At 51.9% G+C, this 57,671-nt stretch carries 50 protein-coding genes; 34 read left to right on the forward strand and 16 right to left on the reverse strand.

The genetic code is table 11. The annotated features are described in order from the left end of the window. Positions 1-266: 266 nt before the first annotated feature. A complete protein-coding gene (locus JOD20_RS22605; RefSeq protein WP_204757450.1) occupies positions 267-1,181 on the reverse strand; it encodes a PIG-L family deacetylase in 915 nt (304 codons plus the stop codon). Positions 1,182-1,375: 194 nt separating this feature from the next. On the opposite strand from JOD20_RS22605, the gene JOD20_RS22610 reads away from it, so the two are divergent. Then, positions 1,376-3,754, forward strand: coding sequence for a PAS domain S-box protein (locus tag JOD20_RS22610; RefSeq protein ID WP_204757451.1), 2,379 nt, complete (start codon positions 1,376-1,378; stop codon positions 3,752-3,754). A gap of 43 nt (positions 3,755-3,797) precedes the next feature. Here the strand turns inward: JOD20_RS22610 and JOD20_RS22615 are convergent, their stop codons facing one another. From JOD20_RS22615 to JOD20_RS22625, 3 genes are read right to left on the reverse strand one after another with little or no spacing between them, the layout of a single operon-like run. Continuing rightward, entirely contained in the window at positions 3,798-5,360 is a 1,563-nt protein-coding gene (locus JOD20_RS22615; RefSeq protein WP_204757452.1) for an SHOCT-like domain-containing protein, read from the reverse strand. Between the two features lie 12 nt (positions 5,361-5,372). Further along, entirely contained in the window at positions 5,373-5,735 is a 363-nt protein-coding gene (locus tag JOD20_RS22620) for an SHOCT-like domain-containing protein (RefSeq protein ID WP_204757453.1), read from the reverse strand. Positions 5,736-5,746: 11 nt separating this feature from the next. Then, positions 5,747-6,103, reverse strand: coding sequence for a DUF2089 domain-containing protein (locus tag JOD20_RS22625; RefSeq protein ID WP_054532367.1), 357 nt, complete (start codon positions 6,101-6,103; stop codon positions 5,747-5,749). Positions 6,104-6,463: 360 nt separating this feature from the next. Here JOD20_RS22625 and JOD20_RS22630 point away from each other — a divergent pair, with 360 nt between their 5' ends. Continuing rightward, positions 6,464-9,247, forward strand: coding sequence for a helicase C-terminal domain-containing protein (locus JOD20_RS22630; RefSeq protein WP_204757454.1), 2,784 nt, complete (start codon positions 6,464-6,466; stop codon positions 9,245-9,247). 65 nt (positions 9,248-9,312) lie between these two features. Here JOD20_RS22630 and JOD20_RS22635 read toward each other — a convergent pair whose 3' ends face one another. Continuing rightward, positions 9,313-12,171, reverse strand: a complete 2,859-nt coding sequence (locus tag JOD20_RS22635; protein ID WP_204757455.1) for a penicillin-binding protein — start codon at positions 12,169-12,171, stop codon at positions 9,313-9,315. 110 nt (positions 12,172-12,281) lie between these two features. On the opposite strand from JOD20_RS22635, the gene JOD20_RS22640 reads away from it, so the two are divergent. Next, positions 12,282-13,496 (forward strand): S1C family serine protease, encoded by a 1,215-nt coding sequence (locus JOD20_RS22640; protein WP_204757456.1) that lies wholly within the window; start codon positions 12,282-12,284, stop codon positions 13,494-13,496. A gap of 165 nt (positions 13,497-13,661) precedes the next feature. Here the strand turns inward: JOD20_RS22640 and JOD20_RS22645 are convergent, their stop codons facing one another. Further along, positions 13,662-14,474 (reverse strand): hypothetical protein, encoded by an 813-nt coding sequence (locus JOD20_RS22645; protein ID WP_204757457.1) that lies wholly within the window; start codon positions 14,472-14,474, stop codon positions 13,662-13,664. Positions 14,475-14,633: 159 nt separating this feature from the next. Between JOD20_RS22645 and JOD20_RS22650 the strand changes: the two genes are divergently transcribed. Together JOD20_RS22650 and JOD20_RS22655 are read left to right on the forward strand one after the other, a co-directional pair. Beyond that, positions 14,634-15,821 carry an ATP-binding protein gene (locus tag JOD20_RS22650; RefSeq protein ID WP_204757458.1) on the forward strand — a complete coding sequence of 396 codons (1,188 nt, stop codon included), beginning with the start codon at positions 14,634-14,636 and terminating at the stop codon, positions 15,819-15,821. Next, positions 15,773-16,834, forward strand: a complete 1,062-nt coding sequence (locus tag JOD20_RS22655) for a tetratricopeptide repeat protein (RefSeq protein ID WP_204757459.1) — start codon at positions 15,773-15,775, stop codon at positions 16,832-16,834. The genes JOD20_RS22650 and JOD20_RS22655 overlap by 49 nt, the downstream gene beginning before the upstream one ends. A 6-nt stretch (positions 16,835-16,840) precedes the next feature. Here the strand turns inward: JOD20_RS22655 and JOD20_RS22660 are convergent, their stop codons facing one another. From JOD20_RS22660 to JOD20_RS22680, 5 genes are all read right to left on the reverse strand, one after another. After that, positions 16,841-17,404, reverse strand: a complete 564-nt coding sequence (locus tag JOD20_RS22660) for an SMI1/KNR4 family protein (RefSeq protein WP_204757460.1) — start codon at positions 17,402-17,404, stop codon at positions 16,841-16,843. A 1-nt stretch (position 17,405) separates the two neighbouring features. Further along, a complete protein-coding gene (locus JOD20_RS22665; protein ID WP_204757461.1) occupies positions 17,406-18,284 on the reverse strand; it encodes a PhzF family phenazine biosynthesis protein in 879 nt (292 codons plus the stop codon). A gap of 125 nt (positions 18,285-18,409) precedes the next feature. After that, complete coding sequence (locus JOD20_RS22670; RefSeq protein ID WP_204757462.1) at positions 18,410-20,494, reverse strand: response regulator; 2,085 nt, start codon at positions 20,492-20,494, stop codon at positions 18,410-18,412. A gap of 83 nt (positions 20,495-20,577) precedes the next feature. Further along, the gene (locus JOD20_RS22675) at positions 20,578-21,786 is read right to left on the reverse strand and encodes a glycosyltransferase (protein WP_204757463.1); all 1,209 of its coding nucleotides are present in this window, start codon (positions 21,784-21,786) and stop codon (positions 20,578-20,580) included. A 3-nt stretch (positions 21,787-21,789) separates the two neighbouring features. Further along, complete coding sequence (locus tag JOD20_RS22680; RefSeq protein WP_204757464.1) at positions 21,790-22,203, reverse strand: hypothetical protein; 414 nt, start codon at positions 22,201-22,203, stop codon at positions 21,790-21,792. A gap of 19 nt (positions 22,204-22,222) precedes the next feature. On the opposite strand from JOD20_RS22680, the gene JOD20_RS22685 reads away from it, so the two are divergent. The 15 genes from JOD20_RS22685 (at position 22,223) to JOD20_RS22755 (ending at position 38,105) form a co-directional block, all read left to right on the forward strand. Further along, positions 22,223-22,987 carry an inositol monophosphatase family protein gene (locus tag JOD20_RS22685; protein ID WP_204757465.1) on the forward strand — a complete coding sequence of 255 codons (765 nt, stop codon included), beginning with the start codon at positions 22,223-22,225 and terminating at the stop codon, positions 22,985-22,987. 536 nt (positions 22,988-23,523) lie between these two features. Further along, positions 23,524-24,096, forward strand: a complete 573-nt coding sequence (locus JOD20_RS22690) for a GNAT family N-acetyltransferase (protein ID WP_204757466.1) — start codon at positions 23,524-23,526, stop codon at positions 24,094-24,096. Between the two features lie 84 nt (positions 24,097-24,180). Further along, the gene (locus JOD20_RS22695; protein WP_204757467.1) at positions 24,181-25,185 is read left to right on the forward strand and encodes a CAP domain-containing protein; all 1,005 of its coding nucleotides are present in this window, start codon (positions 24,181-24,183) and stop codon (positions 25,183-25,185) included. 73 nt (positions 25,186-25,258) lie between these two features. Continuing rightward, positions 25,259-26,287 (forward strand): CAP domain-containing protein, encoded by a 1,029-nt coding sequence (locus tag JOD20_RS22700; protein ID WP_204757468.1) that lies wholly within the window; start codon positions 25,259-25,261, stop codon positions 26,285-26,287. 83 nt (positions 26,288-26,370) lie between these two features. Further along, positions 26,371-27,492, forward strand: a complete 1,122-nt coding sequence (locus JOD20_RS26925; protein WP_204757469.1) for a glycosyltransferase — start codon at positions 26,371-26,373, stop codon at positions 27,490-27,492. Between the two features lie 624 nt (positions 27,493-28,116). Beyond that, entirely contained in the window at positions 28,117-29,250 is a 1,134-nt protein-coding gene (locus tag JOD20_RS22710) for a homocitrate synthase (RefSeq protein WP_204757470.1), read from the forward strand. Positions 29,251-29,346: 96 nt separating this feature from the next. Next, on the forward strand, positions 29,347-30,612 hold the full coding sequence (locus JOD20_RS22715; protein ID WP_204757471.1) for a 3-isopropylmalate dehydratase large subunit: 1,266 nt from the start codon (positions 29,347-29,349) through the stop codon (positions 30,610-30,612). Between the two features lie 28 nt (positions 30,613-30,640). Next, positions 30,641-31,138: a LeuD/DmdB family oxidoreductase small subunit gene (locus JOD20_RS22720; protein ID WP_204757472.1), complete on the forward strand. Its 498-nt coding sequence runs from the start codon at positions 30,641-30,643 to the stop codon at positions 31,136-31,138. 2 nt (positions 31,139-31,140) lie between these two features. After that, the gene (locus tag JOD20_RS22725; RefSeq protein WP_204757473.1) at positions 31,141-32,136 is read left to right on the forward strand and encodes an isocitrate/isopropylmalate dehydrogenase family protein; all 996 of its coding nucleotides are present in this window, start codon (positions 31,141-31,143) and stop codon (positions 32,134-32,136) included. Between the two features lie 334 nt (positions 32,137-32,470). After that, positions 32,471-32,638 (forward strand): lysine biosynthesis protein LysW, encoded by a 168-nt coding sequence (gene lysW / locus JOD20_RS22730; protein WP_110513045.1) that lies wholly within the window; start codon positions 32,471-32,473, stop codon positions 32,636-32,638. Positions 32,639-32,651: 13 nt separating this feature from the next. Beyond that, a complete protein-coding gene (gene lysX / locus JOD20_RS22735; RefSeq protein ID WP_204757474.1) occupies positions 32,652-33,515 on the forward strand; it encodes a lysine biosynthesis protein LysX in 864 nt (287 codons plus the stop codon). 30 nt (positions 33,516-33,545) lie between these two features. Continuing rightward, positions 33,546-34,580, forward strand: coding sequence for an N-acetyl-gamma-glutamyl-phosphate reductase (gene argC / locus JOD20_RS22740; protein ID WP_204757475.1), 1,035 nt, complete (start codon positions 33,546-33,548; stop codon positions 34,578-34,580). A 468-nt stretch (positions 34,581-35,048) separates the two neighbouring features. Beyond that, positions 35,049-35,852 (forward strand): [LysW]-aminoadipate kinase, encoded by an 804-nt coding sequence (locus JOD20_RS22745; protein WP_204757476.1) that lies wholly within the window; start codon positions 35,049-35,051, stop codon positions 35,850-35,852. A gap of 19 nt (positions 35,853-35,871) precedes the next feature. Further along, positions 35,872-37,053 (forward strand): aspartate aminotransferase family protein, encoded by a 1,182-nt coding sequence (locus JOD20_RS22750; RefSeq protein ID WP_204757477.1) that lies wholly within the window; start codon positions 35,872-35,874, stop codon positions 37,051-37,053. Beyond that, on the forward strand, positions 37,050-38,105 hold the full coding sequence (locus JOD20_RS22755; protein ID WP_204757478.1) for a [LysW]-lysine hydrolase: 1,056 nt from the start codon (positions 37,050-37,052) through the stop codon (positions 38,103-38,105). The genes JOD20_RS22750 and JOD20_RS22755 overlap by 4 nt, the downstream gene beginning before the upstream one ends. Here the strand turns inward: JOD20_RS22755 and JOD20_RS22760 are convergent, their stop codons facing one another. After that, positions 38,106-38,465 (reverse strand): VOC family protein, encoded by a 360-nt coding sequence (locus JOD20_RS22760; RefSeq protein WP_204757479.1) that lies wholly within the window; start codon positions 38,463-38,465, stop codon positions 38,106-38,108. 209 nt (positions 38,466-38,674) lie between these two features. Here JOD20_RS22760 and mscL point away from each other — a divergent pair, with 209 nt between their 5' ends. Then, a complete protein-coding gene (gene mscL, locus JOD20_RS22765) occupies positions 38,675-39,046 on the forward strand; it encodes a large conductance mechanosensitive channel protein MscL (protein WP_204757480.1) in 372 nt (123 codons plus the stop codon). Positions 39,047-39,185: 139 nt separating this feature from the next. Here the strand turns inward: mscL and JOD20_RS22770 are convergent, their stop codons facing one another. Then, the gene (locus tag JOD20_RS22770) at positions 39,186-40,283 is read right to left on the reverse strand and encodes a hypothetical protein (RefSeq protein ID WP_204757481.1); all 1,098 of its coding nucleotides are present in this window, start codon (positions 40,281-40,283) and stop codon (positions 39,186-39,188) included. A gap of 51 nt (positions 40,284-40,334) precedes the next feature. Between JOD20_RS22770 and JOD20_RS22775 the strand changes: the two genes are divergently transcribed. The 4 genes from JOD20_RS22775 to JOD20_RS22790 all read left to right on the forward strand — a co-directional run bounded on the left by JOD20_RS22775 (position 40,335) and on the right by JOD20_RS22790 (position 42,953). Continuing rightward, complete coding sequence (locus JOD20_RS22775; RefSeq protein ID WP_204757482.1) at positions 40,335-40,952, forward strand: GNAT family N-acetyltransferase; 618 nt, start codon at positions 40,335-40,337, stop codon at positions 40,950-40,952. Positions 40,953-40,965: 13 nt separating this feature from the next. Beyond that, positions 40,966-41,511, forward strand: coding sequence for a nucleotidyltransferase (locus JOD20_RS22780; protein ID WP_204757483.1), 546 nt, complete (start codon positions 40,966-40,968; stop codon positions 41,509-41,511). A gap of 72 nt (positions 41,512-41,583) precedes the next feature. Beyond that, the gene (locus tag JOD20_RS22785) at positions 41,584-42,339 is read left to right on the forward strand and encodes a sortase (protein ID WP_204757484.1); all 756 of its coding nucleotides are present in this window, start codon (positions 41,584-41,586) and stop codon (positions 42,337-42,339) included. A gap of 83 nt (positions 42,340-42,422) precedes the next feature. Continuing rightward, on the forward strand, positions 42,423-42,953 hold the full coding sequence (locus tag JOD20_RS22790; protein ID WP_204757485.1) for a hypothetical protein: 531 nt from the start codon (positions 42,423-42,425) through the stop codon (positions 42,951-42,953). 89 nt (positions 42,954-43,042) lie between these two features. Here the strand turns inward: JOD20_RS22790 and JOD20_RS22795 are convergent, their stop codons facing one another. Beyond that, positions 43,043-44,473: a hypothetical protein gene (locus tag JOD20_RS22795; protein ID WP_204757486.1), complete on the reverse strand. Its 1,431-nt coding sequence runs from the start codon at positions 44,471-44,473 to the stop codon at positions 43,043-43,045. Positions 44,474-45,097: 624 nt separating this feature from the next. Beyond that, positions 45,098-46,063 carry an SH3 domain-containing protein gene (locus JOD20_RS22800; RefSeq protein WP_204757487.1) on the reverse strand — a complete coding sequence of 322 codons (966 nt, stop codon included), beginning with the start codon at positions 46,061-46,063 and terminating at the stop codon, positions 45,098-45,100. A 259-nt stretch (positions 46,064-46,322) separates the two neighbouring features. On the opposite strand from JOD20_RS22800, the gene recN reads away from it, so the two are divergent. From recN to JOD20_RS22815, 3 genes are all read left to right on the forward strand, one after another. Continuing rightward, a complete protein-coding gene (gene recN / locus JOD20_RS22805) occupies positions 46,323-48,086 on the forward strand; it encodes a DNA repair protein RecN (RefSeq protein WP_204757488.1) in 1,764 nt (587 codons plus the stop codon). 34 nt (positions 48,087-48,120) lie between these two features. Continuing rightward, the gene (locus tag JOD20_RS22810; protein WP_204757489.1) at positions 48,121-51,513 is read left to right on the forward strand and encodes an O-antigen ligase family protein; all 3,393 of its coding nucleotides are present in this window, start codon (positions 48,121-48,123) and stop codon (positions 51,511-51,513) included. A 102-nt stretch (positions 51,514-51,615) separates the two neighbouring features. Continuing rightward, entirely contained in the window at positions 51,616-52,638 is a 1,023-nt protein-coding gene (locus tag JOD20_RS22815) for an MraY family glycosyltransferase (protein ID WP_204757490.1), read from the forward strand. A gap of 59 nt (positions 52,639-52,697) precedes the next feature. Here JOD20_RS22815 and JOD20_RS22820 read toward each other — a convergent pair whose 3' ends face one another. Further along, positions 52,698-52,901, reverse strand: a complete 204-nt coding sequence (locus JOD20_RS22820) for a hypothetical protein (protein ID WP_110518608.1) — start codon at positions 52,899-52,901, stop codon at positions 52,698-52,700. Between the two features lie 203 nt (positions 52,902-53,104). Between JOD20_RS22820 and JOD20_RS22825 the strand changes: the two genes are divergently transcribed. The 6 genes from JOD20_RS22825 to JOD20_RS22850 all read left to right on the forward strand — a co-directional run bounded on the left by JOD20_RS22825 (position 53,105) and on the right by JOD20_RS22850 (position 57,524). Further along, a complete protein-coding gene (locus JOD20_RS22825) occupies positions 53,105-53,902 on the forward strand; it encodes an NUDIX domain-containing protein (RefSeq protein ID WP_204757491.1) in 798 nt (265 codons plus the stop codon). Between the two features lie 129 nt (positions 53,903-54,031). Next, positions 54,032-54,214, forward strand: coding sequence for a hypothetical protein (locus tag JOD20_RS22830; protein WP_110518604.1), 183 nt, complete (start codon positions 54,032-54,034; stop codon positions 54,212-54,214). A 207-nt stretch (positions 54,215-54,421) separates the two neighbouring features. After that, positions 54,422-55,093 carry a hypothetical protein gene (locus tag JOD20_RS22835; RefSeq protein ID WP_204757492.1) on the forward strand — a complete coding sequence of 224 codons (672 nt, stop codon included), beginning with the start codon at positions 54,422-54,424 and terminating at the stop codon, positions 55,091-55,093. A 156-nt stretch (positions 55,094-55,249) separates the two neighbouring features. Next, on the forward strand, positions 55,250-55,798 hold the full coding sequence (locus tag JOD20_RS22840; protein WP_204757493.1) for a DUF3267 domain-containing protein: 549 nt from the start codon (positions 55,250-55,252) through the stop codon (positions 55,796-55,798). Further along, positions 55,791-57,026, forward strand: coding sequence for an ABC transporter permease (locus tag JOD20_RS22845; RefSeq protein WP_204757494.1), 1,236 nt, complete (start codon positions 55,791-55,793; stop codon positions 57,024-57,026). Before JOD20_RS22840 ends, JOD20_RS22845 begins: the two co-directional genes overlap by 8 nt. Positions 57,027-57,041: 15 nt before the next feature. Then, complete coding sequence (locus tag JOD20_RS22850; RefSeq protein WP_204757495.1) at positions 57,042-57,524, forward strand: NUDIX hydrolase; 483 nt, start codon at positions 57,042-57,044, stop codon at positions 57,522-57,524. Positions 57,525-57,671: the final 147 nt, after the last annotated feature.

Here is a 57,671-nt window from a genome sequence, read left to right on the forward strand (position 1 = left end):
GCTGGGCAACGACGGTGATGCGGGGCAGACGACTGGGCTTGGAAATGGCCTAACATCTATTGATAGCTATTCCTCAACCTGTCCGCCCTTAAACGCCCACGGGCGAGTGGGAACCACGCGGCCCTTACTCCCCCTCGCCCGCGTTCAGTGGGCGAGGGGCTGGGGGTGAGGGCATGCTACTTATTCCCAATCTAATGAACCATTACACATATAGCCGATAGCCTCATCCCTGACCCCCGATCCCCGATCCCCAACCCCCATTCGCCTTACAACCCTGCAAACAAATCGTACTCGTGGCCGTTGGGCGCTGGCACAACGCGGCTAAATTGCTCGCGGCCAAGAAAGCGCTGGCGCAGCAAACGTGGCAATTTAAAGCTCAGCGCCATTTGGCCAAGTTGGCTGCGATGAGCCTGCCAGGCAGCAACTTTTTGGTCAATCACACTTGAGCAATCGACACTGGCGGTTGGCGGATTAACCGCATCCAAAATCTTTACAAAATCAACATCGCCGTTATTGCCACCCTTACGTGGGTCGCGGCCCGAAAGTCGCCATGCTCGCACCATCAATTTAATCATCAAGGGATTAAAGGTCGAGTAATAGAGTTTGCGCGGAGTCCACGTCGGCAAGCCAGCATCAAGTTGTTCGGGCAACCACGAGCCAGCGCCAGCGCGCTCAAAGGCTAAATGGGTCGCATGATGAATGGCAATATGATCGGGATGGCCATAGCCGCCATATTCATTAAAGGTAATGACAACCTGCGGCTGAATTGCCCGAATTGCAGCGGTTATCTTGGCGGCAACTGCTTCGACCGGGGCTTGCACCAAAGCTTCGGGGTGCTCGTTGGCGGGCGTGTTCGCCATGCCCGAATCACGATAATTTAAAAAGTGATAGGCGGCCAAACCCATCGCATTGGCTGCATCGCCCAACTCGGTTGCCCGCAGCGTCGCAATATCGCCGTAGCCATGCAACAAACTTTGGTCAACATCGCCAGCTTCGCCACGGGTGGCACAAATATAATGCACACTAACTCCGTGATGGGCATAATAGGCAATCGTGCCAGCATTGCCAAAACTCTCGTCATCGGGATGGGCATAGACAAACAATAGGCGGCGGGTCATTGGCGCAGTATTCAGCCAATGCGATTCAATCCCATAAGCGCGTAGATCGCGTGGAAAATGCATGGGAGCGTTCCTCACACAAACAATAGGTATGGTCGGACGCTTTGGGCTGTTTGTCAAGAACGTGGCAATATTGGCCTGCAACGTATACCAAGCCTATAGTATACTTAAGCTACGCTGTTCTCCAACTAACCTAGCTTCGTTCCGGCCCAACATTGCTCAATCACGCTAGTTTCGTTCATTCTATGGTGAGAGTTATGCATTGGCGCTCGTTGATTCCACGCACATTAAGCGATGCTCAAGCACGCCAACAGTTATTGCTGGTGATGCTGAGGGGTGTCTTTTTTGTTTTTACGCCCGTTCAAATTCTGTTAAGTTTGATGCAGGCAAATATTAGCTGGCCCCGCCTAGCAATTATTGCAGTAGTCAACCTGATCTGCGTTTGGCTCTGGAGTTTGGTCAAACACGACCACCTTGATCTGGCAGCCAAGCTGTTTGTTGGCTTATTTTGGCTGGTGTTTAGCGGTTTGATGCTCAGCACTGGCGGAATTGCATCGCCTGCGATCATCGCCTATTTTTTCGTTATTTTTGCTGCCAGCTTTTTGCTCAGTGAACGCGCTAGCTTGCTGGTTGCACTGCTGAGTTTAGGTGTAACTTTAGCTGCCGTGGCGCTCGAAAGCCAGCAACTGCTGCCAAAGCCATTAATTGTGTACACGCCATTTTCGCGCTGGCTTAGCTATAGTTTTTACTTTGGCTTGATGCTGGTTTTTCAAATTGTCAGTGGGCGCTTAGTTTATAACGCTTTGCAAAAAGCCCAAACTGAGTTGAGCGAACGCCAACGAATCGAAGCTGAATTACGCCATTCTGAAGCTCAATATCGCCTGCTTTTCGAAACTACGCCAATCGGGATTGGTATGGCCAAACTCGATGGTACGGTCATCGCAGTCAATCCAACTGGCAGCCACATGCTCGGCTATAGCAATGAAGAATTTATGCAATTCAAGCTCGAACAGTTGTATGCTTATCCCAATCAGCGTGCCGACATCATTCAAATGGCCCAACAACACGGCAAAATTCGCGATTTTGAAATGGCATTTCGTCATCGCGATGGACATCTGGTGTGGGCCTTGGTCAATGTTGATCTGCAATCGATCAACGATGAGTTGGTGACAATTTCGACCTTGCGCGACATTACCAGCCAACGCGCCGCCGAACTTGCCCTGCGCACCAACGAAGCGCGCTTTCGCGCAATGTTTGAGCATGCAGCGATTGGCATTGTGTTAATTGATACCAATGGCGTGGTCTTCCGCGCCAACCCAACCGCCTGCATTTTGCTGAATTTTAGCGAACGCGAGCTGCAACACGAGCCATTTATCAACTTTACCCATCCCGATGATCGTGAATTTGAACTGAGCTTAAATCAAGAGTTGCTTGCTGGTCAATGCGATTCGTATCAAATTGAAAAGCGCTTTTTACGCTCCGATGGCGGAATTGTTTGGGGTCGTTTGTGTGCTTCGTTGGTGCAAGATAGCGACGATAACCCACTCTTTACCATCGCCATGATCGAAGATCTTAGCTCATACAAGGCAACTCGTGAGCAGCTCGACCTGCAAATGCAAACCCTCACCGCGCTCTACTATAGCTCGCAACGATTAACCACCAAGCTCAAAGTCGAAGATCTGGCCCGCGATGTTGCTGATAGCTGTGTTAATATTTTTGGCGCACAACGAGCTTGGCTCACGCTCAATCAAAGCGATCAACTGCTTGACCACACCAATCACAACGAACCCCAACTCCCAAGCATCCAAATTGAAATAGAAGCAGTCGAGCCGCTTGACGACAGTGCTAGCCAAACCATGGCTTTTCCCTTGGTCAGCCACAATCACACCTTTGGCATGCTCAATTTGCAAAGCAACCAAGCCAATTTTTTCGAAGCTGAACGCAACGATATGCTGCAAACCTATGCCAGCCAAGTTGCCGCCGCCTTGGATAATGCGCTGCTCTTCCAGCATTTGCAACAAGTAAATCACGAGGTTACCAGTGCCTACGATATGACGATTGAAGGCTGGTCGCGGGCCTTGGATCTGCGCGATCACGAAACCGAAGGCCATACCCAGCGCGTCACGTGGATGACCGAACAGCTCGCAGCGGCTATGGGTAAATTCAGCTCAGAGGAATTAATTCATGTGCGGCGCGGCGCGTTGCTCCACGATATTGGCAAAATGGGCGTGCCCGATGCAATTTTGCACAAGCCAGGCCCGCTCGATGATGACGAATGGGTGATTATGCGCCGCCATCCAGTCTATGCCTACCAGTTACTCGCACCAATTCTCTATTTGCAAGGCTCGCTCGATATTCCGCATTATCATCATGAACGCTGGGATGGCACGGGCTATCCCAAGGGCTTGCAAGCAGAAGCGATTCCCTTGGCGGCGCGGGTTTTTGCTGTGGTCGATGTTTGGGATGCTTTGCGCTCTGATCGTCCGTATCGCAAAGGCTGGTCGGATCAGCGAATTATGGAATATCTAGCGACTGAATCGGGCAAGCATTTTGATCCAATGGTGGTTGAGGTATTTTTGCAATTGCTCAAAACTATGAGCGTTGCCGAGGTGCGCAACCCAGTCAGCGAGCAATGAAAAACAGGCGAGCTAGCACGCTAGCCCGCCTGTTGAGCGAATTTTAGCCTAATGCTTCGAGCAAGAGCGCTGCTTCGTCTGCGCTAATCTTGCCACTTTGCACCATCTTCAAAATCGCCAAGCGTTCTTGGGTTTTATCAACCACTGGAGCTTCAGCTGCTGGAGTTTCAGCTACTTGGGCAACAGGTGCGGCCTGGGCTGCGGCTGCTGCTTGCTCTGGTGTAATCCGCACGGTATCACCGGTGTAGGCCACGTGTTGGCTTGATGATGAGCCATCATCTTCACTAATCGAGACGCGATGGGGCGCATTTGGCGCTGCTGGGGCTGCTGGAGCATTTGGTGCTGCTGGTGGCGCTGGCGGGCGTGGCGCATTTGGCCGCGCAACATTTTTCTCGATGTTGCCCAAGGCTTGGCCAATCGCCTCGTAGGCGCGGCTAATGCCTTCATCAGCAGCCCGCTTGGCTTGCTCTTTCAAGCGTTCGATCCGCTCAGGGTCGAAGCGATATTCGCGTTCGTTGATGCGTACGCTTACGCGTTCGGCGGCTTTAGCGGCCCGTTCAGCGGCGCGTTCGGTGGCTTGGCGGGCGCGTTCAGCAGCCTTTTCGCCCTTGCCACCATGCCAATCGCGGCTCATCTCACTAAATTGAGCAGCAATATCGCGGCCCATCGAGGCTAAGTCGTCGGTGAAATCGCGAATTGCGCGGTTGAAATCGTCGTTCTTCCAATTCCAGTTGCCGCCCCAATTGCTGCTACCAACACTCTTCGATTGACCAGATGCCGCAGCACCACGAATGCTCAAATCGCCTTGAACATTGACTTCGAGGCGGGCCGAGCCATTGCCCCACGTCAGGCTAATTGAGCCAGGCTCACGGTCGGCCATCCCCGAAACATCGCCTTGCACAAAGCCGTTGACGGTCAAGTTAGCATCGTCGGCAACTTCCAAAATCAGATCGCCACTCGCATTGGCGTGATAGACGTGCTCAGGAGTCCAAACAATCCCCAATTTCAAATCGCCATCAACGTGAATTGGCGCAAGGCTCTTGATTATGCCACGCAAGGTTGCATCGCCGCTCACGCGGGTAATTGCCACATCACCAGTAATATCGCTGGTGCTCAAATCGCCATGAATATTGATAATACTAAGGTTATGCACTTGGCCGATTTTTGCATCGCCATTGACATTTTTGACTACCACAGTATCAGCGTTCTCATAGATTTTGAGATCGCCATCAATGTTGGCGATGGTAATGTTGGCGCTTTTGGTTAATACCGCATCGCCCTGCACCGAAGCACCTTCGAAGGTTTGCACATCGCGAATATTAAGATCGCCTTCGATTTGGCGGGTGTGCACTGCCGCAATGCCACTAATATCCAGGTCGCCTTGCACCACTTCTAGGGTCAAGGTTGTGCCATGGGGCAAGCGCAATTCCAAATCATCGGAGCAGCGCTCGATCGAAAGATGGCCTTCTTGGGCGCGAAAACTAATATCATCTTCAGCAACATCAAACCAAGCTTCGGCCAAATCGTGGGCAATGACCCGTAAGTTTCCTTCACAAATGCGAACCGCCACGGTTGGATTCGTACCAATATTAATACGTTGTTGCATCGCTCAGACTCCTTATTCAACCACAATTTCAATACGTTCGCCGTCTTCAAGATCTTCCATATCAACGATTTTGCCAGTCATACCGCCGCGAATTGCTTCCAACATTTCGTCAAAGTTAAGCGTCGTATGTTTGTTGGAAGCAAAGCGTGCACCGAGTTTCAAGCCAATGCTAATCAAGCCAACGGGAATATTGACATTGATTTTGTGATGGTTGGACTTCAAATCGGTGACCCGAATGCGTACCCATTGAGCACGTTGCGGGCGGGAAATCCGATTGTTTGGCTCCATCACACCAAGCAAACGTGCGCCTTCTTCGGCAGTCAATTGGCCATTTTCAATCAGGCGCAAAATGCGCATGCGTTCTTCGGTTGCCATTGAATACCTTCCTAGCCTTGCAGCAGTTTGAGCGCTTCTTCAGCACTCAGTTCGCCGGTTTCGAGTTGCCGCAACACCTCGCGGGAATCAGGCCGCGAAATTGATGGCGGCGCGCCCAAGGCAGCGGCGATTTCGTCCATACGCATTCGCGCTGTCGTATACGACACATTCAACGAGCCTGCGACTTGGTTGACGTTGCCCCGATGTTGGGCCAAGAGTTCCACAAAGCTGAGTTGTTCGCGGGTCAAACGTCCCAAGCGCCCGAGCGTAAATTGGCCTTCAATCGCCGTGTTGCAAATTGCACATTCCAACCGAGTGCTGGTGAGTTCGCCCATACAAACTGGACATTGAGTCAAGATAGGATTCATCAATACCTCGCGAAGTATCAGTTCATCTGCGAAAAAGTGTAACCTACATTGATAATAATTGTCAATCTATCTTATATTAATTTTAGATTAGAAAGTTTTAGCTAAAAAATGGCTGGGATTAAGATCCCCTCACCCCAACCCCTCTCCCGCCCAGCAGGCGAGGGGCTTTAACCGCGTGGTTCTCTCCCAATTCCTTGGTGCACCACGGATGCTCCTCCTCGCCCGCATTCAGTGGGAGAGAGGGTTGGGAGGTGAGGGATTGAGCCAAAATGCGACCTTCAATCGACTTGTTTTGAGGCCTAGAACAGGTATAATGGCAAAACATTTGAGCGACATCGAGCTTGCTAGCGAGGAGCATCTGTGGAACCGATATATATCGCCTTGGACTTGGAAACAACTGGCTTAGAACCAGGGCGCGATGAGATTATTGAAGTTGGGGCCGTTAAATTTCGTGGCAACGAGGTTCTCGAAACCTACCAAACCTTGGTCAAACCCAAACAGGTGCTACCAATCAAAATTGCTCGTTTAACTGGCATCGATGCTCACGAATTGACCACCGCGCCAAGCTTTAATAGCATTGGTGGCCAAGTAGCCAAATTTCTCAAAAGCTATCCAATTATTGGTCATTCGGTTGATGGTGATTTGCGCTTTTTGCAGCAACAAGGGCTAAAAGTCACCCAGCCGCATTACGATACCTTCGATTTGGCGACCTTGTTGATTCCGCAATTGCCCAATTATTCGCTTTCAACGATTGCCGAACATTTGCAAATTGAGCATCCTGATGCCCACCGCGCTTTGGCCGATGCCGAAGCGAGCCGCTTGGTGTTTACTGCATTACTCGATAAATTATCCGAATTATCAGCCGCCGAATTGCATAACATCGCTCAAACCACCCAAAAATTGCAATGGCCGCTGGCTAAATTATTTGGCGAAATTGCCAAACGCCGCGTGCAAACGGTCTGGCAAGCGCCAATTGAATTTCAGCCCAAACCAATCGTGCGTCCGGTTGCGCTTGAACCAACTGGCAACCAACAATTGCTTGATAGCCAGGCGATTGGTGCGATGTTCGGGGCCGAAGGTGGCTTTAGCCGCATGTTTCCTGGCTACGAGCCACGCCAACCACAAATCGAAATGACCGTGGCCATCGCCGAAGCGCTCAATCAAGGCGAGACCTTGATGATCGAAGCACCAACTGGCACGGGAAAAAGCTTGGCCTACCTCGTGCCCGCCGCCCAATGGGCGCGTCAACGCGGCGAACGAGTGGTCATCTCGACCAACACAATCAATTTGCAAGATCAGCTGTGCTCCAAAGATATTCCGACCGTACAAGCGCTCTTGGCTGAGCATCCCGACCAAGCACCAGCGTTGCGCGCCGTGCAGCTCAAAGGTCGCAGCAACTACCTATGTTTGAAGCGCTACGAAGCCTTTCGCGCACAACCAGACCATAACGAAGATCAAACCCGGGGCTTGTTGAAGCTGCAACTGTGGTTACCATCAACCAACAACGGCGACCGTTCAGAGTTAATGCTGATTCAAGGCGAACAGCAGGTTTGGAATAATGTTAATGTTGATCCCGACCAATGTTTGCGCCAACGCTGCTCGCTCTATAACGAATGTTTCTTCTTCAAGGCGCGCGCCGAGGCCGAAAACGCGCATATTGTGGTCGCCAACCATGCCTTGTTGATGGCCGATGTTAAATCGCCTGGCATTTTACCGCGCTACGATCATTTGATTATCGACGAAGCGCATAACCTTGAAGATGTTGCCACCGACCAATTGGGTTTTCGGATTTCGCAGCACGGCTTGAATGGCTTGCTCAACGATATGCACAGCACAGGCGGCGCACGCTTGGCCAGCGGCGTGCTCAACGAGTGGCCGCAACTCTTCCGTTTGAGCACGGTCGACCATAAAGAGCAACGCAAACTCGAAGATATTAGCGCCGATGTGCGCCCGAATGTTGAAAAAGCCCGCGATGCAGCCCAGCAATTGTTCAGCATTTTCAACGATATTATGGCCAAAGATCGCAGCGTAACCCAATACGATCCCCAACTTCGCATCACGACCAAAATTCGCCGCCACGCCGAATGGAGCCAAGTTGAGCAAACATGGGAAAATTTGAGCATTAATTTGCGCAAAATTGGCGATGGTTTTGGCAAACTCCAAGCAATTTTGGATAATCTCGAAGGCCGCGATATTAATGGCTACGACGATTTGGTAATGCGGGTCAAGGGCATTGTCAATGCATGCAGCGAATTGCAACGCCAATTTGATTTGGTGATTTATGGCAACGAAGAAACTGTGGCCTGGCTCACCGCCGATCAACGTCGCCGCGAATTGTTAGTCCAAGCAGCGCCAATTCATGTTGGGCCATTGCTCACCGAAGATTTATGGATGAAGAAACGTGCCAATATTTTGGTTTCGGCCACGCTTTCGGTCAGCAATAGCTTCGATTACCCCAAACAGCGCTTGGGCCTAGACGAAGCCACGGCCATGCAGCTCGATTCGCCATTCGATTACAGCAAATCAACCTTGATCTATTTGCCAACCGATATGCCCGAACCCAATGAGCGCAATTATCAACGCGCCATGGAAGACGCATTAATTAATTTATGTAAAGCAACTGGTGGCCGAACCTTAGCCTTGTTCACCGCCAATACCTCGTTGCGCCAAACCTATCATGGCATTAGCGAAAGCCTTGAGCAAGCAGATATTTCGACCTTGGCGCAAGGTATGGATGGCTCACGGCGCTCGTTGATCCAGCGCTTCAAATCTGACCCACGCACGGTTTTGCTGGGCACGGCCTCGTTTTGGGAAGGCGTTGATGTGGTTGGCGATGCCTTGAGCGTGTTGGTGATTACCAAATTGCCCTTCAGCGTGCCCAACGACCCAGTGTTTTCGGCGCGTTCCGAGGGCTTCGACGATGCCTTTGCAGAATACTCAGTGCCGCAAGCGATTTTGCGCTTCAAACAAGGGTTTGGCCGCCTCATTCGCTCCAAAGATGATCGCGGGATTGTGGTGGTGCTTGATCGGCGCTTGCTCAGCAAAAATTATGGCCGCCAGTTCCTTGAATCATTGCCCGCGTGCACCGTGCAGCGCAAGCCACTCTCTGAGCTAGCAACAACTGCGGCCCGCTGGCTGGTGTAGATTTCAATGCAAGCAAAAATGCTGCTGAATGTTTGTGCATTCAGCAGCATTTTTTAGTTAAAAACTTATTTCACGCTCAATACACTGACACTGCTGGTTACACGGTTGCCAGCCTGATCGATTGCTGTAGCGACAACGCGATAGGTTCCAGCTTGGGTTGGGCTGAAATCAAGGCTATACGGCGCTTGATCGCGCATAAACACCTCGCCATTGACCGTCCACTCAACCTTGGCAAGCTGACGATCATCTTGGGCGTTGGCTTGAAACTGCACTGATTGGCCGCGCAAGGCCGTAGCTGGCACCGTGATGCTAATTGTTGGTGCAGTGCGATCAAGATAGATCGTGACTCGTTGCTCGTTCATGCCGTTGCTTTGCTTGACTAACAAACGCAAGCTATACTCGCCTTCGGGCAAACCATCAGCATTCCAAATTGCCAACAAGCCATTAGAAATGCCGCCAAAGCCTTCGATAATCGTCGTCCAGCTGCCAGGGTTCGCGCCAGTGCCCCAAGCAACCGTGTAATCACCAGCGGCGCTGCCACGAATGCGAATTGGCGCGGCTAAGGCTGCGCCATCTGTTGGCTCGATCAAGGCAATTGGAACATTGGCGTTGCCTGCATTGGTTGGATTCACCAAAGCACACGGCTTGGTTGGTGGCGTTCCCAAGCCGCCAGTTTCGCCCCAATTGCCCGCCTCATCGGGATAGATTGCAAAGACCCGATCTTCGCCTGGCTGGTCGGGCAAGGCCACACAATCGCCACTTGGCCCAACCCGAATCGTGCGATAGACATTTTCGGTTTCAACTGGCTCAGTGCCATTAACAAAATATTCGCTGCGAATGTTGGGGCAGGCTTTCGATGGTTTGGTGCCAGTTGGAATACAAACTTCGTGCTCGGCAACATTCGCTGGCGGCGTAAATTGCTCGATTGGCAAGTCTTCGTGAAACTTAGTCATCAAGCGATTCCAAATCACAGCAGCGCCAAACGAGCCAGGCACTGCATCCATTGGGGTATTATCGCTATTGCCAACCCACGCGCCAATCACCACGCTCGGCGTATAGCCAACCGTCCAGCTATCACGATCGTCGTCGGTCGTGCCGGTTTTGACAGCCGCAGGCCGATCGTTGGGCAATTCCATGGCATTGTCAGGGCCAAACATCCACTCGCGGGCTTGGTTATCGCTCAGCATACTTGAAACGATAAACGCCAAGCCGTTGCCATCTGGCCCCAAGGCTGGTTGGCTTGGTGGTTCGCTCCAGGCTTCGAGCACTTCGCCCCGCGTATTGACCACCTTCAAAATCGTTGAGGCAGGTCGATAATTGCCCTCGTTGGCAAACACGCTGTAGGCAGTGGTCAATTCCATTAGGGTTACTTCGCCGCCGCCAAGCGCCAACGATAAACCATAGCGTGGGCGATCATCGAGGGTGCTGATGCCAACCCGCTGCATCAAGCGCAAAAACTCGTCAATGCCAACATGATCAAGGGTTTTGACCGCTGGCACGTTGAATGAATTGGCTAGGGCAACCCGAATCGAAACCGGCCCATGGAAATTACGATCATAATTTTTGGGCGCATACACCTCGCCCCCAGCAAAGCGATATTCGGTTGGTACATCCCAAAGCACGCTGGCCGCCGTCCAATCGCGCATCATCGCCGCCGCATAGACAAACGGTTTGAGCGCCGAGCCTGGTTGACGTTCAGCTAAAGCCACATTCACTTGGCCATCAATCGCCGCATTATTGTAATCAGCCGAGCCAACCATCGCCAAAACTTGGTTGGTTTTGCGATCGAGCATCACTACCGCGCCGTTGGTTGCGTTTTGGGCAGTAATTTCGCTCACCCGCTGCTGCACCTCTTGCTGGGCGGTTGCCTGCCATCGCGGATCAAGCGTCGTGGTCACTCGCAAGCCGCCACGATAGAGCAATTCGGGGCCGTAACGCGCTTCAAGCAATTGGCGCACATAAAACACAAAGTGAGGCGCAGTTAAATTCACTTGCGACGGCTTAACATACAGCACTTCAGCAAAAGCTTGTTCTGCTTGCTGCTGGGTGATCATGTTGTTGCGCACCATCGCCGCCAGCACGATCTCTTGGCGTTGTTTGGCGGCATCGGCATTGACCAAGGGGTCAAGTTGCGATGGCGATTGGGGCAAGCCTGCCAACATTGATGCTTGGGCCAAGCTTAAATCGCTCACGCTAACCCCAAAATAGGCTTGGGCAGCGGCCTCAGCACCATAGGCATTATTGCCATAGGGAATTTCGTTCAAATACAAGGCCAAAATTTGATCTTTGGAGTAGCGTTGGCTAATTTGGTAGGCCAAAATTGCCTCGCGAATTTTACGCTTGGGCGTTTGCTGGCCGCGTTCTTCTGGCGAAAGCAACACATTGCGCACCAATTGCTGGGTAATCGTCGAAGCGCCGCCTTGGCCAGTTTCTTGGTCGGTCAAATTGGCCAGCGCTGCCCGGGCAATCGAAGGCAAATTGACCCCAGGATTGGTATAGAAATTACTATCTTCGACCGCAATCGTGGCCTGTTTAAGATACTCGGAGAAGGCGCTGAACGGCACGACCGTGCGTTGGCCAGCGTTAGGATCGAAAATCTCATACAGCAAGGTTGTGCCATCGCGGGCATAGAGTTTGGTGGTTTCAAAGGCGCGATGGGTGCCCAAATTATCAATCGACGGCAAATTGCGGCTAAAATACCAATAGCCACCCAAGCCAGCTGCAAGGATGCAAAATACCCCAATCAGCAGCAGTTGCACCAAAAGAATCAGTGTTTTGAGCCACCATGGGCGCGCTTGACGACGAGCAGCCCGCGCCGAACGCCGTTCCTGCCGAGCAGTTAATTGTGGTTGATCGCTGTTTGATTGTGCCATAGTCGTTTGGGGAATGGTCGCTGGGGAATGGGGGCTGGTTAAAATCAGCATATTCCCGATCCCTGACCCCTAATCCCCAACCCCCACAAATAAATTTTGCGATAAAATTATAGCATGCAGCCTACACCATTTTCGGTGATTATGCAGAAAGGATGTTTTGCATGAAGCAACGCAGCATGCGTGTTTTGATTCCAGCATTTCTTATTCCACTAGGGCTTTGTATTCTGGGCAGTATCTTGATTTGGATTTTTGCCCCAAATGAGCAAGCAACTCCTGAGCAAAGTACAAATCCCAACACAACTCTGTCAGCTGAGCCAACGCCAGTTGCAGTCAGCCCAGTTAATGCCAATCCAAGCAATGATCTCAGTGATGAGCAAGCCCGCATCGATTTGTACAAGCGGGTTGGGCCTGCTGTCGTGAGCATCGATACTGAAGTTGCAGGCGAAAGCAGCCAAGAAGTGACCCAAGAGGCGCTTGGCTCAGGCTTTTTGGTCGACGACCAAGGCCATATCGCCACCAACAACCATGTCATCGAAGGCGCTACCCGCATTTTTGTCACCTTCTCCGATGGCCGCCAAGTGCCAGCAAGCTTGCGCGGCGCTGATCAAGATAACGATATTGCGGTGATTAAGGTGGAGGCCGAGGAAGTATCTAGCATCGCGCCCATGGTTTTTGGCAACTCGCGCGAGGTTCAAGTTGGCCAAGATACGATTGCGATTGGCAATCCTTTTGGCTTGCAAAATACCATGACCTTGGGCATTGTCAGCGCCGTCGAAGGCCGTTCGTTGCCTGGGCGCACCCTAGCTAATGGCGGTCAATTTCGCATCAGCCGCATCATTCAGACCGACGCAGCAATCAATCCTGGCAATAGCGGCGGCCCTTTGCTTAATAGCAACGGCGAAGTGATTGGCATCAACACCGCGATTCGGGTCAGCGATCCGACGGCAGCACCAGCCTTTGCTGGGGTTGGCTACGCCGTACCTGCAAATACGGTCAAAATCATTGTTGAAGATTTGATTAAAACTGGCAAGCACGATTCGGCCTATTTGGGCGTGAGCATGCTCACGATTAGCTCGCAATTGGCGGAAGAATTGAAATTGCCAGTCAATCAAGGCGCACTCGTGACCAATGTGGTTGTCGATGGCCCCGCCGATCAGGCAGGCATTCGCTTGGGCACAAACAGCATCCAAGTTGAAGGCGCTGAATTGATTATTGATAGCGATATTGTGACCGCCTTCAATGGCGAGCGCATTCGCTCAAGCGACGATCTGATTGCCCATATCAACGATTCGCGGGTTGGCGATAAAGTTAATTTGACGATTATTCGGGGTGAGGAAGAGCAAACAGTCGAGGTAACCTTGGGGGCACGCCCTTAAAACGGAGTGGTTAGCCCAATTTTATCACCCCAAGGGGTGATCTTTCGAGATTCTGGATCGCGAGCCGTATCTTTTTTGCAGGCTGCACGGTTTCCCTTATGCCAGACCTCTCCACACAGCAAACACGGGCGGGTGCAATCGACTGATAGCACCCGCCCGATGTTTTTAGATGTTTTGCCATAACAAGCCTTGCTGGCGTTGCATGGCTAAAAGCGCCAGATTACGGATAAACGCCAAACCCAAGGCCTCAAACGCCACATTCGGAAAATATTCCTCGCGTAAAGCTTGATTCTGAAAGGTTCTGAGGGCTTGTTGCATCGCTTCTAAGCTTGGTTTGATCGCTGGTAGCTCAATTTTTGATAAATGGTAGGCCAAACGTGCAGTTTCTGCTGGATCAAGCCAGCCATGAATCCCTTCTGCTGAGCCACCCCAACCATAGCCAATAACCCAGCCGCGTTGGCCCAAACGATTCAATAATTGATAGGCTGGATGCACAGGCTCCATGCCTTGTTGCTCCAACCAAGCCTGATGAAAACGGATGGTAACGGTTCGGCCAACAAACATGCTTGGCCCTAAACAAAGCTGTTCAACAACCTCATTGAATAAAAATGAAAGATCATCGGCTAAATGCCCATTTTGCAGTATATGCAGTGAACATTGATTGATCTCAACACAGTTGCTTGAACGACAAGCACGCTCTTTCCAATCGACAAACCATGCTTTAGTATTTTGATGCTGGCCATTCCAAGCCCAATCGTGGTCAAGGTAGCTGCAATGCGCTTGGAAATCAGCGCCATGCAAAAATTTAGCCGCATATTGCTCACGATAGGCAGGCAGCATCACGTTATTGCTGCCCTGAATAATCGCTTCTAGCCATGGGTCAGCAACTCCCGTTTTAATAAAGGCTTGGATGGCAGGCACAACCAATTCACGATAAACCTGATAATCAAAAAGATGTACCGCTGCATCAGATCCCATCTGCTTCTCCTTTCTAGCCGAGCAACCAATCCCAAAAATTCGCCTAGCTTTTGGCAATTCTCGCGCTATAATTAAACACCCAAACGTCGCAGCCTTGATCAGCCCAACGCCCAATTCCACCCTACGCGAAAACCCTCAACTAGCATACTGGAGTTCATCATGCAGCAACTTCCCCAGTATTCGACCAGCTTAATTGGCCGCAGCCGCGTCGTTGCTGCCCTCGCTGAGCTGTTTCAGCAGCAAGCTCAGCGCTTGGTCAGTTTGATTGGAGCCAGCGGCACTGGCAAAACTCGGCTTGGGCTTGAAGCTGCCGAAACTATTCGCGATAGTTTTGTTGATGGCTGCTACTTTATCAATCTTGCGCCAGTTGATGATGCGGTGTTTGTGCTACCAACGATTGCCCACGCCTTGGGCGTGCATGAAACCGCCAATCAATCGTTGCTTGATAGTTTGATTAATTTTTTGCAGGGCAAGCGAGTGTTGTTAATTCTGGATAATTTCGAGCAGGTTAAACGCGCAGCCAGCGAACTCAATCTCTTGATCGAAGGCACCGATCAGGCCCAATTTATGGTAACCAGCCAAGTGGCCTTGGGCTTGGCGAATGAATATGAGTTCAACGTGCCGCCGCTGGAAGTGCCCGACCAAGCGCAGCTGCCTGCAAGTGAATTATTGGAATATTCAGCGATTGGCTTGTTTGTTGATCGGATGCAAGCGATTCAGCCGCGCTTTGTGTTGAGCGATACCCAAGCCAAAGCGGTGGTCGAAATTTGTCGGCTACTGCATGGCTTGCCCTTGGCGATTGAATTAATTGCCGCCCATAGCTCAGCGCTCTCGCCAAGCGATTTATTGCTCTTGGTACGCAACTATTTGGCTCTAGGGCGCGGTGCAACGGTTGCCAAACCAAGCAGGCATCACGTGCTCTATCCAGTGCTCGATTGGTGTTTTAGCCGTTTATCTGCGCCCCAACAAACTTTGTTTAGTCGCTTGGGAGCCTTTAATGGCGGTTTTTCCAGCGATGCGGTGATGGCGCTTTACCAAACCGCTGGCGAATTTCCTACAGCGGTTGATTCGGGGCTTGCCAGTTTGCAGCAAAAACATTTGCTATTGCAAGAAACGCTACCTGGTCAACAGTCGCGCTACATTATGCTCGATGCAGTGCGCGAATATGCCCACCAGCGCTTGCGCAAACGCAAAGAGGCCCAGCAAATCGAGCTCTATCACGCAACCTACTACCGCGATTTGAGCGCGAGCGCCAAAGAAGATTTAGGTGGCCCCAACAACGAATTCTGGACAATCGGTTGCTCAGCGAGATTCACAATATTCGCGCGGCGCTGCAATGGTCGTTGAGCCACAACCAAGCGAATCTGGCCTTGCAACTCAGTAGCAACTTGGTGCGCTTTTGGATTCGCCAAGGCTACTTAAGCGAAGGCCGCCGCTGGATCAGTACCGCCTTGGAGCAGCAAACCAACGCCGAGCCAGCGACGGTGCGCACAGGTTTGGCTTCAGTCGGCGCGATCGCTTGGGTTCAAGGCAGTTATCGTGAGGCCAATACCTATCTCGAAACCGCCTTAGCAATTGAATCAACTAATCAGCATGAAACAGCCCGTTTGCTCAATACCTTGGGTTTGGTAGCCTACAACCAAGGACTTCCCGAGCAAGCTAGTGCCTATTTTGAGCAAACCTTAGCACTCTATCTAGAACTCTATCGAGAACGTGATGATCAAGCAATGATTGGAATTACGCTCAACAATCTGGGCTTGATTGAAATTGATCGCGGCAATTTAACGGCGGCGCGCCAAATTTATGCTGAAGTTTTAGCCCTTTTTCGCCCAGCCAATAACCCGTTTAATCTCATCATGCCGCTGAGCAACCTTGGCTTGATCGCGATTCTCGAAGAACGCTATGCTGAGGCCGAACCATTGCTTGAAGAAGGCTTGGCGCTTTGCCGCGCGCATCGCGATTACAACGGCTTAGGCTATTTTTTGACCAATTTAGCCGCCTGTTTGGCTGGTCAAGGTCGCTTTGAGCGTGCGCGCGATTGTTTGATTGAAGCCTTGGTTGTGCGTAACAATGCACAATCACAAAGTGGCATTGTGGTAGGAGCCAAAACCGCCAGCGAGATGTTGCTCAAGGCTGGTTTGGCGGAAGCGGCGGCGCTGGCCTGGGGCTATGCCAGCGCCAGATTTGCCGAACTGCAAGCAAATCCGGTTTGGTATGACGAGCGCCAACAAACCATGATCGAAACTGGATTAGCTACAACCCTTGGCAGCGAGCAGTTTGCAAGCCTCAAACGCACTGGCGCACAACAAACGATCGACGAGCTAATTAATCTGCTGCAAACGGCAAAATTTATGCAGTAAGCAATGTTATGGGTGAGAATTTAATGTTGTGCCATCAGCACGCCAGCGACAACGATTCCATTTGGCTTTAATCGCTGCGACCTTTGGCTCATCAGGCTCATATTCAGCATCTTGAATAAAATAAGCCCCAGTTGCATAACATTCTTCGATTGCCGCCAACATCGTCGTTAATGAATCATAGACTTGGCCAGAACCTTGGAAAACAAACCAAATTGAGCCATAATCATCACGGGTTGCATCCATTTGAACCATATAATATTCGCCCATGAAATCAAATAATGGGAATAAAAATGGTTCATAGGCTTCAGATGTAAATTCTTGATAAATTTGATAAGCAGCTTCGATTGCAAGAAAGTGATGGTAGTAAAATAATTTTTTATACTCATTATTCGTTCCGTTATGCCAGGCATAGAGTTCAAGAATCTCTGCTGGTAGGGTAAATGGTATTACACTGGCAATTTGTTCAGGGCTATAGCCTAGCTGTAAGGCAGTTAATAATTCAGGATCAACTTGCGCCATATAGTTGGCAATTGATTCAAGCAACTGTTGAATATTCGCTGTTTGCGCCATGTTAGATCTCAACCTCCAGCGTTTGCATAACTTTGGCTCGACCTCCAGCCAGCAAACTCTGAATTGCTCCATCAGCCAGTTTGAGTTGCACTTCGATCACACTTGGCGATTCTGGTTGCATCAGCCAACCTTGCTCGATCAAAAAGTTGGTTTGCTGCAAGCCCAGTTTATTGTACAAATAACAGGCCAGCGGGCCAGCAGCCATGCCAGTGCCTGCCTCCTCGCGAATGCCGTAGCGCGGCGCGAACATACGCGTGCCCGCCGAGCGGTCTGGCTGTTTAGTCGCAAGCGTAAACACATAGTAGCCAATCAAATCAAGTTGCTCGCTGATCTGTTGGATTTGCGCAAAATTTGGGTGCAATTCGGCAAGGGTTTGCTCGCTCGCCAGCCCAATAATCAAAAAGCTATTGCCGGTGTTGACCAAGGTTGGCAAACTGCCGCTCAGCAAGGCATCGCTACTGAGATTGAGCGATTGCAAAGCTTGTTGGGCGATGGGGTCGCTTCGCTCAAACTGTTGGTAGCGCGGTGCAACTTGCTGCATAAAGGCCTGATCATCAGCCACAATAATCTCGCGTAGCCCATCGATGGTTTCTTTGGAAAGCTGGCCCGCGGGCACGCGCTTAAGCTGACGCAAAAGGCTGAAGGTGGCAATTGTGGCGTGGCCGCAGTGGGCAATTTGGCGAGTTGGAGTAAAAAATTCAAGCTTAATGGTGGCAACATCCGATGCGCTGACAAAGGCTGTTTCCGATAAGCCAACCTGCTGGGCAACCGCCAATTTCTGTTCGGTTGTTAAGCCATCGGCCTGAAACACGACCCCTGCTGGATTTCCGCCGCGAGCACCATCAATAAACGCATTGACAATCTGAACTTCAAGCTGCATGTGGATTCCTTAACAACACAAGGATTTTAAAATGAGTATTCATCAAACGCACGCAGCCACGCCGATCTAGCCTGCGGCGCTAATCGGCGTGCGGCAATCTCCATTTTGAAGCTAGGTGGTTTTGGCTAATGGCGGCCTTTGGTGGCCGACACGCTATTGATTGTGCGTTGCAAATCGCTGAGTGTAAACGGTTTTTGCAAAAAGCCAGCCAAACCGTCATTCAACAACGGGTCAAGCATCGAATCGACGCTATAGCCACTCATCAACACAATCGGCACATCGTTGCGAATGGCGCGCAAACCACGGGCCGTATCGATGCCATTAAAGTGGGGCATCGTCAGATCGAGCAACACCAGCTGATATTCGTTGGCCTGCTCGCGAAAGGCCTTAATTGCACTCTGGCCATCACCAAATCCGCGCACAGTTCGGCCTAAACGTTGCAACATGCGCTCAGTAACCATCCGGACTGGTGGTTCATCGTCGATCAGCATCACCAGATTGTGCACTGATTGAACAACATCGTTCGATGCTGCGGGAGTTGGCTGTAAAATCGAATGTGGTGGTAATAACACCGTGACCTCCGTTCCCATTTGGGGTTGGCTCCACACGGCAATCGAGCCATGATGAGCGCGTACCATGCCTAAGACTGCGGCTAAGCCAAGCCCGCGTCCGGCAAATTTTGTGCTGAAATAGGGATCAAACATCAGCCCTTGGGTGTGGGCATCCATGCCAACGCCGTTATCACGAATACTCAGGGTGATATAGCTGCCTGCGGTAAGTTTGGGCAAGCCAGTAGCGGTATGCGGAGCTTGAGCATAGGTTTGGAGCTTGCTGGTAATTTGAATTGCGCCAAACCGATGATCGATCGCCTCAATACTATTTTTGAAGATACTCAAGATGATTTGGTTCAGTTGATTAACATCGCCCTTGAGTAGCCCCAATTGATCATCAAGCTCATAGGTTATGTTGGTCGTCGAATGCGCCTGCTCACTAAACGTCGGGGTTAGCTCACGCAATTGCGCATTCAGATCGACAGGACTACTGACAAAGAGGCTGCTTCCGGTATAGGCGACAATTTGCTGGGTTAGCTCTGTAGCACGAATTGCGAGGGCTTCGATCTCTTGCAGTTGCTGATAGATTGGGTGGGTCGGAATGAGATCGAGCAATCCTAGGCTAACATTGCCCCGAATGCCCATCAAAATATTATTGAAATCGTGGGCAATTCCGCCGGCGAGCAGGCCAAGACTTTTGCGTTTTTCGCGTTCGTTGGCAAGTTGTTGGGCAGCTTCACGTTGTTGGATGGCCGTATGATCGCGAATTACTATCTGTACCGCTGAGTTACCAGCAAAAGTTATGGGAATAATTGTCAACCTTAGGGGGATTTCTGAAGTTTTGGTTGGATCGTAGCGTAGTTCATGGCTCAGCGGCTGCTTGGTTGCCAGCGCTTGATCAAATAGTTTTTGCACGGTATTCGAGCTTTGATCAAGCATGCCTGCGAGATCGCTACCAAGAATTTGATAGCAGTTTTCAAAGCCAAGCAAGGCGATGCCAATCGCATTGATATAGACAATTCGGCCTGCCTGTTGTACCACAATCCCATCGGGCATGGCATCGAGCATGGCCCGATAATGTTGGTCGATCAGGCTATTTGGTCGCCAGAGCGCCGCTTGACCAAGCGCATTGCTCACATGGCGACACACATTGATCAACAGTGTTGCATCGGCTTGATTAAAGGTATCAACGATGCTTTCGATCATCAACACAGCCAATAATTGCTGCCCAGCCAACAGCGGAACGCAGATCGACGATTGGATATGCGGATGGCTGCGAATAAAATCGGGATCTTGATCCACATAGGCCACCAAATAGGCTTGTTTGGTGCGAGCGCAACGCCCAACAATTCCCTGTTGAAAGCTCAATTGTTCAGGATTATGGCCAAAGCCATGCTGGCATTGGAGTTGCAGCATATCGGTGTGGGCTGCATAAATACAAATGAAACTATTCGCAAAGCGCTCAGCAAGCACCGTTACAAGCTGGCGATAGAGCATATCCAACGGCAAATTTTGGCCTAAAATTGATTCAATCTTTTGCAGCAGCCCATCACGATCAACGTCGGGCTGAACAGCGTCGGCGGCATATTCATATTCATGACGAGCAGGATTAGGATGTGGGGCTACAGTCGGCTGTTCGCTGGCGTGGTGCGAGTCCATACGTCCTCCCCAAATCAGGATGGGACACAACGACAGAGTATAGAGGCATGGTTCCCGACAGTCTATAGTTCTTTTAGTGAGTCTTACCCATGACTTATTTCGCCCCACGCCTGTTGTAAGCGCCCAGTGATCGCCTGCCAATCGTAGTTGGCGGCCACGAAGCTGCGCGCAGCAGTGGCGAGGCGTTGCGCTAATTGGCGATCGTGGAGCAGTTTGAGGGTTGCTTGGGCAAATGCAGGGGGCGTATCGGCCAGCAAACAATGCTGATTTGGCACTAAGCCAGTTACGCCATCAGCGCCCATAGTGGTGGAAACGAGGGGAGTTTCGGTGGCCAAGGCTTCGAGCAATTTGAGCCGCACGCCGCCGCCCATGCGCATTGGCAGCACAAACACCGCAGCTTGGTTGAAATATGGCTGCACGCTTGGCACATTTGGCATAATGTCGATCACGCCAGGCTGAGCCAGTTGCAGCACCGCCGCAGTTGGTGCTCGCCCAACAATTAACAATTTGGTTGCTGGCCGTTCAGCCCGAATTAAGGGCAAAACTTCCTGCACAAACCAGCGCAGCGCATCGACGTTTGGTCGAAAATCTAAGCTGCCCGTAAAAAGCAGCGTATTGGGGTCGAATTGGCGGGTCTGGCTTGGGCTAAATTGCTGGCTATCAACGCCATTTGGCACTACATACAACTGCTTGGTAACCCCAATTTTTTGCAACATCGTGCGATCTTCTGGCGAAACCACATAGGTCTGATCCAGTTGGTTGCAAACCAGCCGTTCGTAGCGCGCCAATTTACGCCATTGAATCGCCGAATAGAGCGCAGCATGCCAGCGCTTGGGCTGTTGGCGGTCGGTTTGGGCGGCGCGTTGTTGCAACAGATATTCAGCATTCCATTGATCGAGGGTTGCGGGCACACCCCAACGTTGCGCTTGCAAGGCATATTGCGCCATCTCGATGCTTTCAGCTTGGACTAAATCAAAGCGATTGGTATTGAGCAAGCTGGCCAAGGCCGAGCGAAACATTGGCAAAGGCGCGCGCAAGGCCATATCAGGCAACGGCGAAGCGAGTGTCGTCCAAGCGCGTTTGGCAAGGCTGCGTTGCGGCGCAGGAATCAAGGTTAAATTGCAATATTGATTAAGTGGTTGAGCGGCGGCACTAGCTTTATGGCTTGGCGAGAGGCTTAAACACCATAATTCATGCTGGCTGCTCAGCTCGCGGATGAGCTGAAACATGCGTTGGGTGCCGCCACTATTGGCGGGGTAGGCAGGATATGGCGTGAGAAACAGAATCCGCATAGGTTACTCTGGGGTATTGCACAAAAAGAACTGACGATCGCGGCCTGCATGATAGGCAAATTGCTCGCCACCCACCTCTAACACCACGCGAAAACCAGGCGTAAGCACAGCCCGCCCAATACCGCCATCATCGGCACAGCCAAGATTGCTCGCAGGCCACGTAACGGCTTCATCAACCAGAACCTTAATTTGCTCGCTAGAAGCACCAAATTGAGTCTGATGCAGGCTGATCACAGTTTGCGCGTTGATAGACTCAGGCCCACTGGTCATGACTGGCTCCTGAATAGTAACAAATGGTGGGTTAGTTGATAAACGTTGATCAACATTGCCACAGCCAAGCAACAGCCATGGGCTTGCCAGCAGAGCGATGGTACAATTGAGTCGCTGTCGCCAACGACGAGAGCATGGATTTTTCATAGCCCAAAGGATACCACAAATGCGAAGTCATGCGATTGCCATTGCCAAAGCAGCAGGCCAAATTCTGCGCGATGGATTACGCAATGAGCGTCAGATTCAACATAAAAGTGCCAGCATCGATTTGGTGACCAATATCGATTTAGCCAGCGAAAAATTGATTGTTAGCAGCATCCACGAACACTTTCCCGAGCATCGAATTGTGGCCGAAGAATCAGGCGACGATGGCCGCAGCGCCGAATATTGCTGGGTGATCGATCCACTTGATGGCACAACCAATTATGCCCACGGCTTTCCCTTCTTCGCGGTTTCAATCGCCTTGTTGCATAACAATCAGCCAACAATCGGCGTGGTTTACGACCCATGGCGCGATGAATGTTTTGTCGGCGAGCGCGGAGTTGGCGCATGGCTCAACGATCAGCCATTGCATGTCACGAGCACCAACACGGTTGATGCAGCCTTGCTGAGCACTGGCTTTCCCTACACAATCCGCACAAATCCCGATAACAATATTGCTGAATTCACCAAGATTGTGCTCAAAGCCCAAGCAATTCGGCGTGGCGGGGCAGCGGCCTTAGATATTTGCTACGTGGCAGCTGGACGCAGCGAAGGCCACTGGGAACTTGGCCTCAAGCCGTGGGATACCGCAGCAGCAGCGGTTATTTTGACTGAAGCTGGCGGCAAGCTCAGTACATGGATTGGCGCAGAATGGAATCCATGGATTGATCGCTTGGTGGCGACCAATGGCGCGGTGCATGCTGAGTTGGTTGCGCTGCTACAAGCCTAATTCGATTTTTTAGCCGACAAAGCTCTTGCGCGGTGCAAGAGCTTTTTATTTCAACCAAGCCTAATCACCGGAATCACCGATAAAACACAATTCATGTGGCTGCTCGTTTTCGTAGGCAGTGATGATAAAACCTTGCCAGCGCTCATGATGGTCTGAAATAGCCGACTCGTGGGCGATCATTTGGGCTTTGGTCGGGCGGGTTGTGCCAAAAATTTCGCGTTGGGCTATTAGACTATTTGTAATGGTTCATTTTAACGACGGTTTGCCCGCTCACCCCCTAGCCCTACAAGGGTAGGTTGTTAAGATCCCCTCACCCCAACCCCTCTCCCACGTGGCGGGCGAGGGGCTTTTTATTGTGGTTCTTGCATGATTGGTAGGGAAAACGGGTGCTCCCCCTCGCCCGCGTTTTCGTGGGAGAGGGGGTTGGGGGGGGTGAGGGAATAACGTATTCAAGCTATTAAACTATTTGTTGTTCACGTTAAACTATGCGATCATCGAGCATAATGGTGATGAGATTCTCACTCTGAGGAGTTTGCATGCAGATTCAAGGGCAACGCTGTATGTTGCGCGATTGGCAGCTGAATGATTTGGCGATTTGGGGCGATTGGCTGCGGCCTGAACACGAGTGGCAACGCTGGGATGGCCCCTATTACCCAGGCCCAACGCTGGCTGAAATTCCAGCCTTGGTTGCCAAGAAGCGGGCAACAATTGAAGCCACCGAATGGCCCAACCCACGCATGAATTTGGTGATCGCCGACCCCGCAACCGACCAATTATTGGGCACAGTCACCAGCTATTGGGAAAGCATCGAGACCAACTGGCTGTGCTTGGGGATTGCGATTTACGATCCGGCGTGGTGGCAACGGGGGATTGGCCGCGAAGCCTTCAGCTTATGGATCGATTATCAATTTGCCCAACGCCCAGAACTTGTGCGGCTCGATTTGCGCACCTGGTCGGGCAACCAGCGCATGGCCAAATTGGCAACCGCGCTTGGTTTTCGTCAAGAAGCCTGTTTTCGCAAAGCGCGGATCGTCGCTGGCCACTATTACGATGGCTTAGGCTTTGGCATCTTGCGCGAGGAATGGCACGATTTTATTAAACGCACGTAAAAATAGTTCTAAAGAGCTATAGCCAATTCAGCCTAGCTCTGTGATAGTACCCTGCATCATTCTTTATTATTCAGGAGTATTTGTATGCAGGGTATTTCAGATTGGTTGCGCGCAAACCAGCGCTGGGTCATTATTAGTGCGCTGATGTTTGGCTTGGTTGGTTCGGTTGCTGGCCAAGCTCCAGCTGCGGTGGCTGGCGGCAGCATGAACTATCTGCCAGTCGTGATGTCCAACCCTATGCTTGATATTCACAATCGCCAATCGGTGGTTAATTTTTATACCAATTATTATAAAATTGGCATGGCTACAGGTTGGACGGGCAATGCCAGCACCTGTACACCAGGCACGACCAGCCAAGCCTTCCGCGATAATGTGCTAGCCCGAGTTAATTATTTTCGGCTTTTAGCAGGCATGGGCACAGTTACTTTTGATCCAGCGTTGAATGCCAAAGCTCAGCAAGCAGCCTTAATGATGAGCCGCAACCGCACCCTCAACCACTATCCGCCAAGCACATGGCTTTGTTATACCGCCGAGGGCAAAGAAGCTGCTGGTAAATCAAATTTGGCGGGCGGAATTACGGCCAATGGTGTTACCGCGATTGAGCTATATATGGACGATAGTGACGAGCCAACTGTGGGGCATCGACGTTGGTTGCTCTACCCACCAACGCTCAAAATGGGCACGGGCGATGTCGATGGCCAAAACGGCACAATTGACGCTAACAGTTTGTGGGTCGTTGGCAATACTGGCCCGCGCCCAGCAACTCGCACCGAATATATCGCTTGGCCACCAGCCGGCTTTGTGCCATTTAGCCATGTCGTCAAACGCTGGTCATTTAGCTTGCCTAGCGCCAATTTTGCCAATGCAACGGTTACGATGCAAAAAGCCAATCAGCCGCAAACCACCACGATTGTTTCGCGCAGCAGTGGCAGCGGTGATAATGCAATTGTGTGGGATGTTGCAGGCTATATCCACTGGCCTGCGCCTGCAACCGACGTTACGTACACCGTCAAGGTGAGCAATGTTGTCCACAACGGCCAAACCCGCTCATTCAGCTACCAAGTCACCGTAATTGACCCAAATCGTTAGGGCAGATGGGCTATAGCCAAAATGGCAAATATTTGTCAAAATTCATTAACGAATCAATCAATGGAGGCATGGTATGCAAGTGGCACAATACAGGCCGCGCAAGCGCTGGCTGGGTTTGGTTATCGCAAGTTTGGTGTTATTGGGCATGGTTGCCCCGCTTGCAGCCCAAGAACCCCAAGCAATTACTGGTGGCAGCACAACCTATTTTCCAGTCGTCACCTCGAACCCTGAGCTTGATATTCACAATCGCCAATCGGTTGTCAATTTTTATACCAATTTCTACTTGCCCAGCAATAATGTTGCTGATGGCTGGACTGGCAATCAAGCCACGTGTGATGCTGGCACAACCAGCCAAGCCTATCGCGATGCAATTCTGCTACGGGTCAATTATTTTCGTAAAATGGCTGGCCTCGCCGCCGTTACCCTCAACGCAAGCTACAACAGCCAAGCTCAACAAGCGGCCTTGATGATGAGCCGCAATAATAGCCTCAGCCACAGTCCACCAACCTCGTGGGCGTGCTACACCGCCGCAGGTAAAACTGCCGCTGGCAAATCGAATTTGTATCTCGGTCAAATTGGCCCAGGTGCGATTACTGGCTATATGCTTGATCCTGGGGCTGGCAATAGCTCTGCTGGGCATCGGCGCTGGATTCTGTATCCGCAAAATAAATCGATTGGCACTGGCGATGTGCCAAGCCGCAGTGGTTATGCTGGCTCAAATGCGTTGTATGTGATCACCAGCGATTTTGGCACGGCACGACCTGCCACGCGCACCGAGTATGTACCTTGGCCACCAGAAGGTTTTGTGCCCTATCAAGTGGTCTTTGGGCGTTGGTCGTTCGCCTTGCATAATGGCGATTTTACCAACGCAACCATTGCCATGCGCCAAGGCAGCACCAACATTCCAGTCACCAAAGAGCAAGTTGCCTTTAATATGGGTGAAAATACGATCGTTTGGATTCCGCAGGGCTACAACCATAGCTCAAGCTGGGACAATCCTGGTGCAGATACAACCTACACAATCACCATCAGCAATGTTCTGGTCAATTCACAACCACGCAGCTTCACCTATAATGTGACCGTGATTGATCCAAGTCGATAGCTCCGTTTTCAAATTAAAATTGCCAATTCAGACCGACAGTAGCCTTGAGTTGCTGTCGGTCGTGATCTGTGTTGGAGGTGCGTGTGGCTCCGAAAATTGCCTTTATTCGCAAGGGCCGCTGGCCGTTGGCTAATGTGCGAACTGCCGAAACTTTGCGTGCTCAATTTCCCGAATATGAACTCCGTGAGATCGATTTAATTCCTATCATTCGACGAAAGCCTGCACTGGTTGCCTTAAACGGCTGGTGGACATTACGTCAATACGCTGGCGATTTGGCTTTGCGGCGGCGCGGCCCCAAAGATGCCTTTTTAATCACCAGCTATATTTTCAAAGCTGTCAAGCATTTGGTTGCCGATTTGCTGCGCGATGATGAGTATGTGTTCAGTTTCCAGATGCAATCATTATTTGATGCCAGCGTGCCGAACATTCCGCATTTTGTTTATACCGACCATACCTTGCTGGCAAATCGCCAATATCCGGGCTTTAATCCAGCCTCACTCTATCACCCAGACTGGATGAACTTAGAGCCAACAATTTATCAAAATGCCAAAATAGTCTTTACACGCTCCAATCATGTTTCACGCTCGTTGATTGATGATTATCATTGCGAACCGGAGAAAGTGCGTTGTGTTTATGCTGGCAGCAATGCACCTGTCATCAGCGAAGCACCAGATCCAGCGCGCTATGCCAGCCAAAATATCGTCTATGTTGGGATAGATTGGGAGCGCAAAGGTGGCCCTGAATTGCTGCAAGCCTTCGCCCAAGTTCGGGCAGTTTATCCCAATGCAACCCTGACGATCATCGGCGCAACCCCGCAAACCAACCAACCAGGCGTTGAGGTGATTGGGCGGATTCCGGTGGAGCAATTGCCGCAGTATTACCAACGGGCCGCCGTCTTTTGCATGCCCACCAAGCTAGAGCCATTTGGCATCGTGACGATTGAAGCCATGAATTATTGGCTGCCCGTGGTTTCGACCAATCTTGGAGCCATGCCCGACTTCATCGAGCACGATCGCAATGGCTATTTGGTCGAGCCAGGCACAGTTGATCAACTAGCAACCGCCTTGATCAAGTTGGTCGGCGATCCTGAGCGCTGTCGACGTTTTGGCGCACGCAGTGTCGAAATTGCGGCCCGCTATCGCTGGGAAGCGGTCGGCAAGGCCATGCGTGAGGCAATTATCCAGAACATAGAACATAGAGCATAGAACATAGGGGCTGGGGATCGATTGTTGAGGGCGAGGAATCAGGAATTTGCTTTTAACGCAGAGCCGCAGAGAGTAAGCATCGGGAGCAGTGGTCAGGGTTCAGGGGTCAGGCTCTTGGCTTTGGGCGAACGGAAGCATAATCCCCATAATCTGTGTAATCTGTGGCGAAAAACTCATCCTTCGTGCTCTTCGCGTCCTTCGCGGTTTCAGCCATGCGTGGATCAAAACTCCCTAGCCCCTGAATCCTGCTCCCTGAACCCTCGGAAAATCATCACTTGACAAACTGAAATCTGCCTGCTATGCTTCGGCGCAGAACTTTTGATTTGTGGAGTTTGTTGCTATGTTCAGTCAACAATTGGTTCTGAACTTGAAAAAACGCAGCGCAAAGAAGCCAGGCAGCGAGTCTGGTTTATTGCGTCGCGTCTAAGCAACACTGCACGCGCTCAATAAACTCAAGGCTCGCCGCCACAAACGGCGAGTCTTTTTTTGTCCCAAACGTCGGTTTTGAAAGGATTTTCCCATGGCCACACTCAAGCAACTTAAACGGATTAGCCATCTTCACCGCCCTGCGGCAGTTCGCCCTGAATTGTTCACCGGATGTTCTTGCGGAAGGATTGTGCTTTCATGACCCGTCAGTTTGCAATTGTTGATACCACCTTGCGCGAAGGCGAACAATGGGCCAACGCCCACTTCAGCAGCGCAGATCGCCTAACCATCGCTAATTTGCTGGTTCAGTTTGGCGTTGAATATATCGAAATGACCTCGCCCTGCGCCTCGCCGCAAAGTGCGGCAGATTTGCGCAGCATTGCAGCCTTGCCACTCGGCAATACCAAGCTGCTGACCCATACCCGTTGCAACCTTGAAGACGTACAGCTTGCCGCTGAATGTGGCGTTGCTGGCGTAAATATCCTCTTTGGCACCTCACCCTATCTGCGCCAATGGAGCCATGGTCGCTCAATTGAAGCGATTTTGGAAGAAGTTGGCCCAGTCGTGCGTTTCCTCCAAGAACGGCAGATCGAAGTCCGTTTCTCCTGCGAAGATTCATTCCGCACTCCCTTGCCCGATTTGTTGCGCGTCTACCAAGCTGTCGATTTGCTTGGCGTGCAGCGGGTTGGCATCGCCGACACCGTGGGCATTGCCACGCCACGCGATGTTGAGCGGGTGGTTGGGGCAGTACGGAATGCAGTTCGCTGCGACATTGAATTTCATGGCCACAACGACGGCGGCTGTGCAATTGCCAATGCCTATGCAGCGCTCGAAGCAGGCGCAACCCACATCGATACAACCATTCTTGGCATTGGCGAACGCAACGGCATCGCCGCCCTCAGCGGCCTGATTGCCCGCCTCTACCTCTCCGAACCTGAAAGTGTTGCAGGCTATGCCTTGCCAATGTTGGCCCAACTTGATCATACAGTTGCGGCAATCTTGGGCATTCAAGTGCCGTTCAATGCCTGTATCACCAGCGAAACCGCCTTTGCCCACAAAGCTGGCCTGCATACCAAGGCTGTTTTGGCCAATCCCAGCACCTATGAAGCGATCGATCCCAATGCTTTTGGGCGCGAACGCAATGTGCTGATTGGTCATCGCCTAACTGGCCGCCATGCCTTGCAAAGCCGCGCCAACGCTCTCGGTTTGGAGCTGAGCGACACCACGATCATTGCGCTTGCAGCCCAACTCAAAGCTGCCGCCGATGATCAGCCGTTGACGCTCGATGAGGTGGATGCGCTGCTGCGCTCAAGCACCCTCCAAGCAGCCTAACGATTTTTCGAGCAGGTCATTGAAATTGTTATTTCAATGCCGTAGCTTGCTATACCTTGATGTGCCATTTTTCAGCTATTTTTGGGAGTTTTTGCAATGGGTCAGACATTTGCCGAGCAAATTTTGGGGCATGCTTCCGGTCGCAACGACGTGCAAGCAGGCGATATGGTGGTAGTCAACGTCGATTTGGTGATGATGCACGATAGCCTCTCGCCAAGCATTATCGAAACCTTGCACAACGAATTGGGTGCTGAACGCGTGTGGGATCGCGACAAAGTTGCAGTGGTGATCGACCATGTTGCGCCAGCCGCCACGGTGCGCCAAGCAGAGCAACAACAACATGTGCGGCGTTGGGTCGCCCAACAAAGTATTTCGCACTTGTTTGATGTTGGGCGTGGCATCTCGCACCCTGTTTTGATTGAAGAAGGCCTTGTGCAACCAGGAATGCTAGTAGTTGGCAGCGATTCGCATAGCACTGGTTATGGCGCGGCGGCGGCATTTGGCTCAGGCATGGGCACGACCGACATCGCGCTAGCCCTCGCCACAGGCAAAACCTGGTTTCGGGTGCCAGAAACCGTGCGGGTTAATGCAGTTGGTAATTTTCAACCAGGCGTAAGCGTCAAAGATTTTGGCTTGTGGGCGGCGCGCACGCTGCGAGCTGATGGCGCAACCTATCAAAGCGTCGAGTGGCATGGCGTTGATTTTCTTTCGTGGCGCGAACGTATGACCTTGGCAACCTTGTCGATTGAAGTTGGAGCCAAGGCCGGAATTGTTGCCCCAACTGGCTTGGGTGCTGAACATACTGTGCCAGCGTGGTTGCGAGTTGAGAATGATGCCCACTACAGCCGCGTTGTCGAATGCGATTTGAGCACGCTCGAACCGCAAGTCAGCGTTCCACATTATGTCGATAACGTCGTCGATTTGGCTGATGTCGGGCGGGTTGCGGTCGATGTGGTCTATCTTGGCACCTGCACCAATGGCCACTACGAAGATATGGCCGCTGCCGCCAGCATCCTCAAGGGGCGGCGTTTGGCTCCGAATGTGCGCATGATTGTGGTGCCAGCTTCGAGCGAAAGCCTGCATCGTGCTGCTAGCGATGGCACGTTGGCAACCTTAATTGCTGCTGGGGCGACGATCGGCACGCCTGGCTGTGGCGCATGCATTGGCCGCCATATGGGCGTGTTGGCTCCCGATGAAGTCTGCGTTTTCACTGGCAATCGCAACTTCCGCGGACGGATGGGCAGCCCAGGAGCCAATATCTACTTGGCCTCGCCCGAAGTGGCCGCCGCTACCGCCATCACCGGCTACATCACCCACCCGCGCAATGTGCTGCAAAGCACTGAACAAGCAGTTTTCGCCTAATTTTTGCAATTGCACAGGAGTCAGCACTATGCCACGGATTTGGGTTTTTGGAAATGATGTCAACACCGACCAGATGGTTCCAGGCCGTTATGCTCCCTACATGCTGGGCGCAAACGACGATGTGCGGCGCTATGCTTTTATCGAAGCGCGGCCCGATTTTGCCCCCAACGTTCAGCCAGGCGATTTGATTATTGCTGGACCAAATTTTGGCTGTGGCTCAAGCCGCGAGTATGCGCCCTTGGCCTTGAAGCGCTGTGGGGTTGGCGCGATTATCGCTCCACTGTTTGCCCGCATTTTCTTCCGCAACGCCTTGAACTTGGGCATTCCCTGCTTCACCGCCGATATTCGCGAGCAAGTTGCCGATGGTGATGTTGTGGATTTTGATTTGGCTGCTGGCCTGATCACCAACAATGCCAACCAGATTCAGCTGCCACCACCAGAAGGCTGGATGCGCGAAGTTTGGGCTGAAGGCGGAATCGTGCCATTTTACCGCCGCCATGGTCGCTTTCCGGCGACAGGAGCCTAAGCATGACCAGCTTGTGTTTGATTGCTGGTGATGGGATTGGCCGCGAAGTCGTGCAAGCAGCCCGCCAAGTGCTCGAAGCCTTGGCCGTTCCTGCCCAATTTGTCGAGGCCGAAGCAGGTTGGAAAACCTTTCAACAAACTGGCAACGCCTTGCCCGAACAGACTTTAGCTGCAATCCAAGCGGCCAACGCAACCTTGTTTGGCGCAGTTAGCTCGCCATCGCAACGAGTTGCTGGCTATCGCAGCCCAATTGTTGGCATGCGCAAAGCCCTCGATTTGTATGCCTGCGTGCGCCCTGTGCAAACGCCGCCGTTGGCCAATGCGCGGGCTGGAGTCAATTTGGTGGTGGTGCGCGAAAACACCGAGGGTTTGTATAGCGGCCAAGAAACCCGCGAGGGCGATGAACGGGCGACAGCGCAGCGAATTATCACGCGTCAAGCCAGCGAGCGAATTGTGCAATGGGCAGTGCATTATGCTCAGCGCACTGGCCGCCGCAAAATAACCATCGTGCACAAGGCCAATGTGTTGCGCGAAACCTGTGGTTTGTTCCGTGAAACCGCGCTGCGGGTGCTGGCCGATGCACCTGATTTGCAGGTTGAAGAAATGTTGGTTGATAACGCGGCCTATCAATTGGCGCGTGCGCCCGAACGATTTGAAGTGCTGGTCACCACCAATTTGTTTGGCGATATTCTCTCGGATGTGGCCAGCGTGTGGGGTGGCGGGCTTGGCTTGGCGGCTTCGGCCAACTACGGCACGCGCACGGCGGTGTTCGAGCCAGTTCATGGCAGCGCACCCGACATTGCCGGCCAAGGCAGCGCCAATCCATTGGCAACCTTGAGCGCTAGCGTGTTGATGCTCGAATTTGTGGGCTTGAACAGCTACGCCGAACGCTTACAAACCGCGATTCAAGCAGTATTAGCCAATGGGCCATACACGCCGGATCTTGGCGGCACAGCCACAACGGCTGAGGTGGTGCAGGCAGTGATTGACCAGTTTTGATCCACGAAGAGCACGAAGAGCACGAAGGCCAGAAACCACGAAGAACGCGAAGAGCACGAAGGAGTGAGAAATGAAGGATGAAAGGCTCTAGGCTTTTGGCTATCAGAATAATTTAACTCCCCTCGCCCATCGGATGGGAGAGGGGTTGGGGGTGAGGGGACTTCTAGCCCCCGACCACTACCCTTGAAACCACGAAGGACGCGAAGAGCACGAAGATGATGAGGCTCTAGGCTTTTGGCTATCGGAATAATTTAACTCCCCTCGCCCGCGTTCAGTGGGAGAGGGGCTGGGGGTGAGGGAATATCACCCCTAACTAAATAAAGGAATTAAACAAATGAGCGCACAATGCCCAGAATGTGAAGGAACGATCGCGTTGGCAGCCGATATTTTGGATGGAGAGATTGTGCCATGCCCCGATTGTGGCGCAGAACTCGAAGTCGTCAGCCTGAACCCAGTTGTTTTGGAATTAGCACCTGAAGTCGAAGAAGACTGGGGCGAGTAAGGGAGTTATGGCAATGCGTGTAGGTATGTTGTGTTCCCGAATTCGGGTTGAAGAAAAGCTGCTGATCAATGAATTTGAGCGGCGCAATGTCCAATTTGAACGAATTGATGATGATCAGACATGGTTTGATTTAAATGCTTTGCAAGCTAATCGTCAAGTGCGCGCGCAATTTCCTGATGTGATTATTGAGCGTTCGTTGCACCATGGTCGGGCCTTATACACGCTCAAAACTTTGAACGATGCTGGCATTCCAACGGTCAACAATTATAACGTGGCCTTGACCTGTGGCGATAAATTTTTGACGACCCAAGCCTTATTGCGCAACGGCGTGCCATCGCCGCGCTGTTTGCTGGCCTACACCCAAGAATCGGCGCTCGAAGCAATTGAAAGCTTGGGTTATCCGGTGGTGTTGAAGCCAGTTATTGGCTCGTGGGGTCGCTTGGTCTCGAAGATCAACGATCGCGAAGCTGCCGAAGCAGTGCTCGAACATCGCGACACCTTGGGCAATTATCAGCACGCAATTTTCTACATTCAAGAATATATCAACAAGCCAGGTGGCCGCGATATTCGGGCGTTTGTGGTTGGTGATGAGTGCATTGCGGCGATTTATCGCACCAGCGGCCACTGGATCACCAATACTGCGCGCGGCGGCGCAGCCTCGAATTGCCCTATTACGCCAGCCTTGGCCGATATTTGCATCGGCGCGGCCAACGCGGTTGGCGGCGGCGTGGTTGCAATCGATGTCTTCGAAACTGCTGAAGGTCGCTATTTGGTCAACGAAGTTAATTACACCATGGAATTTCGCAACAGCATTAGCACAACTGGGGTGAACATTCCCGAACGCATTGTTGATTATGTGCTAGCTCAAGCACAATAGTTGGCGCGCTGTAGCCAAATTGAGGTTGTTATGCTTTCAGTTTCGATCGTTGGTGGTTCTGGCTATGTCGGTGGTGAATTGCTGCGTTTATTGTTGGGGCATCCCCACGTCGAGGTGCGTCAGGTCACCAGCGAACGCTTAGCAGGCCAATATGTCTACAGCACCCACCCCAATTTGCGCGGGCGCACGGAGTTGCGCTATAGCCCACAAAGTAGCTTGGAGCCGTGTGATGTGTTGATTTTGGCCTTGCCGCATAGCTCGGCTGCCAAAAACATCGAGCATTATGCTGGCCTTGGCCAAGCAATTATTGATTGTTCTGCCGATTTTCGCTTGCGCGACCCCGAGGCCTATAGCCGTTGGTATGGCGAAAAACACCCAGCCCCGCACTGGCTTGAGCGCTTTGTCTATGGCTTGCCGGAGCTGTATCGCGAGCAAATTCGCTCAACCCGCTATGTCAGCGGCGTGGGCTGCAATGCAACAGCGATCAACTTGGCGCTCTTGCCCTTGGTCAAGGCAGGATTGATCGATCAAACCAAGCCGGTGGTGGCCGAAGTCAAGGTTGGTTCGTCCGAAGCGGGCGCAGTTGCCAACGATGGCAGCCATCATGCCGAACGCTCAGGCGTGGTGCGCTCGTTCGCCCCAGTTGGCCATCGCCACACCGCCGAAATTATGCAAGCGCATGGCCTTGAAAATGTGCATATTTCGATCACGTCGGTGGAAATGGTGCGCGGTGCTTTGGCTACTTGCCATGTATTTACTCAAGGCTCGGTCAACGAACGCGATCTCTGGCGAGCCTATCGCGCTGCCGCCGCCGAACAACCATTTTTGCGGATTGTCCATGATCGTAGTGGTTTGCACCGCCATCCTGAGCCAAAAATCTTGGCTGGCAGCAATTATGCCGATATTGGTTGGGCACTTGATGAAGCGACTGGCCGCGTGGTGGCGCTGTGTGCCCTCGATAACTTGATGAAGGGCGCAGCCGGAGCCGCCATCCAATGCTTGAATCTGATGCATGGCTTCGAGGAAACAGTAGGCCTTGAGTTTACAGGCTTGCATCCGGTGTAAGAACATAGAGCATAGAGCATAGAACATAAGGGTCAGGGGCTAGGGGTCGGGGGGTCAGGGGCCTTTCAAGGGTAGATTTTCGCTGCAAACCACGGATATGCTGGTTCATCGGTGGATGAATGACTGCCGATCCATGCCCTTGAGGGGGTGCAGGGGGATTAAAGCCCCCTGCGTTTCCCGCCTTGAGGCGGGACGGAAGGGTGGTGATCACCCATGATTGGAAAAAACCTACCCTTGAAAGGGGTCAGGAGCTGGGGATCGGGGGTAGGGGATCAGGGTTTCGAGGATATTAAGCTGGATTTTAACGCAGAGGCGCAGAGCGTTGATAAGGATGAAGGATGAGGGATGAAGATCAAAGGTAAATCTGTGCAATTTGTGGCAAAACCTCAACCTTCGCGATCTTCGCGTCCTTCGCGGTTTCAGGCTTCGTGCCCTTTGTGCTCTTTGTGGATCAAATAAGGAACAACCATGCTTGTGATAAAAATTGGCGGCGCGGCGGGCATTGATTATAGCAATCTTTGCAACGATATTGCCCAGCTTGCCGCCCAAGGCCAACCGATTGTGCTGTTTCATGGTGGGTCGGATGGAGCCAACACGCTTGGCGAGCAGCTTGGTCATCCGCCGCGATTCATCACCTCGCCGTCGGGCCACACCAGCCGCCAAACTGATCGCCGCACGCTCGAAATTTTTATGATGGCGACAGCCCTACTCAATCGCCAGCTGGTTGAGCGCTTGCGCGGCTTGGGAGTCAACGCTTTCGGTTTATCGGGCCTCGATGGTGGCTTGCTGCAAGGCAACCGCAAAACCAATGTTCGGGCGGTCGAAAACGGTCGGGTGCGCGTGATTCGCGACGATTGGACGGGCAGCATCGACCAAGTTAATCGCGATTTATTGCAAATGTTGCTGAGCACTGGCTATCTGCCAGTCATCGCACCATTGGCGGTCAGCGCTGCGGGCGAGCCATTAAATATTGATGGTGATCGCGGCGCGGCCAGTGTGGCAGCTGCACTCGAAGCCGAAACCTTGTTGCTGCTAACCAATGTGAGCGGCCTATATCGTAATTTTCCCGACGAAAGCAGCCTAATCGAGCGTTTGCCACGAACGGAATTAACTCACGCCAGCGAAAAACTCGCCCAAGGCCGCATGAAGAAAAAATTACTGGGAGCACAAACCGCGCTTGAGGCTGGCGTGCGCCGCGTGATAATCGGCGATGGCCGCAGCGAGCAACCAGTCAGCGCCGCGCTCGCAGGCAATGGAACAATTATCGAATAGGATTTGGCAGGAACAAACAATGACTGAACAACAACCTTTTGCCAGTTTGGAAGCTGCTCATAGCGCGGGCGTATACGCCAAGCGCCCAATTACCTTGGTACGCGGCAGCGGCGCAACCCTCTACGACGATCACGGTCTGGCCTATCTCGATTGTGGCTCAGGAATTGGGGTTGCCAACATTGGCCATTGCCATCCAACGGTGGTGCAGGCAATTGCCGAGCAAGCAGCCACCTTGACGGTTTGCCCCGAAGCCTTTCATAACGATCAACGCGCCTTGTTGCAAGCAGAGCTTGTACAATTATTTCCTGCCGAATTTCAACGGGTATTTTTGTGCAACAGTGGCACCGAGGCCGTTGAGGCCGCCTTGAAATTTGCCCGCATGGCCACAGGTCGCACGGCAATCGTCGCAGCCATGCGTGGCTTTCATGGCCGCACCTTCGGAGCCTTGAGCGCCACCTGGGAGAGCCATTATCGCGAGCCGTTTATGCCGCTCGTGCCCGATTTCAGCCATATTCCCTATAACAATATCGAGCGCTTGCAAAGCGCAATCAACGAGCAAACCGCTGCGTTGATTATCGAAGTTGTCCAAGGCGAAGGCGGCATTCGGCTGGCAACCGCTGAATTTTTGCAAGCAGCCAAAACAATTTGCCGCGAACGCGGAGCATTGCTGATTCTTGATGAAGTGCAAACTGGCTTTGGCCGCACGGGACGCATGTTTGCCTTCGAGCACGTTGGCTTAGAACCAGATTTGGTTTGTTTGGCCAAGGCCTTGGGCGGCGGCATGCCAATGGGCGCGGTCGTAATCAACCAACGAGTTGGCGAATTGGCGATTGGCACGCATGGCTCGACCTTCGGCGGCAATCCCTTGGCATGCGCGGCGGCGCGGGCTGCGCTCAGCGTGATTCGCACCGAACAATTGGTTGATCAAACTGCCGAAAAAGGCGCTTGGTTATTGGCTCAATTGCAAGCGATTCGTTCGCCCAAAATTCGCGAAGTGCGTGGCTTGGGCTTGATGATCGGCATTGAACTCAAGGAGAAAGTTGCGCCCTATCTGCAAAAATTAATGAACCAGCATCAGATTATTGCGCTGAATTCTGGCAGCAACGTGTTGCGCTTGCTCCCACCGCTGGTCATTTCGTGGGCTGAATTGGAGCGTGTGGTGGCAACGCTACGCAGCATGTTCGAGGAGCCAGTAGCATGAACGATCACCAAGCTTTGCAATTAATTGAGGCCATGGTGGCAACGCCCAGCGTTTCTGGAGATGAGGCCGCGCTTGCTCAACTTTTAGTCGAACAGATGCACCACGCTGGCTTTGATGCGCATGTTGATGTAGTTGGCAATGCAGTTGGGATGCTTGGCGACGCTGCTGAAACCGTCGTGCTGCTTGGGCACATGGATACCGTGCCCGGCCAGATTCCAGTCGTAATGCGCGACGGCGAGTTGTGGGGGCGCGGTTCAGTTGATGCCAAAGGCTCATTAGCGACGTTTATTGCTGCTGCCGCCCGCGCTCATGTCGAGCAACGCTTGGCCTATCGGGTGATTGTGGTTGGTTGTGTCGAAGAAGAAATTGCATCATCAAAAGGTGCGCATTTTGTAGCCCAAACCATGGCCGCGCCAACGTGGTGCATCGTCGGCGAGCCAAGCGGCGCAGACCGCCTAACCTTGGGCTACAAAGGCAACTTGCGGGCACAAATTCGCATCGAGCAGGATGCGGCTCATTCTGCCCACGCCAGCCAAACCGCCGCCGAGCATGGCTGTGAATTGTGGCAAAGCATCGCCCAGCACGCCAATGAGTTTAACCAAGGCCGCGAGCGAGCCTTCGATCAACTGTTGCCAAGCCTTGTGCGCATCGAATCTGGTGGCGATGGCCTGTGCGATTGGTGCGAGTTGCTGGTCAATGCCCGCTTGCCCTTAGATCTTGATCCGGCAGCCTATACTGCGCTGCTCCAACAATTGTTGCCCAATTATGCCCACTTGAACATTAGCGGCGCAACGCCAGCCTACAGCAGCGAGCGCACATCGAGCATAGCGCGGCGCTTTGGGCGGGTATTTCGCGCCAACGGCCAACAACCGCGCTATGTGCAAAAAACTGGCACCGCCGACATGAACGTGGTTGGGCCAGCCTGGGGTTGCCCTGTTGTTGCCTATGGCCCAGGCGATGCAGCGCTCGATCACACGCCACACGAACGGTTGCCGTTGGCCGAGTATTTACAAGCGATTAACGTGTTGACCGCTGTCTTGAGCAACGAGTAATTATTCTTGAATTAGCTCCAAACTATTGCCATCGGGATCAGCGACGATTGCTGCTTTGATGCCGCCCTCAGTTGGTGGAGCGACGATTGTGCCACCATGCTGCACGGTTTTTTCGAGCGCTCTGGCTAAATCAGGTACGCACACGTGAAATTGCAAGCGGCTTTGTTCGGCCACAACTCCAGCAATCGCGTTGGGGCAAAGCAACAAAGGAATATTAACCAAAAAACCTTCATAAAAAGTATGTTCGCCATGCTTAACTTTGCGAAAATTGGTAAACAACACAGCATTATAAAAAGCCGCCATTTGTTCAATATTGCTAGCGGCAAGCGTTAATTGAGTAAATGAAATTGGTGAATGCATTGCGTTCCTCACATATGTATCGTTGCATAATTGTCTTTTGCCCTAGCCCATGCTACCATAGGCCAAGCCCAAACCAGCTATGGCAGCACTCCAGAACGACTTTAGCAGCAGCAAGTCTGATTATTTCTAGCCGCATTAATTTCAAATAAACGTTATTTTTATTGTTTCGATTGCAGACCTAGAGTGGCCTAGTATGTGGAGGATCGACGATGTTTAAAGAGTTCAAGGAATTTGCTTTCAAAGGCAACGTGCTCGATTTGGCAATTGCTGTGATCATCGGGGCCGCCTTTGGCAAAATTGTCACGGCCTTGGTTGATACTATTTTGATGCCATTAATTGCCGCGATCTTTACTAAACCAAACGTTGCTGGATTGCAATTTATGGTTGGTGAAACTCCAATCGTCTATGGCATTTTTGTCCAAGCAGTAATTGATTTCTTATTGGTAGCCCTCGTCTTGTTCGGCGTTATCAAAGCAATTAACATTACCCGTCGCAAGCAAGAAGCAGAAGCACCAGCCGCGCCACCACCAAGCGAAGAAGTGCTCTTGCTGCGCGAAATTCGCGATAGCTTGCAAAAGTAAGATTCCCTCACCCCAACCCCTCTCCCGTCCAACGGGAGAGGGGCTTTAATGCCGTGGTTTTTGCATGATTTGTAGTGAACATTGGTGCTCCCCCTCGCCCGCGTTTTCGTGGGAGAGGGGGCTGGGGGTGAGGGAATCTTTACGGCTCAAGCTCAATCTGCCAAATTGCCCCTTCATGCAATAGCAAAAACTCAGTTTGATTCAACGCCTGCAAATCACTCACCAAACGTGGTTGGCCAGCAGCATCATTAATTGGATAGACCTGCGTTGGCGACCAATAGACCAAGCTATTGCTATCCAAGGCCCGCACCAAAACCCCATCGCGATACCACACCAATGGCTCGACCCCCAAATTGGTGGCTTGAATCGAATTCAGGCTTGGCTCATAGACCCGAAAATCATCGCCCAGATAATAGGCTAAGGCTCCGCGCTTGTTCCAAAGCAGCTTGGGTGTGCTCGTGCCACGCTGGCTTTGATCGAGCAACTGAATTTGATTGGTTTGCAGATTATAGAGGTGTAACTCTAAAGCAGCTTGGTCGCGCACTTGCACCAACAAAGCTAGTTGATCGCGATTAGGGCTAAGTTGCAAGCCGCCAGCTACCAACTGCCGCTGGGGCAGGCGAATAATCACTTGTTCTTTGCTCGTACCACCAACTTGCATAATCCGCAGGTCGCTATCACCGGCTGCATAATACAAGGCACTTTGGGTCATCAAGGCTGCTTGCACCAAGCCATTGGTCGAGGTCAGAACGTGCAGTTGTTGGCCACTAAATGGCTCGATCGCTTGCAACAGATCAGGCTCTTGTTGCGAACGCCACAAAAGCAAGGCCCCATCACTAGACCAACTCAACGCTTGGCCTTGATAGCGACGACTAAGCTCGATAAAATTCAGCCCTGGCGCATGCAATTCAAACTGATCTTGGCTAATCGATTGGGTAATGAGCCATTGTTGGCTTGGCGCAAGCGGGCCAAATTGAGCACGAATAACGCCATTCGCCGCTACCAACAATTGATCGCTAGGGCTAAGCGCAGTGGTCGGGCTGGCGGTTGGGGTGAGCAACGGCGTTGCCGTCGCTGGATTGCTGCTCGGCGTTGGACGAGCGGTGGCCCGCACCACGAAACTTGGCGTTGGCCGCAACTCCAAGGTCGGAATAACCACAGCGGTTGGTTGCTGCTGGGCCAAATCACACCCATACAACAGGCCAATTAGTACCAAAACAATATAGAATCGTTTCATATCACCATGCTATAATAAATGCTGGAAACGGTTATCAGCAACAGGCAGCCTATGACGAATGATCCAATCATTGCGACCGCACCACGACTTATAATTCGTCGCTGGCAACGGGTAGATTACCAAACCATGGATCGCTGGCCACCTTTCACCGAGCCATTGAGCAGCATTTGGAACTTACCAGATCGGGTGACAATTGGCGGCGATTGGATGAACGACATCCGGCGAACCTATGCGATTGTTCTGCGTGATAATACCCTAGTTGGGCGAATTACGTTACGCAACATTGATTCGGCTAGTGGCTCGGCACGGCTTGGGATTACAATTGGCGCACCCTACGTGAGCCAAGGCTATGGCACCGAAGGCTTAGCCGCCTTTCTTCAAGCATTTTTCAGCACTCTTGGCTTTCAAACCATGGTGCTCGATGTGGCTTCGGTTAACGAACGAGCTGTACGCTGCTATCGGCGGCTCGGCTTCCAATATAATGGTCATCATTGGCGTGATGCTGGCTGGCGTTTTATGCAAACGCTCGATCAAGCCACCCGCGAACGTATCGCCCCCTTTATCAAGGAAGGTCGTCACGGGGTGTGGGTACAATTTTACGACATGACGCTCGCCCGCAGTGATTGGCAAGCGGCTCAACATCGGTCAGTTATCCACGTTAATCAATAAAAGAGGAAGCAGTATGTCGCTGATTGCAGGAAACTTGGCAGTTGTTCAAAAACTACTCGACGGTGCGCAAATGGCGTGGGGCATTTATGGCGGAGCTGCAGCTCACTTCTATGGCAGTCGTCGCCCAATTAATGATATTGATATTGTGGTGCCAGCCAACATGCTGAGCGAAATTGCGCGCTTGTTGCAACAAGGCCAAAAAGCAGTGCAATACGATGGTGGGCGCATTTTATGGCGCGGCATTATTCTGCAAGAAGATCTGACGATTCGCCAAAATGGTGCTGTTTACCCGTTTGTGCTTGATCAACCAATGATCGAACGTCTGCAACGCAAACCATTGCTTGGCTCGCGGGTGCTCTTTTTGGCTCCCGAAGATATTTTGGTGCACAAATTAAATTTGTATCGTGGTTCAGACCAACAACGCTTCGATATTGTCGATTGCGAAGGCATTATCAAGCGCCAACAACTCGACCTTGAATATCTGAGCCAACGCCTGCAAAGCAGCAACGCTACTGCCCTCGTTACCCCACGCATCGCCGAAATGGGCGTAACACTGTAAGCTTAAAGGCATTGTGGGCTACATTGCTCAGAATGCCTTTTTAATTGAACCCTGACCAATAGAACATTGCTTATGCTAAAAACAACTCAACCTCAACATCCGATCGCCTGGACTTTAGGCAATTGCTTGCTCTTTTGCGGCATGTATTTGTTGTTGTATGTTGGCGGCATGTACGCCGACGATTTTTACAATCAACAAGCAGCCCGTGGCGATAGCACGCTGCCACTCGCTGCACCAATAATTGCCACTCCTGAGCCTGAACTTGGCGCATTCCAAGCCCCCAATTTAAACGCCAACCAGCCCAGCGATCAACCAATCGCCAACATGCCAAGCGACCATTCAAGCATCAGCCGGATTCAAATTCCGCGTATTGACGTTGATCAGAAGGTGATTGAGGTTGGTTGGGAATTGATCGATGGCGTGGCAACATGGCAGGTTGCGAAATACGCCGTTGGCCATCATCAAGGCAGCGCCAACCCTGGCGAACCAAGCAATATTGTCTTGGCGGGCCATGTTGGCGGCTCGGCTCCTGTGTTTGATCGCTTGATTGAAACCCAGCCAGGCGACCAAATTGTGTTGTATAGCAATGGTCAGCAATATCTGTATGTGGTGCAATCCAACGAGCGCGTGCAAGAGGTTGGCGTTTCGGCAGAACAACGCCTGACCAATGCTGCCTATATGAACCCAACTGCTGATGAAACCATTACCCTGATTACGTGTTGGCCGCCAACTGGCCCAAACGCCTTCGATCAACGGATTATTGTGCGCGCCGTTCCCTACACCAGCGCTTTGGAGCATCCAGCAGGCAGCAATTGGCAAATGCGCTAAATCACGCTGCAACAAAATTTTATAGCCTATCGTCAGATGAACAGCTATCGACAATTCTGTGCCATCACGAAGGGGCTAACACCATGACAAAACGAACATTAGGCTTGCTGTTGATTGGAGCAGGGATTATTGCACTCTTCAGCAACATTGGGAATGGCTTGTTTGGCCGCGACCACTACGATTACGATGAGGCTTGGCGCACAGAAGTAGCGCATAACCTCAATCAAGGGAGCATTGATTTTAACGAGAATATGGCCGATTTTCATGCCGATATGAGTAATTTGCAAGCTGACCTAAGCGATGTTCAAGCAGAAATCAGCGAAGCTGTAAACTCACAATGGCAAGATAATGCTGCCGAATTTCACGAAGAAATGGCCAACCTGCGCGCCGAAATGCAAGATGCCCAAGCTGAGATGTATGATGCTCAAGCTGAAATGCGTAGCGCAATGCCAGCCAACGGCTTTGCAGATTCACGCTTCGAGCATGGCCCACGCCACCGCGATGGCGCACCATTCGGCTTCTTGCTGTTTCCCTTATTAATTGGTGGTGGGATCTTCTTGTTGATTCGTCGTCGCCGCATGGTCGTACGTCGCCACCAAGTTCATCACTTCTAATTTAGCGTTTCGAGCCTATTCAAAAGCCCCTGCAATGACGGTTGCAGGGGCTTTGTTGCGCTTAGAAAATAGTTGATGTGGCTGGCAAATTAGCCAAGAACGCGATTAAGATTATCTTCCAATTTTTGGCGTAAGTCGCGGCGCACTTGCTCGCCAGTTGCGGGCGTGGTCAGTAAGCCAGCCACAATCCCCAAGATAAACGAGCGTAGACCAGTCCGCGCGCGGCGGCCCTTGCGACCAACCTCGGTGGTTACTTCACCAGTTTTATGGGCGATTGTTTGGGCTGCTTGCTGGGTCGTTTCACCAACGATATGGGCAGCATCTTTGGCGCGCTCACCAACAACTGAGGCGGTTTCTTTAGCGCGCTCGCCGACAACTGAGGCTGCATCTTTGGCCCGTTCACCGACGACTGAGGCCGTTTCTTTGGCTCGCTCGCCAACGACACTAGCAACATCCTTCGCCCGTTCGCCAACGACCGAGGCGGTTTCTTTGGCACGACCACCAACAACCGAGGCTGCGCCTGCAACTGCTGGAATAACGGTTGCGCTTACATCTTGGGCCTTGGCGCTCACGGTTTGGGCGACCGAGCGCAAAGCATCGGGCGCATGCTCACGGGCTTCTTTGGCACGTTCGCTGGTTGTTGCCAAAAATTCTTGCACAATGCCACTCAAGCGTTGCACCAAATCGCTGGCTTGATCACGAGTATCAGCGCCTTTGCTGCTAGCCACATCAACCGCGCGATGGCGCAAATCGTCTGCTTGTTCAAGCACAGTTTCGCTGGTGCTGCTCAAACGATCGCGTACTTCATTCAAAATGGTTTTAGCCTTATCAGCTAAGGTTTCGCCTTGATCCATCGCCTGTTCGCGCACATCGGCCAAACGGCTACGGGCATCGGCGCTTTTGCTGCTTGCAGCTTTCACCGTTCGATGACGCAAATCGTCTGCTTGCTCAAGCACGGTTTCGCTGGTGCTGCTCAAACGATCGCGCACTTCATTCAAAATATTTTTGGCTTTATCGGCTAAGGTTTCGCCTTGATCAACTGCTTGATCGCGCACATCGGCCAAACGGCTTTTGGTTTGGTCGCCCAAATCGTTGGCCCGATCGCGGCTGGCGGCAGCAACCGCAGCTAAGCCAGCAGTTGCGGCGCTCAACAACGAACTACCTTTATCGCGACCTTGGGCGGCTTTTTTGCCAAGTTGGTCAACAGCATGTTCAACTTGATCGCGGCCAGTTTCTAGACTCGCATTCAAGCGTTGATTGGCGTTCTTGCCAGCTTTGCGCAATTTCTTTTGCTCGCGTTTCAGCTCTTTGCGGGCTTGTTTGCTGAGGCTATGCAAATAGCTATTGGCATCGGCAGCCCGATGTTCAACTTGATCGCGGAGGTTTTCGGTGAGCAAGGCGACTTTTTCGCCCAAGCTGGTTGGATGATTGCGGCGGCTGCGTGCGCCCAATACCCCACCAATCACACCACCAGCAATCAGCGCGGCAGTTAATAATGGTTGTTCTTTTTGCTCATTCATAATCAATAACTCCTTTGCTCTTATGATGCGAGCACGTATCTGCCGAACCTATAGCAAACCCTATACCAAGCGTTTGATCCATAGGCTATCGGCTATGGGCTTTTGGCTATTGGTTTAGGAGTTTTGAACCGCGAAGGCTGAGTTTTTTGCCTCAGATTGATCCACGAAGCGCACGAAGCGCACGAAGAACCGTAACCACGAAGGACGCGAAGGCTTGAGGGATTAGGGATCAGAAAGTTTTAACGCAGAGGCACAGAGGATAAGGCTATAGGCTTTTGGCTAGCGGAGAATGGATGGGTTGGCAACAGGCGATTGATATTGCACGGGATACCGATCCCCAGCCCCTGAACCCCGACCCCTAACGCGGCAACCACGAAGGACGCGAAGATCGCGAAGGCTGAGTTTTTTGCCACGAATTGCATGAATTGCATGAATTGCATGAATGAGAATTATTTTAGCCACAGATTGGCACAGATTATTAGGATTATGTTCCAATAACCCATCGCCCAAAGCCAATAGTCAAGAGCCTTTCATCCCTCATCCTTCATAATTCATCCTTAAAAGAAAGAGGACCGAGCTACTACTAGCCCGATCCTTATGCTCTATGTTCTATGTTCTATGTTCTTAGTTCGTTACAGTTGGAACAGGGCTACTTGGTGGGCTGAGCACACTTGCAGCAACCCAGCCACGGCCTGTGCCATCGGGCAACTGAATTTGATACCAATCGCCTGATTGGCCAAGCACTTGCACGCTATCGCCAGCCTTGAGCTGGGCAATCGGGTCGTTATTGGTATTTGGGGCAGGCCGCACATTGGCGGTTGGGGCAGTTACGCTAGCGGTTGCTGGAGCCACGGTTGGCGTAGCAGCAGTATCTACCGTCGGCGTTGCCTCAGCCTCATCATCTTCTGGGTCTTCGCCCTCAGCTGTATCTTCGCTGACCGGAGTTGCAGTTGGCAAAATTGGCGTAACCGCCGTGCCCCACGCTGCATGATTTGATTGATTGAGCGCGCCACGCACGGTCGTAATGCGTTCATTGGCCCAAAATAAGGCGATAAACGCTACTGCAACTAATAACGCAATTCGAATTGGGTCGGAAAGCCGCAGGATGGTGCTACTGCGTTGCATCTCGCGTAGCGCCGCAGCAGCGCTGGCGGCGACTGGCTCGCCCCAACTGGTGCGGCTACGATCATCGCGCGCAACCCGTCGCAAGGCCAGCAAGGCCCGGCCATCGCCAACTTTGCCCAAGGCCCGCACGGCAGCCCAACGCACATTGCTGTTAGGGTGATTCAGCGCTTGGCTCAAGGGGCGGCTGGCCCGACCATCGCCAATTTGGCCCAAGGCTTCGGCGGCTCGATAGGCCCGCAACCACGGATATTTTGGATCAAGCGCTTCGATCAGCAAAGGAACTGCTTGCGCCCCCAAGCGAATCAAATCGTCTTCTGCTCGTTCGTGGTTGGGATCGTTGGCGTTATCTAAGGCGACGACCAACTGGCGCAATTGCGCATCGGCAACCTGTGGCGGAGCTGCTTCGGGCCGGGCCTGCGATGGCTGCGGCTGGCGCGGCTGTGATGGTGGTACTTGATCAGTCATATCAGCGAATCTCGAATATGCATTAATTAATAAGGATGGTGTTGCCAGCACTCAGGCCAATTGCAACCCTCGCATTGTACCAGAGAAAGCAAGTTCAAATATCCACAGCACAATCCTGACCAGCAAACCAATCACTAGCGCGGCGCTTTGCCAATTGAATCAAATGGGCTATCCAAAGCGAATATGGTACAATTGATCTATATGCAGCCCGTTGGCGCGTTCGCAAACGGCTGTTTTTTTAGGGCAAACACGAGAGTTTATGCTGCTAGAATTATTTATTGCCGATTTCGCAATTATTGACCAAGTACGCTTACAATTTACCCCAGCATTTAATGTGCTGACTGGTGAAACCGGAGCCGGTAAGTCAATTATGATTGATGCCCTCGGCATGTTACGTGGCGAACGGAGCGATCCGAGTTTCGTGCGTGCTGGTAGTAATCAAGCTCGCGTTGAAGGCATTTTCACGCTCGCCGATCGCCCAGATATTCTGCCAATTTTAGCGGAATATGGCCTTGATGGTACTGATGATGATCAGATTATTCTGACCAGAGAAATTCACGGAGCCAGTGGCCGGAGCGTCGCTAGGATTAATGGTCGTGCCGTGAGTAGCGCTGTGCTGCGCGAAATTGGCGGACGTTTGGTCGATATTCACGGCCAAAACGATAGCCAAACCTTGTTTAACGTTCGCACCCATGCCGAAATGCTCGATCGCTATGCAGGCGTGGTTATCGATCGTGAGCAATTGAGCCAACAGGTGATCGCGGTCGAAGCAGTACGCAGCCAAATTACAACCTTGCGCAACGCCGAAGCCCGCCGCATCGATCGCATCGAAGAATTAACCTTCTTGGTCGAAGAATTGACCAACGCCAAACTGATTGCTGGCGAAGAAGCAACATTAACCAACGAGCGGAGTTTGTTGCAAAACAGTGCCAAAATTACTGGCATGGTCGATACGATGTATCGTTTGCTGCGCACTGGCACGCCTGCGAGCGAGCGCCGAACCGCAACCCGTTCGATTGTCGATAGCCTTGATGATGTGACGAATGTCTTGAGCGAGCTGTTGCGGCTTGACCCAAGCTTGGCAGCGCTCAACGAGCAAACTCTCGAAGTGCGCTATCGGCTCGACGATGTGATCGAGGGCGTGCGAGCGTATCGCGATCGTTTGGAATTTGAGCCAGGCCGGCTGGAAATAATTGAAGATCGCTTGGCAGAGCTGCGCGATTTGGCCAAAAAATACCGCGCCGCCGATGCTGCCGAATTGCTCGAACGCTTGACCAACGCCAGCGAAGAACTCGAAACCTTGCACTACAGCGCCGAGCATATTGCTGAATTGGTGCAACAAGAGCAACAACTTTTAGCCAGCATTGCAATTGCAGCCGCTGAACTGAGCAGCCGCCGTCGCCAAGCAGGCGATGAATTGGCCGAACGGATTGCCGCTGCCATGGCCGATTTGGCCATGCCGCATGTCAAATTCCATGTGCAACTCTCGCAACGGCCAGACCCACAGGGCGTTTTGATCAATGAGCGCCATTTGGCCTTTGACCGCACGGGGATTGATCAGATTGAGTTTTTACTCAGCCCCAACCCTGGCGAGCCGCTCAAATCATTGGCCAAAATTGCCTCTGGTGGTGAATCGGCGCGCTTGCTATTGGCCATGAAATCGATTCTTTCGGCGGTTGATAGCGTACCAACCTTGGTTTTTGATGAAGTTGATGTGGGCGTTGGCGGTCGGGCTGGCCATGTGGTCGGCGAAAAATTGTGGGGCATTAGCGATGCCCATCAAGTGTTGTGTATTACCCACTTGCCTCAAGTTGCAGCCTTTGGCGATTGTCATTTTGCAATTGCCAAACAAGTTGTCAATCAACGCACCCAAACCTTTGTGCACCCACTGAGCGAGCAAGAGCGCATCGAAGAATTAGCAGCGATGCTTGATGGAACACCGGTGAGCGAAGCCAGCCGACGCTCTGCAAGCGCCATGCTAGAACGTGCTGCCAACTACAAACTGGCAACCAGCAATTCATAATTCAACAATATCCATGCCTTTGAAGGAGTCTGCCTTGGATTCACGCGAGACAACGATCAGCCTGTGGTCGCGGCGGGTGATGGAAGCCTGCTGGCTACTGGCTTTAGCAATGATCCCGATCTATTTTAGTTTGCTTAGTGACCGCCACTTTGAGCCAGATAAAGCGGTGGCCTTGCGTTCCATCGTGATGATCCTTGGCGGTGCGTGGATTATCAATTGGCTTGAGCGCGGCCAAGTGTTTCGTTTGTGGCCACGCTGGCGTGATTGGTGGCGCTCGCCGCTGGTTGCTCCGGCAATTGTCTATGTTGGGGTCTTTTTCTTTACGACACTCACCTCGGTCTTGGTCTTTACCAGCTTTTTTGGTGGCTATAATCGGCTTCAGGGCTTCTACACCAACTTCTCGTATGTGGTGGTGTTTGGAGCGATGTTGGCCCATGTACGCCGCCGCGAGCAACTTGAGCGCATTATTACGGTGATTGTGGCCACAACCTTGCCTACTTTAGGCTATGGTTGGGTCCAATTTCAACGCAGCGATCCCTTGCCATGGGCTGGTGATACCGCAGCGCGGGTTGCCTCAAGCATGGGCAACTCGATCTTTGTGGCTGCCTATTTGATTCTGACGCTACCATTTATGCTCTATCGCTTGATTACGAGCTTGATGGCCACCAAACGCACTGAGACCGAAGGCGCAAGCTCGGTTGGCTTAGATGCAGCATGGTTTGTTACCTTGGGCTTGCTGCCGCTTGGTCAATTAAGCTTGTTGTATGCCACGCTCAAGCTCGGAGCCTTGATTCAAGCACCATTGCTTGGCATTGGCCATTGGTGGATCTTTCCGCTGGCGGTCATTGTTACCAGCAGCACGTTGCCCTTGATTTCGTGGGTAACCAGCACCCGCAACCGCAATGATTGGCGCTTGTATGTGCCTGGCGGCTTGATTTTGTTCTACATGCTGGCGCTGGTTATCGGCGGCTATTTAACTGCCGATCAGTGCCAAGGCCAGATTAGCAAAACCTGCTACAACCTCGATATGGCTTCAGCAGATCGCGCCAGCAACTTCCGCACCTGGTTCTTGTTGGCGATGGCGGCCTATTTTGGCTTTTATGGCTTGGTTGTGGCCTTGCCACGCCGAATTGCCGCCGCACCCCATGCCTTGGTGCAATGGCTCAGCGCTGCGGTGTATGCTGGCCTCAGCATCTTCACCGTCGTCATTATCTTCTTTACCCAAAGCCGTGGGCCACAAATTGGCATGTTTGTCAGCATCTTTGTGTTCTTTACGCTGTTTTTGTTGCAAGGGCTACGCAGCACCAGCTTCAAACGGCTTTTTGGCGCAGCGCTCAGCGCTTGGGTCGTGCTTTCATTGGCAAGCGCTGCCTTCTTGGTAGTGCTCAATACCGATTCGAGCAGTTTTAGTGGCTTGCGCCAAAGCAACCGCTATATCAACCGCTTGGGCAACTTGCTGGAAACCGATGGCGGCACTGGTTTGGTGCGGGTGCTAATTTGGCGCGGCGATGAGCATACCAAAGGTGCAGTTGGTTTGGCCTTGAGCAACCCGCTGCGCACCGTCATTGGCTGGGGTCCCGAATCGATGTTTGTGGCCTACAATCCCTTCTACCCGCCGCGCTTGGCCAATTATGAATCGCGTGGCGCGTCGCCCGACCGTTCGCACCAAGCCTTGCTTGACGAATTGGTGACCAAAGGCGCAATTGGGTTGTTCAGCCATTTGTTCTTGTTTGGTTCATTCTTGATTCTCATGCTGCGCTTGCTGCGCATTCCACGCTTGGTCAATCTTGGCATTACAACCGTGTTTATGCTAGGGATTGGACTATTCTTCGCCGTCTTTTTGAAGAGCCTAGAATTAGGGTTGATTGCTGGCGGTGTCGGCTTGTTGGTAGTTGGCCTCGCCATATGGCTGGGCTATGCCAAGCCCTTGGATGAACCAATTAGCTTTGGCTGGCAATTATTGATTATCACCGCGCTTTCGGCAGTGGCAGCCAATTTTGTCGAAACCCTGTTTGGGATTCCGATTGTTTCATCATTGTTGTATACCTGGGTGATTATGGCAGTTGGTGTGGTTGCTGGTGCGCAAGCAGGAGCCTTCCAGCTTGGCAGCAAGCCTGCGGTTGTGGCTGCCACCCCAGCGATCGAAGAAGTGGCTGAAGCAGCGCCGGCCAAAGCTGGCACCAAACGCCAAGCAGCCCAAAATGCTCGCCGCACAAGTGGCAATCGTAGCCGCACCAGCAGCGGCGTAACGGGTGCAGCTCCAGCCCGCATTTTGTATGCAGTGGTTGTGCCGATTGTCTTGCTGTTGGTTTGGTTCCTCAACCTCGATAACATTTTTGCCGATATGCGCTATTTGCAGGGCAAACAATTTATCGACCAAGGTCAAGGCCTCGATCAACATCTCTTAGGCTTTGCAGCGATTCAAGATGCGGTTGAGCATGCACCAAACGAAGATCTCTATTTCTTGATGTATGGACGGGCCTTGATGACCTTGGCCACCGATTTGAGCATCGAGCAAAACAAGTTGGTGAGCGAAAATCAAAATCAGGCTATTGCCCAAGTGCTGAATAGCCGCCCGCTGCCCAATGCAGAGCTGGACGATTTGCCCAAAACTGAATATAGCATTGCTGGCATGCAAACTACTGCCCGCGATTTCCTCACCAAATTTGGGCCGTTGCAAGTGTTGGATTATGCTCGCTTGGCCTTGGAAGAGGCGCAACGGCTCAATCCACAAAACAAAGATCACCCAGCCAACTTAGGCCGTTTGCATTCATCGTGGTTCCGCAACACCGAGCAAAGCGACCCAGAAGGCGCGCGCAAGCATCTCGATGCGGCAATCGAAGCCTACAAACAGGCCCATACCATCGCGCCGCAGGATGTGGAATTGACAGGCCAATGGGCAATGCTCTATCTGTATCGCCAAGAATACGATACAGCGATTGCCGAATTGAGCAAGGCAACGACGCTTGATCCGCTGTGGGCGATCAATTTCATTCGCTTGGGCGAGGCCTATCGGCGCAAGGGCGATTTGCAAAATGCCGCGCAAGCCTTTGCCAACGCCTTGGCCCTTGATCCACGGGCACTCAACAACAGCGGCTTGGTTGACGTGGCCGAATTGCCTGCTGAACGCAGCGAACGGATTCAAGCAACCTTTGCCTCGATGCAAAGCGATCCAGCGGCGTTCGATAGCTTCTTAACGGGCTTCGAGCGGGCAATCGCCAGCAAACCAGGCGATATGTCGTATCGCCAGATCTATACCCAAGTCTTGAGCGATAGCAAGCGCTATGATGCTGGCTTGGCCCAAGTTGAATTGGCTTTGGCTGAGATGGATAAAATGGGGGCGCAAGACCCTACGTTCAACACCACCTATGCTGATACCAGAACCGGCTTTGAGCAATTGCTCAGCTTTTTTCAAAGCCAACAATAACTGAGTCCAATCAATTCCAACCCCTCTCCTGCATTGCGTGGGAGAGGGGAAGCGTTATTTTCGCATGGCTCAACAATATTAACTTTCACCAAGAGAAGCTATATGAGTGTTTCGCTGGCCCAAATCTTCCTCATTTTTCTTTCGGCGCTCACCATGTCGATTGTAAGTACACCGCTGGTTCGGCGCTTGGCAATTGCCGTTGGCATTATCGACCAACCCAATGCGCGCAAAGTCCATACTAATCCAGTGCCCTTGCTTGGCGGCTTGGCAATTTATGCTGGGGTAATGGTTACTCTGCTGATTTGGGATGAACAATTTATTCTGCGCGAGTTGGCGGCCATTTTGGGCGGCGCGACGATTGTGGTTACCTGTGGCATGCTCGATGATAAATGGGGTTTATCAGCCTCATTAAAATTACTGGGCCAGATTATTGCCTGTTTTGTGCTGATCTTTGCTGGCATTCAGGTGCAATTATTCGCCTCGCCAGTGCTGAATGCTATCATCACAATTGCATGGGTGGCGGGCATCTCGAATGCAATTAATTTTCTCGACAATATGGATGGCTTATCAGCAGGTTTGACTGCGGTAGCATCGGCCTTCTTTTTGCAACTTGCGGTCTTGAATGGCCAAGTGTTGGTAGCAGCGCTCTCGGCAGCAACGATGGGCGCGTGCATGGGCTTTTTGCGCCACAACTTCGTGCCCACCAAAATCTTTATGGGCGACACTGGCAGCCTGTTTTTGGGCTTTATTTTGGCAGTGCTGGGCATCAAGTTGCGCTTTCCCAGCAACAGCATCATCGTCACTTGGATGATTCCAATTGTGGTGTTGGGCGTGCCAATTTTTGATACCTCGATGGTGATTGTGGCACGTTTGCGCCGGCGGGTAAACCCATTCAACACGCCAGGCAAAGACCATATTTCACATCGGTTGGTAGCGCTGGGAGCTTCCCGCCGCGAAGCTGTGTTGATTTGCTATATGCTTGGCGTTGGCTGTGGCATTACCGCGACGATGTTGAGCAAAGCCGATGTGCAGGAAGCCTATGCTCTTGCAGGCTTGTTGATTACAATTGCAGTTGTTGGGATTTGGTTTTTCGAACGCTATGCGCGCTATACGCCACCCAAATAAGCGCGCACAACAAAGCCCATGGTTTCTGCTCCCGCAGCCGTAACCATGGGCTTTTTGGTTTAAGCAGCGACCTTTTGTGATTCCCAAGGCAAATCGAGAGCTAGGCGTGAGGCAGTCACCAAGGCAGGCTTGAGCAAAAGCTTGGGACCATAGGCCATCCAAACACTTTCGTCGGTAACACAGCGATACGATCCATCATCAACGAGTTCCAATCGAGCACCGCAATCGGGGCAGCGGCGTTCTTCGAGCGAACGATTTTCCATGACGGGCCTCCTTGTGTGGGTGGTGTGTCCGGAGTTGGCGGAATTAAAAAATCCCACCCCCCGGATAGAGGAGTAGGCGATCATTGCCCTGTCGTATGGCCACGCTGCCATGTGTTAAGCTGTAGTATACATGGATTTAGTAAATTGACAATCGGGCTAGCGCAGTAGTTCTATGGCCAGCCTAGTTGATGGAGGGTTTTGTAATGTATTGTCTCCAGTGTCGCCAGCGGTTGGAGCCACGTTTGCGCGGCGGACGCGAACGCTTGAGTTGCCCTGATTGTGGCTGGGTCTGGTTTAATAGTGCGCCAGCTGGGGTTGCTGCCGTCATCCAAAACGAGCTTGGTGAGGTCTTGCTAGTGCGGCGGGCTGGTTCGTTTCGGCCTGGCTTGTGGTGTTTGCCCTGTGGATACCTTGAGCACGATGAGGAAATGCGCCAAGGCCTCGCCCACGAAGTGCTCGAAGAAACGGGCTTGCATGCAGAAATTGGCGAGGTTATCGCCGTGCATTCGAATCTTGATCGCGAGCCGCCGTATCCGCTTGGGGTTTGGTTGCAGGCCACGGTCAGCGGAGGCAAGTTGCAGGCTGGCGGCGATGCAGATTTGGCCCAATTTTTTGCCCTTGATCAACTACCGCCGCTAGCCTTTGATCACGATGCGTTGGTGTTAGCTCAATTGCAGCAGCCACGTGATGCCAGCATCGCAACGTTAACCACAGAGATGAATGAGTTTGTTCGCGCGAAGGGTTGGTACGAGGCGAATTCAAAACGCCCGCAAACGCCACGCAACTTGGCCATTTCGCTGACCCTCGAAGCCGCCGAAGTGCTCGAACACCTGCAATGGCGCGACGAAATTGTTGATCAAGCTGAATGGCAGGGCGAGTTAGCCGATGTCTTGCTCTATTTGCTGCAATTGGCCGATACCACCAACGTCAATTTGGTCGAAGCAGTGCGCGCCAAATTGCGCAAAAATGCCAATCGGGTGTGGGATCAACCAGCTCAGTAAGTGGCAAAAATGAGAGAATTAAAACTATTTAATGTCGTTGATTGACAGCAAGCAGCAATATCCGCTATAGTTAAACCAGAACTTGTGTTCTATCACAAATACAAGTTCTGGATGAAGGAGGTATTGCGCATGAGTCAGCAACCGGATCAACAACAGCAAAATCGGCCATTGCGGCTGATGTTTATGCTTACAATGGTGATAATGTGTATCACTGTGACGGTTTTGGTCGTGCTTGGGCGTGATGTTGCCCAGCTTGTGACCGTTGTGGCAGCTTTTGCAGCTTTAGGTGCATTGCTCTGGCCAAAACATTAACCAAACCTTGCTGTAAGGGTTACTCCTTGCAGCAAGGTTTGTTGCTATTTTTAACAATCTTGAGCCAATAATTCCAGTTTCAGCGCAATACCTTCATTCAAGCCTAGATTGATTCGTGGTAAATTCACCCTTGGCAGTTACGAGCCAATTGCGTATACTCATACGACATTCCGCCAAACGCAACCTCTACCAAGAAAGGGTTTCCGAATGAAGCCACGATTTTTTGCGCTTGGCAACCAACAACTGCATAGCGCTGCGCTGAAGCAGCATCCTGCAAGCCGCCGGATTATTGGCTGGATCAGCCTCTTTGTAGTTTGTTTGTTGCTCATTCTGTATAGTTTTAGTCAATTTGATCATATTCCGTTGAGCACGCTTACCCGCGACCCCGCCGATATTACGGGCGTGCCGTTTTATTTTGGCATTCTTTCAACCTTGGGTGTGATGCTCTGGTCGGCAGCAACTGGCATTTGTGCAGTTGGCTGGTTATTGCTTGAGCCAAGCCATCCGCAGCGGCGTTTTTTAGCGGCCTCAGCACTCTTGTCTGGTTTATTGACCCTTGATGATGCTATTTTACTCCACGAACGGGTGTTTCCGGTGCATCTGCATATTCCCGAAAATTTGGTGCTTGCCAGCTATTTAGGCCTAGGAATCGCCTATCTTTATTATTTTTTGCCACGAATGTTAAGCACAGATTATGGCTTGTTTCTGATTGCCGCCGGATTTATGGGCTTATCGATTGTTTTTGATGTGATTATGCCCTTTCATGAGCTAGCCACCTTTACCGAAGATAGCCTTAAGTTTATTGGGATTGTCTTTTGGTTGAGCTATTTTGGGCGCACTGTCCAAAGCACTTTAGCTTACGCCAAACGCCAAAGCTAACCCAACGCAATGCTCCTACTCAAAGCGCCGTTAGAAGCACGGCGCTTTTGCTTGGCTGCAAACTCTACAAGGAACTGATTATAATACGTTAGCATTTATTCAAATGACGTAGGATGGTCGCTTTGGGCACTGCGTCGATGAGACATGAGGATCAGCATGGCAAACGAAACGCAACCTCAATCTAACATCGTTGAAGGATTAACTGGGCGCTTACCATTCTTGATTGGTGGTTTAGCTGGTTTTTTCAGCTTGGTCTTGTTTATGCGCATTCGTTATATGCTGCATGCGAGCGCGCACCAACTTGATTTTGAAGGCATTCAGGCATGGCTGATCGTCGATATCGTAATTATGTTGATCATTGCGCCATTAGCGCATACGCTGAGCCATGTGCTGGGCTTAATTGGCCAAAAGCAGCCATGGAAACTCCAACGCCGCTTGCTCTATCCGCGCGTTCGCCCAACGCAGCCACTTTCTCGTCGTCAAGTTATCGGCTATTTACTAGCGCCCTTGGGCTTGAATGTACTGTTGTTGTTTGGCCTCGTAATCGAGCCGCTTGCGGCCTACCTCGCCTTATGGGGTGCGGTTAATCTCGGGCTAACCACCAACGATCTTTGGAAGGTCTTGGGTGTTTGGCGCTTTCCGCAAACTAGTTCATTTGTCGTTCACCAAAATCATCTTGAGCGAACGGAGGCGCAACGTGGATAAGATTTGGTTTGTTGCCCGCCGCGATTTGCTCTATCACGTTCGCAAAAAGGATTTTTATTGGTCAACCTTGGGCGTGCCTTTGCTGATTGGTGCAATCTATTTGTTTGCCCAACTCTTTGGTGGCGATCCGTCGGGCCAAACCACCGCCAGCCTGTTTATTCCCGACAATGATCGCGATCACAGCATTGGCATCGTTGATCAAGCGGGCGTAATTAACCAGCATTTCGAGGTTATTTCGCCAACAACGGTGCTACAATTTGACGATCAAGCCACTGCTGAAAGTGCCTTGCGCCAAGCGCAAATCGAAAGTTTGTTTCTGATTCCTGCAGATTATCAGCAATCGGGAATTGTGACCCGTACCACGCGCACGGCCAGCATTTTTGATCAGGCTGATACGAATGCCTTGCGCACCTTGTTGGCAGTTAATCAACTGCGCTCGCCACATATCGATTTTGTGCCACTTTTATTCGAGCCAATTAGCCTGAGCAAAGCAGAAGCTATTGGCAACAATGTGCGGGTTGCGGGCAATCTGAATCAAAATTTTGCTGGCTCGATGGTGCCAATCGGCTTTGCCATGGCAATTTATATTTCAATTTTTATGGGCGCAAGCTTATTGATGCAAGGCATTTTGGAGGAGAAAGAGAATCGCACGCTCGAAGTGCTGCTGACCTCAATCTCGCCGCGCGAACTCTTGACTGGCAAGATGGTTGGCTTGGGCATTGTGGCCTTTATTCAATTGGGCTTTTGGGCCTTTCTGGCAGTTGGGGTTTTGCGTGGTCAAGCAATTCGCGCAGCTCTCAACCAAGTACAAATTGAGCCATTGACCTGGCTGTTGCTCGGCATCTTTTTTCTGCTCGGCTATCTGTTTTATGCCAGCTTAACCGCAGGGATTGGGGCAATTAGTCCATCGATGCGCGAATTATCGCAATTAATTATTTTGGTCAGCGTTCCGGCGATGATTCCATTGATGTTTATCACCTCGCTGCTGAGCAAGCCCAACGGCACTTTAGCATTAATCCTCAGCATTATTCCCTTCACTGCGCCCTCAACAATGATGCTGCGTTCGGTTATGACGGTTGTGCCGCCATGGCAAATTGGGTTAAGCATTGGGTTGCTTGCCCTATCAGTTGTGGCGACGCTCAGCCTAACTGCACGTTTATTTCGGGCCACGATTTTGTTACGCGGCAGCAAATTTTCCTTACGTGGATTATGGCAGGCATTACGCTAAATGTGGAGGCATTGAATGGAACCAATTGTGCATGTTGTGCTAGCGTTGTTGCGGCGCGAAAATCAGGTGTTATTGGTGCGCCAGCAGGGCCAAAACGGCAGTTATTGGAGTATTCCTGGTGGCAAAGTCGAGGTTGGCGAACATTGGCTCGAAGCCTTTGCCCGCGAGGTGCGCGAAGAAACAGGCTTAGTTGCCGCGCCCAGCACTTTAGCCTATATGTCGCAAGTTTATTTGGTTGGCAAGGCCCAAACTGTGGTTTTTTGCGCCTTCGAAGGCACAACCGAGGGCGAAATCGCGATCAACGATCCCGATAATGAGATCGAAGAATGTGCGTGGTTTGATCTGCACGAGATTCCGACGATGGTGCAAGCGTTGCGCTGGCCAAGCACCCGTCTGCCATTGCTCGATTATCTGGCGGGTAATGTCGAGGCGGGCCGGGTTTGGGCCTTTCGCTCGAATGAAGACAATAGCGAACAATATTTATTGCAGGCAATTTGATTGGAAATCCCTCATCCCAACCCCTCATTACAAGGGTCGTTGTTAAGATTCCCTCACCCCCAACCCCTCTCCCGTGGCGCGGGCGAGGGGCTTTAACCTCGTGTCTCTCTCCTAATTCTTTGGTGAACCACGGCTGCTCCCCCTCGC

This window comes from Herpetosiphon giganteus, assembly GCF_016907925.1.
Lineage (GTDB): Bacteria > Chloroflexota > Chloroflexia > Chloroflexales > Herpetosiphonaceae > Herpetosiphon > Herpetosiphon giganteus.

Coding starts and splice junctions, on each gene's coding strand:
- JOD20_RS22605 (WP_204757450.1), bottom strand. CDS start 1,181: ATGCATTTTCCACGCGATCTACGCGCTTATGGGATTGAATCGCATTGG.
- JOD20_RS22610 (WP_204757451.1), top strand. CDS start 1,376: ATGCATTGGCGCTCGTTGATTCCACGCACATTAAGCGATGCTCAAGCA.
- JOD20_RS22615 (WP_204757452.1), bottom strand. CDS start 5,360: ATGCAACAACGTATTAATATTGGTACGAATCCAACCGTGGCGGTTCGC.
- JOD20_RS22620 (WP_204757453.1), bottom strand. CDS start 5,735: ATGGCAACCGAAGAACGCATGCGCATTTTGCGCCTGATTGAAAATGGC.
- JOD20_RS22625 (WP_054532367.1), bottom strand. CDS start 6,103: ATGAATCCTATCTTGACTCAATGTCCAGTTTGTATGGGCGAACTCACC.
- JOD20_RS22635 (WP_204757455.1), bottom strand. CDS start 12,171: ATGCTGATTTTAACCAGCCCCCATTCCCCAGCGACCATTCCCCAAACG.
- JOD20_RS22640 (WP_204757456.1), top strand. CDS start 12,282: ATGAAGCAACGCAGCATGCGTGTTTTGATTCCAGCATTTCTTATTCCA.
- JOD20_RS22645 (WP_204757457.1), bottom strand. CDS start 14,474: ATGGGATCTGATGCAGCGGTACATCTTTTTGATTATCAGGTTTATCGT.
- JOD20_RS22650 (WP_204757458.1), top strand. CDS start 14,634: ATGCAGCAACTTCCCCAGTATTCGACCAGCTTAATTGGCCGCAGCCGC.
- JOD20_RS22660 (WP_204757460.1), bottom strand. CDS start 17,404: ATGGCGCAAACAGCGAATATTCAACAGTTGCTTGAATCAATTGCCAAC.
- JOD20_RS22665 (WP_204757461.1), bottom strand. CDS start 18,284: ATGCAGCTTGAAGTTCAGATTGTCAATGCGTTTATTGATGGTGCTCGC.
- JOD20_RS22670 (WP_204757462.1), bottom strand. CDS start 20,494: ATGGACTCGCACCACGCCAGCGAACAGCCGACTGTAGCCCCACATCCT.
- JOD20_RS22675 (WP_204757463.1), bottom strand. CDS start 21,786: ATGCGGATTCTGTTTCTCACGCCATATCCTGCCTACCCCGCCAATAGT.
- JOD20_RS22680 (WP_204757464.1), bottom strand. CDS start 22,203: ATGAAAAATCCATGCTCTCGTCGTTGGCGACAGCGACTCAATTGTACC.
- JOD20_RS22685 (WP_204757465.1), top strand. CDS start 22,223: ATGCGAAGTCATGCGATTGCCATTGCCAAAGCAGCAGGCCAAATTCTG.
- JOD20_RS22690 (WP_204757466.1), top strand. CDS start 23,524: ATGCAGATTCAAGGGCAACGCTGTATGTTGCGCGATTGGCAGCTGAAT.
- JOD20_RS22695 (WP_204757467.1), top strand. CDS start 24,181: ATGCAGGGTATTTCAGATTGGTTGCGCGCAAACCAGCGCTGGGTCATT.
- JOD20_RS22700 (WP_204757468.1), top strand. CDS start 25,259: ATGCAAGTGGCACAATACAGGCCGCGCAAGCGCTGGCTGGGTTTGGTT.
- JOD20_RS22710 (WP_204757470.1), top strand. CDS start 28,117: ATGACCCGTCAGTTTGCAATTGTTGATACCACCTTGCGCGAAGGCGAA.
- JOD20_RS22715 (WP_204757471.1), top strand. CDS start 29,347: ATGGGTCAGACATTTGCCGAGCAAATTTTGGGGCATGCTTCCGGTCGC.
- JOD20_RS22720 (WP_204757472.1), top strand. CDS start 30,641: ATGCCACGGATTTGGGTTTTTGGAAATGATGTCAACACCGACCAGATG.
- JOD20_RS22725 (WP_204757473.1), top strand. CDS start 31,141: ATGACCAGCTTGTGTTTGATTGCTGGTGATGGGATTGGCCGCGAAGTC.
- lysW (WP_110513045.1), top strand. CDS start 32,471: ATGAGCGCACAATGCCCAGAATGTGAAGGAACGATCGCGTTGGCAGCC.
- lysX (WP_204757474.1), top strand. CDS start 32,652: ATGCGTGTAGGTATGTTGTGTTCCCGAATTCGGGTTGAAGAAAAGCTG.
- argC (WP_204757475.1), top strand. CDS start 33,546: ATGCTTTCAGTTTCGATCGTTGGTGGTTCTGGCTATGTCGGTGGTGAA.
- JOD20_RS22745 (WP_204757476.1), top strand. CDS start 35,049: ATGCTTGTGATAAAAATTGGCGGCGCGGCGGGCATTGATTATAGCAAT.
- JOD20_RS22750 (WP_204757477.1), top strand. CDS start 35,872: ATGACTGAACAACAACCTTTTGCCAGTTTGGAAGCTGCTCATAGCGCG.
- JOD20_RS22755 (WP_204757478.1), top strand. CDS start 37,050: ATGAACGATCACCAAGCTTTGCAATTAATTGAGGCCATGGTGGCAACG.
- JOD20_RS22760 (WP_204757479.1), bottom strand. CDS start 38,465: ATGCATTCACCAATTTCATTTACTCAATTAACGCTTGCCGCTAGCAAT.
- mscL (WP_204757480.1), top strand. CDS start 38,675: ATGTTTAAAGAGTTCAAGGAATTTGCTTTCAAAGGCAACGTGCTCGAT.
- JOD20_RS22770 (WP_204757481.1), bottom strand. CDS start 40,283: ATGAAACGATTCTATATTGTTTTGGTACTAATTGGCCTGTTGTATGGG.
- JOD20_RS22775 (WP_204757482.1), top strand. CDS start 40,335: ATGACGAATGATCCAATCATTGCGACCGCACCACGACTTATAATTCGT.
- JOD20_RS22780 (WP_204757483.1), top strand. CDS start 40,966: ATGTCGCTGATTGCAGGAAACTTGGCAGTTGTTCAAAAACTACTCGAC.
- JOD20_RS22785 (WP_204757484.1), top strand. CDS start 41,584: ATGCTAAAAACAACTCAACCTCAACATCCGATCGCCTGGACTTTAGGC.
- JOD20_RS22790 (WP_204757485.1), top strand. CDS start 42,423: ATGACAAAACGAACATTAGGCTTGCTGTTGATTGGAGCAGGGATTATT.
- JOD20_RS22795 (WP_204757486.1), bottom strand. CDS start 44,473: ATGAATGAGCAAAAAGAACAACCATTATTAACTGCCGCGCTGATTGCT.
- JOD20_RS22800 (WP_204757487.1), bottom strand. CDS start 46,063: ATGACTGATCAAGTACCACCATCACAGCCGCGCCAGCCGCAGCCATCG.
- recN (WP_204757488.1), top strand. CDS start 46,323: ATGCTGCTAGAATTATTTATTGCCGATTTCGCAATTATTGACCAAGTA.
- JOD20_RS22815 (WP_204757490.1), top strand. CDS start 51,616: ATGAGTGTTTCGCTGGCCCAAATCTTCCTCATTTTTCTTTCGGCGCTC.
- JOD20_RS22820 (WP_110518608.1), bottom strand. CDS start 52,901: ATGGAAAATCGTTCGCTCGAAGAACGCCGCTGCCCCGATTGCGGTGCT.
- JOD20_RS22825 (WP_204757491.1), top strand. CDS start 53,105: ATGTATTGTCTCCAGTGTCGCCAGCGGTTGGAGCCACGTTTGCGCGGC.
- JOD20_RS22830 (WP_110518604.1), top strand. CDS start 54,032: ATGAGTCAGCAACCGGATCAACAACAGCAAAATCGGCCATTGCGGCTG.
- JOD20_RS22835 (WP_204757492.1), top strand. CDS start 54,422: ATGAAGCCACGATTTTTTGCGCTTGGCAACCAACAACTGCATAGCGCT.
- JOD20_RS22840 (WP_204757493.1), top strand. CDS start 55,250: ATGGCAAACGAAACGCAACCTCAATCTAACATCGTTGAAGGATTAACT.
- JOD20_RS22850 (WP_204757495.1), top strand. CDS start 57,042: ATGGAACCAATTGTGCATGTTGTGCTAGCGTTGTTGCGGCGCGAAAAT.